This window comes from Candidatus Thiodiazotropha endolucinida (assembly GCF_001715975.1).
GTDB lineage: Bacteria > Pseudomonadota > Gammaproteobacteria > Chromatiales > Chromatiaceae > Thiodiazotropha > Thiodiazotropha endolucinida.
This window is the reverse complement of sequence record NZ_MARB01000019.1, coordinates 1-57,671: the sequence shown is the minus strand read 5'-3', so window position 1 is coordinate 57,671 and position 57,671 is coordinate 1. Positions and strand designations below refer to the sequence as shown.

The 57,671-nt window shown below is 51.6% G+C and carries 59 protein-coding genes and 2 pseudogenes; 47 read left to right on the top strand and 14 right to left on the bottom strand.

What is annotated here, in order from left to right; all coding sequences use genetic code 11:
• Nucleotides 1-268: 268 nt before the first annotated feature.
• The 5 genes from CODIS_RS15265 (at nt 269) to ndk (ending at nt 5,354) form a co-directional block, all read left to right on the top strand.
• Nucleotides 269-1,045: a M23 family metallopeptidase gene (locus CODIS_RS15265; RefSeq protein ID WP_235615243.1), complete on the top strand. Its 777-nt coding sequence runs from the start codon at nt 269-271 to the stop codon at nt 1,043-1,045.
• Between the two features lie 102 nt (nt 1,046-1,147).
• Nucleotides 1,148-2,470, top strand: coding sequence for a TolC family outer membrane protein (locus CODIS_RS15260; protein WP_069126813.1), 1,323 nt, complete (start codon nt 1,148-1,150; stop codon nt 2,468-2,470).
• A 29-nt stretch (nt 2,471-2,499) separates the two neighbouring features.
• On the top strand, nt 2,500-3,597 hold the full coding sequence (gene aroC / locus CODIS_RS15255) for a chorismate synthase (protein WP_069126812.1): 1,098 nt from the start codon (nt 2,500-2,502) through the stop codon (nt 3,595-3,597).
• Nucleotides 3,598-3,616: 19 nt separating this feature from the next.
• A complete protein-coding gene (locus CODIS_RS15250) occupies nt 3,617-4,750 on the top strand; it encodes an MFS transporter (protein WP_069126838.1) in 1,134 nt (377 codons plus the stop codon).
• A 175-nt stretch (nt 4,751-4,925) separates the two neighbouring features.
• Entirely contained in the window at nt 4,926-5,354 is a 429-nt protein-coding gene (gene ndk, locus CODIS_RS15245; protein ID WP_069126811.1) for a nucleoside-diphosphate kinase, read from the top strand.
• Between the two features lie 129 nt (nt 5,355-5,483).
• Here the strand turns inward: ndk and CODIS_RS15240 are convergent, their stop codons facing one another.
• A complete protein-coding gene (locus CODIS_RS15240; RefSeq protein ID WP_069126810.1) occupies nt 5,484-6,359 on the bottom strand; it encodes a LysR family transcriptional regulator in 876 nt (291 codons plus the stop codon).
• A 112-nt stretch (nt 6,360-6,471) separates the two neighbouring features.
• Here CODIS_RS15240 and leuC point away from each other — a divergent pair, with 112 nt between their 5' ends.
• From leuC to gspC, 13 genes are all read left to right on the top strand, one after another.
• Nucleotides 6,472-7,893 carry a 3-isopropylmalate dehydratase large subunit gene (gene leuC, locus CODIS_RS15235; protein ID WP_069126809.1) on the top strand — a complete coding sequence of 474 codons (1,422 nt, stop codon included), beginning with the start codon at nt 6,472-6,474 and terminating at the stop codon, nt 7,891-7,893.
• A gap of 28 nt (nt 7,894-7,921) precedes the next feature.
• The gene (gene leuD / locus CODIS_RS15230; protein WP_069126808.1) at nt 7,922-8,560 is read left to right on the top strand and encodes a 3-isopropylmalate dehydratase small subunit; all 639 of its coding nucleotides are present in this window, start codon (nt 7,922-7,924) and stop codon (nt 8,558-8,560) included.
• Between the two features lie 109 nt (nt 8,561-8,669).
• Complete coding sequence (gene leuB / locus CODIS_RS15225) at nt 8,670-9,746, top strand: 3-isopropylmalate dehydrogenase (protein ID WP_069126807.1); 1,077 nt, start codon at nt 8,670-8,672, stop codon at nt 9,744-9,746.
• 62 nt (nt 9,747-9,808) lie between these two features.
• A complete protein-coding gene (gene asd, locus CODIS_RS15220; protein WP_069126837.1) occupies nt 9,809-10,924 on the top strand; it encodes an aspartate-semialdehyde dehydrogenase in 1,116 nt (371 codons plus the stop codon).
• Between the two features lie 408 nt (nt 10,925-11,332).
• Nucleotides 11,333-14,056: a motility hub landmark protein FimV gene (locus CODIS_RS15215; protein WP_069126806.1), complete on the top strand. Its 2,724-nt coding sequence runs from the start codon at nt 11,333-11,335 to the stop codon at nt 14,054-14,056.
• Between the two features lie 394 nt (nt 14,057-14,450).
• A complete protein-coding gene (gene truA / locus CODIS_RS15210) occupies nt 14,451-15,233 on the top strand; it encodes a tRNA pseudouridine(38-40) synthase TruA (RefSeq protein ID WP_069126805.1) in 783 nt (260 codons plus the stop codon).
• Between the two features lie 88 nt (nt 15,234-15,321).
• Nucleotides 15,322-15,945 (top strand): phosphoribosylanthranilate isomerase, encoded by a 624-nt coding sequence (locus CODIS_RS15205; RefSeq protein WP_069126804.1) that lies wholly within the window; start codon nt 15,322-15,324, stop codon nt 15,943-15,945.
• Nucleotides 15,932-17,146 (top strand): tryptophan synthase subunit beta, encoded by a 1,215-nt coding sequence (gene trpB / locus CODIS_RS15200; protein ID WP_069126803.1) that lies wholly within the window; start codon nt 15,932-15,934, stop codon nt 17,144-17,146. The genes CODIS_RS15205 and trpB overlap by 14 nt, the downstream gene beginning before the upstream one ends.
• On the top strand, nt 17,143-17,952 hold the full coding sequence (gene trpA / locus CODIS_RS15195; protein ID WP_069126802.1) for a tryptophan synthase subunit alpha: 810 nt from the start codon (nt 17,143-17,145) through the stop codon (nt 17,950-17,952). Before trpB ends, trpA begins: the two co-directional genes overlap by 4 nt.
• Nucleotides 17,953-18,025: 73 nt before the next feature.
• Complete coding sequence (gene accD, locus CODIS_RS15190) at nt 18,026-18,886, top strand: acetyl-CoA carboxylase, carboxyltransferase subunit beta (RefSeq protein ID WP_069126801.1); 861 nt, start codon at nt 18,026-18,028, stop codon at nt 18,884-18,886.
• A gap of 136 nt (nt 18,887-19,022) precedes the next feature.
• Complete coding sequence (folC, locus tag CODIS_RS15185; RefSeq protein WP_069126800.1) at nt 19,023-20,291, top strand: bifunctional tetrahydrofolate synthase/dihydrofolate synthase; 1,269 nt, start codon at nt 19,023-19,025, stop codon at nt 20,289-20,291.
• Between the two features lie 102 nt (nt 20,292-20,393).
• On the top strand, nt 20,394-20,972 hold the full coding sequence (locus CODIS_RS15180; protein ID WP_235615242.1) for an SPOR domain-containing protein: 579 nt from the start codon (nt 20,394-20,396) through the stop codon (nt 20,970-20,972).
• Nucleotides 20,973-20,992: 20 nt separating this feature from the next.
• Nucleotides 20,993-21,946, top strand: coding sequence for a type II secretion system protein GspC (gene gspC, locus CODIS_RS15175; RefSeq protein ID WP_069126799.1), 954 nt, complete (start codon nt 20,993-20,995; stop codon nt 21,944-21,946).
• Between the two features lie 288 nt (nt 21,947-22,234).
• Here gspC and CODIS_RS21625 read toward each other — a convergent pair whose 3' ends face one another.
• From CODIS_RS21625 to CODIS_RS15165, 3 genes and pseudogenes are all read right to left on the bottom strand, one after another.
• Nucleotides 22,235-22,438, bottom strand: coding sequence for a MoaD/ThiS family protein (locus CODIS_RS21625; protein WP_417903662.1), 204 nt, complete (start codon nt 22,436-22,438; stop codon nt 22,235-22,237).
• Nucleotides 22,439-22,525: 87 nt separating this feature from the next.
• A pseudogene (locus CODIS_RS21620) lies at nt 22,526-22,873 on the bottom strand (gamma-butyrobetaine hydroxylase family protein); the annotation flags it as partial.
• Nucleotides 22,874-22,963: 90 nt separating this feature from the next.
• A complete protein-coding gene (locus CODIS_RS15165) occupies nt 22,964-23,812 on the bottom strand; it encodes an SDR family oxidoreductase (protein ID WP_069126797.1) in 849 nt (282 codons plus the stop codon).
• 255 nt (nt 23,813-24,067) lie between these two features.
• Here CODIS_RS15165 and pomA point away from each other — a divergent pair.
• From pomA to nudB, 7 genes and pseudogenes are all read left to right on the top strand, one after another.
• Nucleotides 24,068-24,826, top strand: a pseudogene (pomA, locus tag CODIS_RS15160) (flagellar motor protein PomA).
• Nucleotides 24,827-24,830: 4 nt separating this feature from the next.
• Nucleotides 24,831-25,715: a type VI secretion system protein TssL, long form gene (tssL, locus tag CODIS_RS15155; RefSeq protein WP_069126796.1), complete on the top strand. Its 885-nt coding sequence runs from the start codon at nt 24,831-24,833 to the stop codon at nt 25,713-25,715.
• A 26-nt stretch (nt 25,716-25,741) separates the two neighbouring features.
• On the top strand, nt 25,742-26,359 hold the full coding sequence (locus tag CODIS_RS15150; protein ID WP_069126795.1) for a PilZ domain-containing protein: 618 nt from the start codon (nt 25,742-25,744) through the stop codon (nt 26,357-26,359).
• Between the two features lie 184 nt (nt 26,360-26,543).
• Nucleotides 26,544-26,828 carry an FmdB family zinc ribbon protein gene (locus CODIS_RS15145; RefSeq protein WP_069126794.1) on the top strand — a complete coding sequence of 95 codons (285 nt, stop codon included), beginning with the start codon at nt 26,544-26,546 and terminating at the stop codon, nt 26,826-26,828.
• A gap of 19 nt (nt 26,829-26,847) precedes the next feature.
• The gene (locus CODIS_RS15140; protein WP_069126793.1) at nt 26,848-27,474 is read left to right on the top strand and encodes a DUF502 domain-containing protein; all 627 of its coding nucleotides are present in this window, start codon (nt 26,848-26,850) and stop codon (nt 27,472-27,474) included.
• 59 nt (nt 27,475-27,533) lie between these two features.
• A complete protein-coding gene (gene aspS, locus CODIS_RS15135) occupies nt 27,534-29,321 on the top strand; it encodes an aspartate--tRNA ligase (protein ID WP_069126792.1) in 1,788 nt (595 codons plus the stop codon).
• Entirely contained in the window at nt 29,305-29,748 is a 444-nt protein-coding gene (gene nudB, locus CODIS_RS15130) for a dihydroneopterin triphosphate diphosphatase (protein WP_069126791.1), read from the top strand. Before aspS ends, nudB begins: the two co-directional genes overlap by 17 nt.
• Nucleotides 29,749-29,813: 65 nt before the next feature.
• Here nudB and CODIS_RS15125 read toward each other — a convergent pair whose 3' ends face one another.
• Complete coding sequence (locus CODIS_RS15125; protein ID WP_069126835.1) at nt 29,814-30,146, bottom strand: c-type cytochrome; 333 nt, start codon at nt 30,144-30,146, stop codon at nt 29,814-29,816.
• Nucleotides 30,147-30,189: 43 nt separating this feature from the next.
• The gene (locus CODIS_RS15120; protein WP_069126790.1) at nt 30,190-30,561 is read right to left on the bottom strand and encodes a DNA-3-methyladenine glycosylase; all 372 of its coding nucleotides are present in this window, start codon (nt 30,559-30,561) and stop codon (nt 30,190-30,192) included.
• Nucleotides 30,562-30,599: 38 nt separating this feature from the next.
• Between CODIS_RS15120 and CODIS_RS15115 the strand changes: the two genes are divergently transcribed.
• Nucleotides 30,600-31,058 (top strand): hypothetical protein, encoded by a 459-nt coding sequence (locus CODIS_RS15115; RefSeq protein ID WP_069126789.1) that lies wholly within the window; start codon nt 30,600-30,602, stop codon nt 31,056-31,058.
• A 38-nt stretch (nt 31,059-31,096) separates the two neighbouring features.
• Here the strand turns inward: CODIS_RS15115 and CODIS_RS15110 are convergent, their stop codons facing one another.
• The 6 genes from CODIS_RS15110 to CODIS_RS15085 all read right to left on the bottom strand — a co-directional run bounded on the left by CODIS_RS15110 (nt 31,097) and on the right by CODIS_RS15085 (nt 35,894).
• Nucleotides 31,097-31,423 (bottom strand): c-type cytochrome, encoded by a 327-nt coding sequence (locus tag CODIS_RS15110; protein ID WP_069126834.1) that lies wholly within the window; start codon nt 31,421-31,423, stop codon nt 31,097-31,099.
• 64 nt (nt 31,424-31,487) lie between these two features.
• Nucleotides 31,488-32,237, bottom strand: a complete 750-nt coding sequence (locus CODIS_RS15105; RefSeq protein ID WP_069126788.1) for a class I SAM-dependent methyltransferase — start codon at nt 32,235-32,237, stop codon at nt 31,488-31,490.
• Nucleotides 32,238-32,349: 112 nt separating this feature from the next.
• Nucleotides 32,350-33,159, bottom strand: coding sequence for a hypothetical protein (locus CODIS_RS15100; RefSeq protein WP_069126787.1), 810 nt, complete (start codon nt 33,157-33,159; stop codon nt 32,350-32,352).
• 49 nt (nt 33,160-33,208) lie between these two features.
• The gene (gene dsrP / locus CODIS_RS15095; RefSeq protein WP_083220800.1) at nt 33,209-34,465 is read right to left on the bottom strand and encodes a sulfate reduction electron transfer complex DsrMKJOP subunit DsrP; all 1,257 of its coding nucleotides are present in this window, start codon (nt 34,463-34,465) and stop codon (nt 33,209-33,211) included.
• A gap of 11 nt (nt 34,466-34,476) precedes the next feature.
• Nucleotides 34,477-35,505 carry a 4Fe-4S dicluster domain-containing protein gene (locus tag CODIS_RS15090; RefSeq protein ID WP_069126785.1) on the bottom strand — a complete coding sequence of 343 codons (1,029 nt, stop codon included), beginning with the start codon at nt 35,503-35,505 and terminating at the stop codon, nt 34,477-34,479.
• A 53-nt stretch (nt 35,506-35,558) separates the two neighbouring features.
• On the bottom strand, nt 35,559-35,894 hold the full coding sequence (locus CODIS_RS15085) for a hypothetical protein (protein ID WP_069126784.1): 336 nt from the start codon (nt 35,892-35,894) through the stop codon (nt 35,559-35,561).
• A 561-nt stretch (nt 35,895-36,455) separates the two neighbouring features.
• On the opposite strand from CODIS_RS15085, the gene CODIS_RS15080 reads away from it, so the two are divergent.
• Nucleotides 36,456-36,863 carry a secondary thiamine-phosphate synthase enzyme YjbQ gene (locus CODIS_RS15080; RefSeq protein WP_069126783.1) on the top strand — a complete coding sequence of 136 codons (408 nt, stop codon included), beginning with the start codon at nt 36,456-36,458 and terminating at the stop codon, nt 36,861-36,863.
• A 193-nt stretch (nt 36,864-37,056) separates the two neighbouring features.
• Here the strand turns inward: CODIS_RS15080 and CODIS_RS15075 are convergent, their stop codons facing one another.
• Together CODIS_RS15075 and trxB are read right to left on the bottom strand one after the other, a co-directional pair.
• Nucleotides 37,057-37,650 carry a lipocalin family protein gene (locus tag CODIS_RS15075; protein ID WP_069126782.1) on the bottom strand — a complete coding sequence of 198 codons (594 nt, stop codon included), beginning with the start codon at nt 37,648-37,650 and terminating at the stop codon, nt 37,057-37,059.
• Nucleotides 37,651-37,665: 15 nt separating this feature from the next.
• Nucleotides 37,666-38,631: a thioredoxin-disulfide reductase gene (gene trxB, locus CODIS_RS15070; RefSeq protein ID WP_069126781.1), complete on the bottom strand. Its 966-nt coding sequence runs from the start codon at nt 38,629-38,631 to the stop codon at nt 37,666-37,668.
• Nucleotides 38,632-38,802: 171 nt separating this feature from the next.
• Here trxB and ald point away from each other — a divergent pair, with 171 nt between their 5' ends.
• The 20 genes from ald to CODIS_RS14965 all read left to right on the top strand — a co-directional run.
• The gene (ald, locus tag CODIS_RS15065) at nt 38,803-39,864 is read left to right on the top strand and encodes an alanine dehydrogenase (RefSeq protein ID WP_069126780.1); all 1,062 of its coding nucleotides are present in this window, start codon (nt 38,803-38,805) and stop codon (nt 39,862-39,864) included.
• A gap of 50 nt (nt 39,865-39,914) precedes the next feature.
• The gene (locus tag CODIS_RS15060; protein WP_069126779.1) at nt 39,915-42,227 is read left to right on the top strand and encodes a DNA translocase FtsK; all 2,313 of its coding nucleotides are present in this window, start codon (nt 39,915-39,917) and stop codon (nt 42,225-42,227) included.
• 16 nt (nt 42,228-42,243) lie between these two features.
• A complete protein-coding gene (gene lolA, locus CODIS_RS15055; RefSeq protein ID WP_069126778.1) occupies nt 42,244-42,867 on the top strand; it encodes an outer membrane lipoprotein periplasmic chaperone LolA in 624 nt (207 codons plus the stop codon).
• Nucleotides 42,864-44,192: a replication-associated recombination protein A gene (locus tag CODIS_RS15050; RefSeq protein WP_069126777.1), complete on the top strand. Its 1,329-nt coding sequence runs from the start codon at nt 42,864-42,866 to the stop codon at nt 44,190-44,192. The genes lolA and CODIS_RS15050 overlap by 4 nt, the downstream gene beginning before the upstream one ends.
• Before the next feature lie 305 nt (nt 44,193-44,497).
• Nucleotides 44,498-45,391, top strand: a complete 894-nt coding sequence (locus CODIS_RS15045) for a hypothetical protein (protein WP_069126776.1) — start codon at nt 44,498-44,500, stop codon at nt 45,389-45,391.
• Between the two features lie 42 nt (nt 45,392-45,433).
• Nucleotides 45,434-46,108, top strand: a complete 675-nt coding sequence (locus CODIS_RS15040) for a hypothetical protein (RefSeq protein WP_154723160.1) — start codon at nt 45,434-45,436, stop codon at nt 46,106-46,108.
• Nucleotides 46,109-46,271: 163 nt separating this feature from the next.
• On the top strand, nt 46,272-46,571 hold the full coding sequence (locus tag CODIS_RS15035; RefSeq protein ID WP_069126774.1) for a hypothetical protein: 300 nt from the start codon (nt 46,272-46,274) through the stop codon (nt 46,569-46,571).
• 86 nt (nt 46,572-46,657) lie between these two features.
• The gene (locus CODIS_RS15030) at nt 46,658-48,214 is read left to right on the top strand and encodes a Tad domain-containing protein (protein WP_162420246.1); all 1,557 of its coding nucleotides are present in this window, start codon (nt 46,658-46,660) and stop codon (nt 48,212-48,214) included.
• A gap of 12 nt (nt 48,215-48,226) precedes the next feature.
• The gene (locus CODIS_RS15025) at nt 48,227-48,604 is read left to right on the top strand and encodes a hypothetical protein (protein ID WP_069126772.1); all 378 of its coding nucleotides are present in this window, start codon (nt 48,227-48,229) and stop codon (nt 48,602-48,604) included.
• A gap of 51 nt (nt 48,605-48,655) precedes the next feature.
• Nucleotides 48,656-49,495, top strand: a complete 840-nt coding sequence (locus CODIS_RS15020; RefSeq protein ID WP_154723159.1) for a hypothetical protein — start codon at nt 48,656-48,658, stop codon at nt 49,493-49,495.
• Nucleotide 49,496: 1 nt separating this feature from the next.
• Complete coding sequence (locus CODIS_RS15015; protein WP_154723158.1) at nt 49,497-50,216, top strand: hypothetical protein; 720 nt, start codon at nt 49,497-49,499, stop codon at nt 50,214-50,216.
• Between the two features lie 202 nt (nt 50,217-50,418).
• Nucleotides 50,419-51,255 carry a Flp pilus assembly protein CpaB gene (gene cpaB, locus CODIS_RS15005; RefSeq protein WP_069126768.1) on the top strand — a complete coding sequence of 279 codons (837 nt, stop codon included), beginning with the start codon at nt 50,419-50,421 and terminating at the stop codon, nt 51,253-51,255.
• A gap of 46 nt (nt 51,256-51,301) precedes the next feature.
• Nucleotides 51,302-52,420 carry a type II and III secretion system protein family protein gene (locus tag CODIS_RS15000; RefSeq protein ID WP_154723157.1) on the top strand — a complete coding sequence of 373 codons (1,119 nt, stop codon included), beginning with the start codon at nt 51,302-51,304 and terminating at the stop codon, nt 52,418-52,420.
• A 5-nt stretch (nt 52,421-52,425) separates the two neighbouring features.
• Nucleotides 52,426-54,120, top strand: coding sequence for a TadA family conjugal transfer-associated ATPase (locus tag CODIS_RS14995; protein ID WP_069126766.1), 1,695 nt, complete (start codon nt 52,426-52,428; stop codon nt 54,118-54,120).
• Nucleotides 54,120-54,968 carry a type II secretion system F family protein gene (locus CODIS_RS14990; protein WP_069126765.1) on the top strand — a complete coding sequence of 283 codons (849 nt, stop codon included), beginning with the start codon at nt 54,120-54,122 and terminating at the stop codon, nt 54,966-54,968. Before CODIS_RS14995 ends, CODIS_RS14990 begins: the two co-directional genes overlap by 1 nt.
• A complete protein-coding gene (locus CODIS_RS14985; protein WP_069126764.1) occupies nt 54,969-55,889 on the top strand; it encodes a type II secretion system F family protein in 921 nt (306 codons plus the stop codon).
• Between the two features lie 183 nt (nt 55,890-56,072).
• Complete coding sequence (locus tag CODIS_RS14980) at nt 56,073-56,486, top strand: hypothetical protein (protein WP_154723156.1); 414 nt, start codon at nt 56,073-56,075, stop codon at nt 56,484-56,486.
• 26 nt (nt 56,487-56,512) lie between these two features.
• The gene (locus CODIS_RS14975; RefSeq protein ID WP_069126762.1) at nt 56,513-56,872 is read left to right on the top strand and encodes a DUF192 domain-containing protein; all 360 of its coding nucleotides are present in this window, start codon (nt 56,513-56,515) and stop codon (nt 56,870-56,872) included.
• Nucleotides 56,853-57,383 carry a tetratricopeptide repeat protein gene (locus CODIS_RS14970; protein ID WP_069126761.1) on the top strand — a complete coding sequence of 177 codons (531 nt, stop codon included), beginning with the start codon at nt 56,853-56,855 and terminating at the stop codon, nt 57,381-57,383. Before CODIS_RS14975 ends, CODIS_RS14970 begins: the two co-directional genes overlap by 20 nt.
• A gap of 46 nt (nt 57,384-57,429) precedes the next feature.
• Nucleotides 57,430-57,671 (top strand): TadE/TadG family type IV pilus assembly protein (locus CODIS_RS14965; RefSeq protein ID WP_201259037.1); only part of this gene is annotated, 242 nt, incomplete at its 3' end.

The window sequence follows — 57,671 nt, the reverse complement described above, 5'->3', positions numbered from 1 at the left end:
ATACGCGCCATCGGATAAGTGAAATCGGATCCGAATGGCGTTTACTTAAGCCAAGAACCACCGTCATCCCAACACAGGCCGGGATTTAGAATGCTTGATGGTGACGGTATTCCTGGATTCCGGCCTGCGCCGGAAGGGCGAAAATTCTGAAATTCGTCCTCAAGTAAGTGCCATTCATATTGGACCCTAGTGCATGGTTACCATGATTTTTATGCTATTAGATGCTTTAAACAACAGACACCTTCTTTTTCTACTGGCCATATTCCTATTGCCGTCCACGGTCCTCTCGGTGACCCTGGAAGGCGAGAGGGTCCAGGGGGGAATGCTGATCGGTAAAACAGAGCCGGGCAATCAGATCAGATTCAACGACAAACCGATTCGTGTCTCCCCTGAGGGGGTTTTTTTAATCGGTTTTGGCAGGGATGACAGCCTGCAGCATACCCTGGAAGTGAGCAGGGCGGGTAAGAGAGTCGAAAAACGGCAGATTGAAATTGCCGAAAGAACCTATCGGATTCAGAAAATCGACGGCCTCCCCCCGAGTAAGGTCACACCCCCGAAAAGAGATTGGGCGCGGATCAAGAAGGAGGCGGCACTGGTGAAACAGGCTCGCAAGTGCGACGATGACCGCAGTGACTTCACTAATGGATTCATCTGGCCGTCGAAAGGAATTATCTCCGGTGTCTACGGCAGTCAACGGATCCTCAATGGTATTCCCAAACGGCCACACTTCGGTATCGACATAGCTGCGCCAGTGGGAACGCTGGTGGTGGCGCCGGCGGATGGTGTGGTGACCCTGGCCTATCCTGATATGTTCTATTCCGGGGGAACCTTGATCGTCGATCATGGTCATCAGCTTTCGTCCTCCTTTCTGCATCTGCATAAGATCCTGGTCAAGGAGGGTGATCGGGTAAAACAGGGTGATCCGATCGCCGAGATCGGCGCTACCGGCCGGGTAACCGGTGCGCATCTCGACTGGCGTATGAATCTTCGCCAGGCCCGTATCGACCCGCAGCTCCTGGTCCCCCCCATGCCGACGGATGAATAGCCGTGGGGCTGGTTGATTATTGTTACAGGCCAGGCAGGCGATCTATGGTAAAGTCACCCGGTATTTTTATAGTTTGACTGCCGTTCAGGCGATGGAATAACAATGAAATCGATAAAACGATTGATCCTGTTTCTAGTGACACTTATTCCCACGTTATCAGTTCAGGCAGAGGATCTGATAACGGTCTATCAACAGGCATTGCAAAATGATCCTCAATTGCAGGTTGCCAAGGAACAGTTGAGCGCAGCGCGTGAATCCAAGAGTCTCGCCCGTTCCCAGCTGTTGCCGACCATTGGATTGGGCGCTACCTACGATGTGGTGCGCAGAGATCTCAAAACCCTGCAGGGAGTTCCCTTCGATGATCAAAGCACCAGTCATGACAAGGCACTTGGCTTGAACCTGACCCAGCCGATCTATCGCCGGGACCGGTTACTGCAGCTGGAGCAGGCGGACAGTACCATCGCCGAGGCCGAGGCCGAGTACGCGGCGGCGGAGATCGATCTGATGGTGCGCAGTACCACCACCTATTTCAATATTCTCTCTGCCGAGGACGATCTTCGGGTCGCCAAGGCGGAACGCGAGGCCACCGGCCGTCAGCTCGAACAGGCGCAGCAGCGTTTCGACGTCGGCCTGATCGCGATCACCGACGTGCACGAGGCTCAGGCGGCATTCGATGCGGCCAGGGCATCGGAGATTGCCGCCGAGAACAGCCTCGACAATGCCTGGGAGGCGCTGTTTGAAATCATCGGTTCGCAACCGAAGCATGACTTGGCGAAACTGGGGGAGGGGCTGGCGCTCAATCCGCCTGTACCCAATGATCTTCAGGAGTGGTCGGATACCGCCCAGCAGCAGAATTACAGTATCATCGCAGCCCGCGCCGGTCTCGAGAGTCTCAAACAGGAGATCGATGTCAGCCGTTCAGGCCACTATCCTACCCTGGATCTGGTGGGTGGCTATGCGATGAACCGCAGCGATTCCGATACCGCCACCGAGTCCGATACGGGGACCATCGGACTCTCCCTGGAGGTGCCGATCTATACAGGTGGTGCTGTCAGTGCGCAAACCCGCCAGGCTCAGGCGAACTTTCGCGCGAGTCAGCAGGGGCTGGATCAAACCCGCCGCGCGGTAAACCGACAGGTGAGGGATGCCTATCGTGGCGTACTCTCCACCATCAGCCAGGTCGAGGCCTTGAAAGCGGCGACCGTATCGGCCCAAAGCGCGCTGGAGTCTACCCAGGCGGGTTACGAGGTGGGAACACGGACTATCGTCGATGTGCTCAATGTGCAGCGTAACCTCTTCTCTTCGCAACGCGACTATCTCAATTCCCGTTACAGTTACATCATCAACGGACTCAACCTGAAGTCCGCTGCCGGTACCTTGGGCGAGTCGGACCTGGAGCGGGTCAATGGTTGGTTGGAGCGCTAGGGCCTGTTAACAGGCCCCCTGGGGATATCATGTCTGGCAATACCATCGGCAAACTCTTTAGTGTGACCTCCTTTGGCGAGTCCCACGGTCCAGCCATCGGTTGTATCGTTGATGGCTGTCCTCCGGGACTGGAACTCGCCGCCGGCGATCTGCAGCACGATCTGGATCGCCGCAAACCCGGCACCTCGCGCCATACCACCCAGCGGCGGGAGGCGGATGAAGTGGAGATTCTTTCCGGTGTCTTTGAGGGTAAAACCACCGGTACCCCCATCGGCCTGATTATCCGCAACACCGATCAGCGTTCAAAGGACTACTCCGGGATCATGGACCGCTTTCGGCCGGGACATGCCGACTACACCTACAATCAGAAATACGGATTTCGGGATTACCGGGGTGGTGGTCGCTCCTCGGCACGCGAAACCGCGATGCGTGTCGCCGCAGGTGGGATCGCAAAAAAGTATCTGCGCGAGCGCTACGGCATTCGGATTCGCGGCTACCTGGCTCAGCTCGGGCCGATCAAGGCTGAAAAGCTCGATTGGGATCAGGTGGAGAAAAACCCCTTTTTCTGTCCCGATGCAGACAAGGTGGCGGAGCTGGAGTCATACATGGATGCCCTGCGTAAAGAGGGAAACTCCATCGGTGCCCGCATCAACGTGGCAGCCAGCGGCATGCCCGCCGGCTTGGGTGAGCCCATCTTCGACCGTCTGGATGCCGAGCTTGCCCACGCACTGATGAGTATCCATGCGGTAAAAGGCGTCGAACTGGGCGCCGGCTTCCACTGCGTCGAGCAGAAGGGTACCGAGCATCGTGATGAGATGACCCCGGACGGTTTCCTTACCAATCAAGCCGGGGGTGTATTGGGAGGCATATCCAGCGGTCAGGATCTCTTGGCGTCGATAGCCCTGAAACCGACATCGAGTCTGCGTTTGCCAGGTAAGACAGTCAATCGTGACGGTGATCCTGTCGAGGTTGTCACCGAAGGACGACATGATCCCTGTGTCGGGATTCGGGCCACGCCGATCGCGGAAGCGATGGTGGCAATCGTGGTAATGGATCACGTGCTACGCCACCGTGGGCAGAATATGGATGTTGATTCCGGTCTGACAGATCTTGGATCAAATTGTTAGGGGCCCTCACCCGATGCGGATGCCCTACTGGCGTCTTTCCAGTTTCTACTTTTTTTACTTCGCATCCCTCGGTGCCCTGATCCCTTTCTGGGGGCTCTACCTGCAAGCACGGCGTTTCACCCCGGTAGAGATCGGTGAGCTGATGGCGGTGATCATGGTCACCAAACTGATCGCACCCAATATCTGGGGCTGGATCGGTGATCATACCGGCCACCGTATGCCCATTGTACGCCTGGCATCACTGCTTTCGTTATGCTGTTTTCTGGGGGTCTTTATTGCCGATGGTTTCTGGCCGTTCGCCTTGGTGATGATGCTGTTCAGTTTTTTCTGGAATGCGTCGCTGCCGCAATTCGAGGCAGTCACCATGAGTTACCTGCGGGAGCGTATTCAACGCTACAGTCTGATCCGCTTATGGGGTTCGATCGGTTTTATCCTGACCGTTGTCGCATTGGGGATCATGCTCGACCGGTGGGGTGTTGAGGTGATTCCCTATTTTGTATTGCTTCTTTTTTTCGGCATCTTAATCGATAGCCTGCTGGTTCCGGAGAAAGAGGCGGTAATGCCGGAACATGATCAGGGATCGATCTTACATGTGTTGCGGCGGAGTGATGTGATCGCGTTTCTTGTGGTCTGTTTTCTGATGCAGGCCAGCCATAGTGCCTACTACGCCTTCTACTCCATCTATATGGAAGAGGCGGGCTATTCGAGCAGTGTCATCGGGCAGCTGTGGGCCCTCGGTGTGATCGCCGAGGTGGGACTGTTTCTGGTGATGCACCGGCTGTTACATCAGTGGGGTGCGCGCAAGGTGCTGATCATCAGCCTTGTCATTGCGGTGGTGCGTTGGATTTTGGTCGGTTCAGCGCCTGATAATCTGTTCCTGGTGCTGCTGGCCCAGGTCATGCATGCGGCCACTTTTGGAACCTTTCATGCCGCAGCCATTCATCTGGTGCATCACTATTTCATCGGTCGCCATCAGGGTAGGGGCCAGGCGCTCTACAGCAGTATCAGTTTTGGTGCGGGCGGAGCCTTCGGCAGTCTCCTCAGCGGTTATCTTTGGAGTGGCATTGGGCCTGCAGCGACCTTTTGGATTGCAGCAGCTTATGCACTTTTGGCGGTTGCCATAGCCTGGCGCTGGGTCGATAGGGACAAGTAGGCGTGCGGTGCTGAGGTGTGCCTGCGACAGGGCTGGCATTCAATAAATCGTACCCTGTCCTCAACAATGACTTGACAGCCATTGTGATGGGCAGTAAGTTGCGCGCATGCTGCACCGCAGCATCGTACTTTAATCTTTGAATCCATTCACTAATGACTGACTCGGGAGTTCCATTATGGCCATCGAACAGACCCTATCCATTATCAAGCCGGATGCAGTAGCTAAAAACGTGATCGGGAAGATCTATAGCCGATTCGAATCCGCCGGTTTGAGGATCGTGGCATCACGGATGTTCCAGTTGAGCCGGGAACAGGCGGGGGAATTCTACGCTGTACATAAAGCGCGTCCCTTCTACAATGACCTGATCGATTTCATGACGTCAGGTCCTGTGATGGTACAGGTGCTGGAAGGCGATAACGCCATCTCCCGCAACCGTGAGATCATGGGCGCCACCAATCCGCAAGAGGCGGCTGCAGGTACTATCCGTGCCGATTTTGCAGAAACGGTGGATGAGAACGCAGTGCATGGATCCGATGGCCCGGACACGGCCAGGGTTGAGATCGGCTTCTTTTTTCCCGAAGGCGTCTGTGCAAGAACCCGTTGATCCTGTTCGTGGTTTGGCTGCTGCCAATCGGCAAACTCGGGTGGTGTTCGCCAGTTACCTTTCAGCGTTAATAGAATCGTATACACATCCTTTCCGGCAACCTCTGAAGTAATCGGGGCGTTGCCGGGGCTACTTGCTGCCGGAAAACAGTAACAGTTCCCGCATCGCACGTGCGGCATTGGACAGGGTACGTTTATGATGCGTGACGATACCAAGCGAACGGCTTAACTTCAGCTTGGGTACCTGCAACTGAACCAGGTGATCATCCACCAGGATCTCAGGCAGGAGACTCCAGCCCAGGCCTATGGTGGCCATCATCTTCAGGGTTTCGAGATAGTCCGTGGAAAGTGTGCAATTGACATGCAGGTGGTGCTGGCCGATGCGTTGCTCAATCAGGCTTCGGGTATATGTGCCGCGGGATGGCAGAACCGCTGGGTAATCCAATAATTCGCGCAGATTCACTGCACGCTGTTTTGCCAGGGGATGGTCCAGTCCGACCACCACAGCCATTGGGTCATGCCAAATTGTCCTGCTCTGCAAGGCGTCTACAGGATTCAACGGCAGGGTAACGACAGCAAGCTCCAACTCCCCCTGTTCCACCGATTGACACGCCTTTTCTGATTCCATGAAACGGATATCCAGATCGACTTGTGGGTTAGTGTCACTGTAGCTGCGCAGTACGGCTGGCAGTCGATGCAGGCCGATGTGGTGGCTCGTGGCCATTGCCAGGCTTCCGGCAACCCGGCCGGTGAGGTTGGCAAGTTCCCGCCGCATATCGCTCAACTGGTCAATGATATGCTCCGCTCTCGGGAGTAGATGCCGCCCGGCTTCGGTAAGAAAGATCTGGCGCCCCATGCGATCGAACAAGCGGGTATCGAGTTCACTCTCCAGTGTGGCGATGCGCTTGCTGATGGCGGGTTGGGTGAGGAAAAGGTGTTCGGCCGCGAGGGAGAATGAGCCGTCATGAGCCACCTGAACAAAGGCGCGAAGGGTATTTAATTCCATATCTATTCCTATTAAGAATGGAAAAAATGAAAATTATGAATTTGTATTATGTAGCATACTCCCCTATGTTTTTCACTAGCTTTTTTGCACGATCCCTATGAGGTTACGAGAGATGAGCGCCAAGACCCTATACGACAAATTGTGGGATTCTCATGTGGTGCGTACGGAAGAGGACGGTACATCACTGATCTATATCGATAGACATCTGGTGCATGAAGTAACATCGCCTCAGGCATTCGAAGGTCTGCGTCTGGCCGGACGCAAGCCATGGCGGGTCGAGGCCAATCTGGCAACGCCTGACCATAATGTACCAACCACGCCTCGGCAGGGTGGCGTTGAAGCCATTCAGGATCCGATATCGCGGACTCAGGTCGAGACCCTGGATACGAATTGTGAAGATTTCGGTATTACGGAATTCAAGATGCTCGATCCACGGCAGGGTATTGTTCATGTAGTCGGCCCTGAGCAGGGTGCAACCCTGCCGGGTATGACGGTGGTGTGTGGCGACTCCCATACCTCCACCCATGGCGCAATAGGCGCATTGGCGCATGGCATAGGGACCTCCGAGGTAGAGCATGTACTTGCCACACAATGCCTGATTCAGAAGAAATCGAAGGCTATGCGGATCCTGGTTGAGGGTAAAACGGCACCTGGTGTGACAGCAAAGGATATTGTGCTTGCCATCATTGGCCGGATCGGTACCGCAGGGGGTACAGGTTATGCAATCGAATTTGCCGGATCGGCGATTGAAGGTCTCTCCATCGAGGGCCGTCTCACACTCTGTAACATGGCTATCGAGGCGGGTGCGCGAGCCGGCTTTGTGGCCGTTGACGATAAAACCATCGACTATGTCAAAGGGCGTCCCTACGCCCCCAGCGGTGAGACATGGGAAAAAGCAGTTGCCTATTGGCGGACCTTGCACAGTGACGAGGGCGCGGAATTCCATCGCGTGGTAACCCTGGATGCGGCGCTCATCAAACCCCAGGTTACCTGGGGCACATCTCCTGAGATGGTGGTGGCGGTGGATCAGGTGGTACCGGACCCGGCCAATGAGTCCGACAGTGTCAAGGCGGAAGGGATGCAGCGCGCCCTTGACTACATGGGCCTGGAAGCGGGTACGCCGATCACCAAGATCCCTTTGGACAAGGTCTTTATCGGCTCATGCACCAATTCAAGGATTGAGGATCTGCGTGCAGCGGCAGCAATTGCAAAGGGCCATAAGGTGGCTGACAACATCAAGCTTGCGCTGGTGGTGCCTGGATCCGGCCTGGTGAAGGCCCAGGCCGAGCAAGAGGGGCTTGACCAGATCTTTATCGATGCCGGTTTTGAGTGGCGTGAACCCGGCTGTTCCATGTGTCTTGCCATGAATGCTGACCGTCTGTTGTCCGGAGAGCGTTGCGCCTCCACTTCGAATCGAAATTTCGAGGGTAGGCAGGGGCAGGGGGGGCGCACCCATCTGGTGAGTCCCGCAATGGCCGCCGCCGCCGCGGTAGCCGGACGTTTCATTGACCTCGACGATCTCAATATCAGATAAAACGGGTTTGAGTTTAGAGGAGACAGTAATGGATAAATTCAATACATTCACAGGTATCGTCTGCCCTCTGGATAGATCCAATGTGGATACAGACGCCATTATTCCGAAGCAGTTTCTCAAGTCGATCAAGCGTTCCGGCTTTGGCCCCAATCTATTCGATGAGTGGCGTTATTTGGATCATGGCGAGCCGGGCATGGATAACAGTAAACGAACAGTCAATCCCGATTTCGTATTAAATGACCCTCGCTATCAGGCTGCGCAGATCCTTCTGGCACGGGAAAATTTCGGTTGTGGCTCATCCCGTGAACATGCGCCTTGGGCCCTGGAGGACTACGGATTCAAGGTGATATTGGCCCCGAGCTTTGCCGATATTTTCTTCAATAATAGCTTTAAGAATGGATTGCTTCCTATTGTATTAAAAGAAGAAATAATTGATGATCTGTTTCGACAATCGACCGATGAAGAGCCCCTGGAGATGACAGTGAACCTGTTGGATCAACTGCTCACGACAGACCATGGGCAAATCCCATTCGAAGTGGATGCTTTCCGCAAGCATTGTCTGCTGAATGGTTTGGATGATATCGGTCTGACGCTACAGCATGTTGACGATATCAAGGCCTATGAGACACGTAGACGGGTAGAGGCCCCTTGGTTGTTTACTGAGTGAGCGCCGGTATCTGCTTCACACGCTGTTTTGGAATCACAAAGAAAAGATAATTTATTGAATTTAAATTAATATCGCTGCCGAACTCTGCTCGGTTGCAAGGTACAAAGTGATGAGTAAAAACATATTGGTTTTGCCGGGTGACGGCATTGGACCTGAAATTGTTTCAGAGGCTGTCAAGGTATTGGCGGTACTACGGGATGATTTCGGTTTGGACGTCGATCTCGATGAGGCATTGGTTGGCGGTGCTGCGATCGACGCCACAGGCGGGCCGTTGCCTGATGCCACGCTTGATTTGGCTCGGGAGGTGGATGCCATTCTGCTGGGCGCGGTAGGTGGACCTAAATGGGAGGCATTGGATATCTCAATTCGTCCTGAGAAGGGGTTATTGGGGCTGCGATCGGAGCTGAATCTGTTTGCCAATTTACGTCCCGCTATCCTCTATCCTCAGCTGGCCGCGGCTTCCAGTCTCAAGGCGGATATCGTTGCCGGCCTCAACATCATGATAGTGCGCGAGCTCACAGGTGGCATCTACTTCGGTCAGCCAAGAGGGGTTCGTGAACTTGACAGGGGTGAACGCCAGGGCTTTAACACACTTGTCTACAGCGAATCGGAGATTGAGCGTATCGCTGCAGTCGCCTTTGATATCGCCAGGAAGCGCGGCAGCAGGCTCTGTTCAGTCGATAAGGCCAACGTGCTCGAATCCACTGAGCTCTGGCGGGAGGTCGTGACGCGAGTTGGCGAGGCGTATGCGGATGTGGAACTGAGTCACATGTATGTCGATAACGCTGCGATGCAACTGGTGAAATGGCCGAAACAGTTCGATGTGATGGTGACGACCAATATGTTTGGGGATATTCTATCGGATTGTGCTGCGATGCTGACTGGTTCCATTGGCATGCTGCCGTCGGCTTCACTGGATGAGCAGGGTAAAGGGATGTACGAGCCGATACACGGTTCGGCGCCGGATATTGCGGGCCAGGGTACGGCCAATCCCCTGGCAACGATTCTCTCCGTGGCTATGATGTTGCGCTACAGTCTCGATGAACCGGCGATGGCCGATCGGATTGAACATGCGGTGGACAGGGTTCTGGATGACGGACTGCGCACAGCGGATATCATGTCGGAAGGGATGACTGAAGTGAGCTGTGAATCGATGGGCGACGCCGTGGTATCGGCATTGAGTTAAACTAGAGGCTCTGCGGCTTGCCGCATCGGGCTACTGAATTACTTTTTTTTGGTTATATAGAGATGAAACGAGTCGGATTTGTTGGTTGGCGCGGGATGGTGGGTTCCGTATTGATGGGGCGCATGCGGGAAGAGAATGACTTCGCCGCCATTGAAGAGCCGGTATTCTTCACGACATCACAAGTGGGCCAGCTGGGCCCGGATATCGGTAGAGAACGGGCACCGCTGAGAGATGCCACCGATATCGATGCCTTGATGGAGATGGATGCGATTCTCACCTGTCAGGGCGGAAGCTACACAAACAAGGTCTATGACAGCTTGCGCTCGGCGGGTTGGCAAGGGTATTGGATCGATGCAGCATCCAGCCTGCGCATGAAGGACCACTCGCTGATCGTGCTGGATCCGGTGAATGACGAGGTTATTCGCGACGGCCTGGCTAACGGTACAAAGGATTTTATCGGCGGCAATTGCACCGTGAGTTTGATGTTGATGGCGCTGGGCGGTCTGTTTCAGCGGGATCTCGTGGAGTGGGTGACATCCATGACCTATCAGGCTGCCTCGGGTGCGGGTGCGCGCAATATGCGTGAGTTGATCGGTCAGATGGGTGCGGTCGAGGCGTCGGTAAGGGATTATCTGGCTGATCCCGCTTCTGCTATCCTCGATATCGATCGGCAGGTGGCTGAGACGCTCCGTAGCGAGCGTTTCCCGACAGAGAATTTCGGAGCCGCCTTGGCGGGAAGTCTCATTCCGTGGATCGATGTGGCGCTGGAAAACGGTCAGAGCAAGGAGGAGTGGAAGGGATTCGTTGAAACCAACAAGATACTCGGTCGTAGCGACAAACCGGTTCCCATCGACGGTACCTGCGTAAGAATCGGCTCTATGCGCTGTCATAGTCAGGCATTGACCGTAAAGTTACGAAGTGACGTGCCGATAGACGAAGTGGAGTCGATATTGGCCAGCGCCAATGATTGGGTAAAGGTTATCCCGAATGAGCGGGATATCACGATACGGGAATTGAATCCTGCCCAGGTTACAGGAACCTTATCCGTCCCGGTGGGACGGCTGAGAAAAATGAATCTGGGCGAACAGTATCTGAATGCCTTTACGGTGGGTGACCAACTGCTTTGGGGTGCAGCTGAACCGTTGCGGCGTATGTTGAAAATTCTGCTGGAGGCTTGAAGCGCCGACAGAATGATTACGCTGATGGTTTGTAACCCCGTCGTAGAGTCGGCCGGCTGACGACGGGGTTTTCTATTTCAGGCCAGGGAGTGGAGAGATCGATTCAGCGTCGTTTTGCAACAGATGGAAATGACAGAGGGTCATCAGGCGTAGAGGGGAATTTATTCAGCGTGAAAAATTCGACCTGTTTCTCACTTTGGGTAGTCGCCGGCTAGCACTGGCAAAGTATCGCAAAAAATAGTGTGAAGATCATCGAAGTTTTGGTAAAAAGATCATTTATCAGCTATAGTTAGCGACTAATTATTAAGTCTATTCTAAACCTATCGGGACTGTTCAGGGGACCATTTTGAACACTATATTTCGGAATGAGTTTGACCGGTGGGTTATGTTTTCTGGCAAGGAGGAAGCATGATTCGTAAGCTGTCTCTGGCAGTGGCTGTCGCAACAGCCCTATCACCCGTTGGTGCTTTGGCTCTCGGATTGGGTGAAATTCATCCCCAGTCTGCTCTCAACCAAGCCTTCAAAGCCGATATCGATCTGCTTTCAGTATCCCAGGAAGAGTTGCAGGATGTTCGTGTTTCGCTTGCCTCACGCGAGGCCTTCGAGAAAGCGGGCATGGAGAGGCCCTATCTGTTGACTGGCCTGAAGTTCGCTCCGATGCTGACCCCCGCCGGCAAACCGGTGATCTCCATCTCGAGCTCTGATGCCATTCGAGAGCCCTTTCTGAATTTTCTGATTGAGGTGAATTGGCCGAAAGGCAGACTGGTACGTGAGTATACGGTGCTGCTTGATCCGCCGGTTACCCTTAAACGCGCTCCACAGCCCGTTACAGCTCCCACGACCACAATGACACCTACAACCCAGGTCAGTAGGTCTCGGCCGCCAATGGTAACCTCCTCAACGAGCAGCGAGGGCGGTGCCAGGGAATACGGTCCGGTACAGCCCAATGACAATCTCTGGAATATTGCCAAGGGCATGCAGCGGTCCGATGAGTCCGTGGAACAGGTGATGATGGCACTGCAGCGCCATAATCCCTCTGCATTTATCAATAACAACGTCAATAACCTCAAGGTCGGCAAAATACTGCGGCTGCCCGAGGATTCGGGCGTGACCTCAATATCCAAGCGGGAAGCGCGTGATGAGTTTCTTGCACAGACCAGGGCCTGGCAGGCAGGGCGTACTGGTGACGCACCCAGGCCCGTGGTTTCCAAAAAGCCCACCGAAACCGAGGCCAAGGAAGAGGATCGTCTGCGTCTGATTTCAGCCAAACCTGGTGAGGGCGAAGCTGCCGAACGGGAAGGCATGGCCGAATCCGAAAGTGAGATCGATCGCTTGCAAGACGAGATCATGCTTGTTCGCGAATCCAATGAAGGGGTCGTGCAGGAGAACAATGCACTGCGCAGCCGTGTGCAGGAGCTGGAGAAGCAGATTCAGGATATCCAGCGGTTACTCACTCTGAAGAGTGATCAGTTGGCGGAGATACAGTCTGCACAAGATATCGCTGCTGAGAAAATGGAGGAGATGGAGGCGGTCGAGGTTGCTCCGGCAGAGGTGCCCGAGCCGGAGATGGAGCCAGAGGTGGCGGAGGATGTTGCCGCAACTGAACCCGAACTGGAACCGACAACCGTCGAGGCTGAGGAACCTGTTGTACCTGTTCCTCCAGGTACCGTGATCGAAGAGGTCGATATCGAGGCACGGATCGATGAAGCCATGCAGCAGGAAGCACCTGTAGCGGAAGCGACTCCGCCCGCTGTAGAGCCGACCCCGGCCCCGGCCCCAACTCCAACGCCTACGGCTCAACCGGAACCGGCGAAACCGCCTGTTGCCGTGTTACCGCCGAAGAAGGTGAGCTATTTCGATGGCATCAAGGAAAACAGCACCCTGTTGGGGATTGTCGGTGGTGTTGCGGTATTGCTGATTGGCCTGTTGTGGATGATCATGCGTCGTCGGAAAGAGGCTGAGGCAGAATTCGCCGAGAGCATTCTGGTGTCGCCTGACAGTGGTGTCGTAACCGCGGGCAAGGAAGATTCCAGTTCACTTACCGCGCCGACTGATGAAACCTCATTCATGAGTGATTTCTCTCCCAGTGATATCGATGCGCTGCAGGATGAGACGGGTGAAGTCGATCCTCTCTCCGAGGCAGATGTCTATATCGCCTATGGCCGTTATCAACAGGCTGAAGAGCTGATCAAGCAGGCGATAGAGAAGAATCCGGAACGTGAGGAGCTCAAGCACAAACTTGCTGAAATCTACTTTTCTGCGAAAAAGCATCAGGATTTCAACTCCCTTGCTCAACAACTCCACGATGCGGGATTGGAGGATAAAGAGCCGGAAACCTGGTCAAAAATCGCTGCAATGGGTAAAGAGCTGGATCCGTCATACGCACTGTTTGCAGGGGCTGCCGGCATGGCCGCGGGCGGTGTCGCTGCGGCAGATGAGGCACTGGATGACCTTGGCTTGGATCTCGGCTCCGAACCGGCCGCCGAAGCCGAAGAGATGGCCGAGACACCCGAAGCTCAGGATTCTTCTGACTTAGAAATCGATTCAATGGATCTGAGTGGTCTTGAAAATCTTGATGAAATGGATTCCGAGAGTCTCGAAGGCAATCTGTCGCTGGACTCGGAATTTCTAAACAAGATGGAGTCTGGAGAGAGCCCGGCGGAAGAGGAAGAGGCGCTGGATATCGATCTCAGTGATCTGGATATGGACTCTGAGCAGAGCAGTGCCGCTGAAGAGCCTCAGCCCTTCGATCTTTCCGACGTTGAAGGAGATTCGGAGATTGCTGCTGATTTGGGTGCATCGGATGTATCCGACGCCATAGAACTCGAAGATTCCGAAACACTGGACAACCTGGATCTGGAGAGTATCGAAAAGGAACTGGAAGGGCTCTCGTCGGATCTCGATAGCGAAGACTCAGAAGCTGTGGATGAGTTGAGTCTGTTGCAAAGTCATAGTGAAAACCTGGATCTCGACTCCACGGATGAGATTACGACCAAGTTGGATTTGGCCCGGGCCTATATAGACATGGGTGATATTGAAGGCGCCAAAAGCATCCTTGACGAGGTCTCCAGCGAAGGCAGTGAAGCACAACAGAAAGAGGCCCAGGAGTTACTCAACGGTCTCGGTGCTTAAGTCAGAGACTTTCAAATCTAATAAGGGGCGCACTTCTGGTGCGCCCTTTTTTATTGCTCTTACCCTAGATCAAAAAGCCAAGTTAAAGAGAAAGAACTAGCCGCTAATGCACGCTAGTCACCGCCAATAAACGCGAATTGTTTAAAATCAGTCAGTGATTTGTAATCCAAATGCTATGAACTTTGAAATCCTATGAAGGTTTCTTACATCGGAAATTAGATGGAATTATTTATGCGATCACCACTAACAATGTCCTGTTATTTGCGATAGTTTGCGGTGATTGGCGTTCATTCGCGGCATGATCAAGGTTTTTTATTTAAAATAATTTGATTGGTTGTTTACTCATTAAAGCAACTTTATGTGGCGAAGAGCCTTATTTAAATCAGGGTATGTGATGAAGATAGCGCTGGGTGTGGAATACGATGGCAGTGCATTTCACGGCTGGCAGTACCAGGGAGATGTTCGGAGTGTACAGGAGTTGTTACAACAGGCACTCTCCAGGGTGGCTGATCATGAGGTGACAGTTCACTGTGCCGGCCGGACAGACTGCGGTGTGCATGCCACGGGGCAAGTGGTTCATTTTGAGACAGATGCCAAAAGATCCGATCGCTCCTGGGTGTTGGGAAGCAATGCCAATCTGCCGATGGATATCAGCATCGGTTGGGCCAAAGAGGTCCCGGCAGCGTTTCACGCACGCTTTTCCGCTGCTGCCAGGCGTTACCGTTACCTGATCCTGAATCGGCGGTTTCGTTCTGCCCAGTGGCGTGATCGGGCGGTTTGGATTCACCGTCCCCTGGATGAGTTACGCATGCAGCGGGCGGCACAGGCACTGGTCGGTACCCACGACTTCTCTTCATACCGGGCGATGGGGTGTCAAGCCAAACATCCGGTCAGGACAGTTCACCGACTGCAGGTCGAACGGGTTGGCGAGTTTATCTCAATCGAGGTTTATGCCAATGCCTTTTTACATCATATGGTGCGCAATATCGCCGGTGTTTTGATTGCTATCGGAAAAGGCGAACAGGATGAGTCGTGGACTCAGGATGTTTTGGAGTTGCGTGATCGTACGCTGGGTGGGGTTACAGCGCCGCCACAAGGGCTCTATCTGACGAAGGTCGACTATCCGCAGGCATTTGCGATCCCTGATCCGCCCGGATCAGGTTTTTGCCTGTATTAGGGCGCATTGGATTAGTGTTAACAGGCCCTAGAACCTGTCAATACTACACTAGCCTCAGGGTGATGCATCATGTATCTTTCAGCAGCTTATGAGAACACGTATCAAAATTTGCGGCATTACCAGGGTTGAAGACGCTGCCGATGCTGTTCGGTTGGGCGCTGATGCCATAGGCTTGGTATTCTACCCTGCCAGCCCGCGTGCCGTTTCACTACAGCAGGCCAAGACCATTGTGGAAAGCCTGCCACCCTTCGTCACGGTAGTTGGTCTGTTTGTCGATCAGGATCGGGATACGATTGAAAGATATATACATGAAGTTCAAATCGATCTGTTGCAATTTCATGGTGACGAGTCGGCGCATGAGTGCAGTCGATATGCCAGACCGTGGATCAAGGCGATCCGTATGCGCGAGGGGATTGATCTAGCCGAGATTGCGCGTGCTTACGGCAGAGCGGCTGGGCTGTTGCTGGACAGCTACAAGGCGGGTGTTCCCGGAGGAACCGGCCAGTGTTTCGATTGGGGTCGAATACCTGCAACCCTGGCTTCGAGGATAATCCTTGCAGGTGGTCTCGATCCGCAAAATGTGGCCCAGGCTATTAAGCAGGTGCATCCCTATGCGGTGGATGTGAGCGGTGGTGTCGAACGCTCAAAGGGTGTTAAAGACGCGGCAAAAATTGAGGCATTTATTGCGGGAGTTAAGCGTGGAGACAACTGAGAAAATCATTGGGTCCCTACCCGATCATAAGGGGCATTTTGGTCCATATGGTGGGCTCTTTGTCTCGGAAACCCTGATGGCGCCGCTTGAAGAGTTACGTCAAGCCTACCATCGTTTTATGAATGACCCGGAGTTTCTCGAGGAGCTGGATCAGGATCTTGCTCACTATGTCGGCCGTCCTTCCCCCATCTATCATGCCAAGCGCTGGAGTGAAAAGTTGGGTGGTGCTCAGATCTATCTGAAGCGAGAAGACCTTAACCATACCGGTGCCCACAAGGTCAATAACACGGTGGGACAGGCGCTGCTTGCCAGGCATATGGGTAAGGCCCGGATCATCGCCGAGACGGGTGCCGGTCAACATGGTGTGGCCAGTGCCACAGTGGCTGCCAGGCTTGGTTTGGAGTGCGTTGTCTATATGGGGGCTGTAGATATTGCGCGGCAGGAGGCGAACGTCTATCGCATGCGCCTGCTGGGTGCAGAGGTGAGGGCTGTTGAATCGGGTTCCAGAACCCTCAAGGACGCGCTCAATGAGGCCATGCGAGATTGGGTGACCAATGTGGATAACACCTTTTATATCATTGGTACGGTTGCCGGGCCCCACCCCTATCCGGCGATGGTACGGGATTTCCAGGCGGTTATCGGCAGAGAGGCACGTCCCCAGATGGAACGCCAGGCAGGTCGGCAACCGGATGCGCTGGTCGCTTGTGTCGGTGGAGGATCAAATGCGATCGGGCTTTTCTACCCCTATCTGGATGACAAAGAGATCGCCATCTATGGCGTCGAGGCCGCCGGAAACGGTTTGGAAACAGGTCAGCACGCTGCACCGCTCTGTGCCGGACAACCTGGTGTGTTGCATGGCAATCGCACCTACCTGATGGAGGACAAGGATGGACAGATTATAGAGACCCATTCCATATCCGCCGGCCTTGATTATCCAGGGGTTGGTCCGGAGCATGCGTGGCTGAAGGATAGCGGCCGCGCCAACTATGTCGCAGTGACCGACGACCAGGCCCTTGCGGCATTTCATGATCTGACCAGGATCGAGGGCATCATTCCTGCACTCGAGTCGAGCCACGCCCTTGCCTACGCGGCAAAGCTTGCCACTACCATGAGTCCGGACCAGATTATCCTGGTCAACCTCTCGGGCAGGGGCGACAAGGACATGCATACTGTAGCGGCGCGAGAGGGGATCCAGTTATGAGCCAGATCGGTAAGAAGTTTGCACAGCTCAAGGCGGAGGGCAGGAAAGCGCTGATTCCTTTCATCACCGCCGGTGATCCGATCCCGGAGATTACTGTTGATCTGATGCACGATCTGGTATCCGCTGGTGCGGACCTGATCGAGTTGGGGGTACCGTTTTCCGACCCGATGGCCGATGGTCCGGTGATCCAGAGGGCCAGTGAACGGGCATTGGAATACCATGTCAGTCTGCGTGATGTATTGGAGATGGTTGCCCAGTTCAGGCAGTTCGATGCTGAAACACCGGTGATTTTGATGGGCTATCTCAATCCCATTGAAACAATGGGATATGAGCAATTCGCCATACAGGCGGCAGGGGCCGGTGTGGATGGTATACTGGTGGTCGATATTCCGCCCGAGGAGGGTGAGGATCTGCAGCAGCTATTGCAGGCAAAATCGATTGATCAGATCTATCTCGTGGCGCCTACCAGTACAACTGAACGTATTCAACGGATCTGTGACTTGGCTGGAGGCTTCGTCTACTATGTCTCCGTGAAAGGGGTAACAGGCGCCAGTCATTTGGATCTGCAGTCCCTGGATGAGAAACTGGCTGAGATTCGTGCCGCAAGCGATCTGCCGGTGGGGGTCGGATTCGGCATCAAGGATGCGCAAACCGCTGCAGCCGTTTCCGCGCTTGCTGATGCCGTAGTGGTCGGCAGCGCACTGGTTTCACGTGTGGAAGCCCTGGCGGATGAACCGGAGAAGATCGGTGCATCATTGCGGGAAGTCCTCTCATCCATGAGGGTGGCAATGGACCAGGCAAACTGATTACGCTGAGACATATACCAACTGGATCTATGAATCCAGTGGCAATGACGAGATAACAAGGGTCGTACATCTTATGAGTTGGTTTGAAAAACTGATGCCTAGCCGCATCCGTACGGATGCCGGACACAAACGTGCGGTACCGGAGGGGCTATGGGCCAAATGTCCGGGGTGCAGCGCTATTCTCTACCGGGCGGAGATGGAACGGAATCTCGACGTCTGTCCTAAATGCAACCACCACAACAGGATTGGCGCCAGGCGTCGCCTTGAGACCTTTCTCGATCCGGAACCCCGGGAAGAGATAGGTGCGAACCTGGAGTCGGTTGATCCATTAAAATTCAAGGACAGCAAAAAGTACAAAGAACGTCTCAGCCAGGCGCAAAAGGGTTCGGGTGAGAAAGAGGCCTTGGTGGCCATGCGTGGCCAATTGAAGGGTATCGACCTGGTTGTCGCCGCCTTCGAGTTCAGCTTTATGGGGGGCTCGATGGGATCGGTCGTGGGTGAACGCTTTGTGCGTGCTGTCAACATGGCGTTGGAGAGGCACACACCTTTGGTCTGTTTTTCAGCCAGTGGCGGTGCGCGGATGCAGGAATCACTCTTCTCTTTGATGCAGATGGCCAAGACAAGCGCAGCACTCGAGCGGCTGCAAAAGCGCGGTCTGCCCTTTATCTCGGTGATGACCGATCCCACTATGGGTGGCGTCTCGGCCAGCCTGGCGATGCTGGGTGACATCAATGTGGCGGAGCCGAATGCCTTGATCGGTTTCGCGGGTCCCCGGGTTATTGAACAGACAGTGCGCGAAAAGCTCCCTGAAGGTTTTCAGCGCAGTGAATTCCTACTCGATCATGGCGCCATCGATATGATCATTGACCGCCGTGATATGCGAGACCGTATTGCTGACTTGCTCAGTATCTTGCTGAGTAAGCCCAGGGCCTGATGGATATTGCAACAGAGCGCCAAGGGATTTTCCAAATTATGATTTTTTTGAAATAAGTTTTTGATTGTAAATCATAAATATAGATTTTTTGTAACCCGGTTGAAGGTTTGCGATATGGGTCGTTGGAGTCTCAACGGTGCGTTTTGAGACCTTGGATCAATGGCTCGACTGGCAGGCGCAGCTGCATCCAAGAGAGATCGACCTGGGCTTGCAGCGGGTTAAGACCGTTTGGCAGCGACTGCAATCGGTTTCATTCCAGGCCCAGGTGATAACGGTAGCCGGCACCAATGGCAAAGGCTCTTGTGTAGCCATGCTTGAATCGATATACCTCCGGGCAGGTATCCAAATCGGCAGCTTCACCTCGCCGCATCTCATCCGCTACAACGAACGCATTCGCCTGAATGGTAAGCCGGTTTCCGATCAGCAGCTATGCCGTGCCTTCGAGATGATTGATCAGGCAAGGGAGCAGATAAGTCTGAGTTATTTCGAATTCGCTACCCTGGCGGCACTGATCTGTTTCGCTTCGGAGAAGCCGGATCTGGTGATCCTGGAGGTTGGGCTTGGCGGTCGTCTCGATGCGGTGAACATCGTCGACGCCGATGTTGCCCTGATCACCACCATCGATCTGGACCATACCGATTGGCTCGGTAATGATGTTGAATCAATCGGTAGGGAGAAGGCGGGTATAATGCGCGGTCATAAGCCTGTGGTTTTAGCAGATCCGGCCATGCCGCGGTCGGTACTCGATCACGCAGATCAATTAGAGGCGGATATCTACCAGTTTGGTAGGGATTTCACCCATCAAGTATGTGATATCGGGTGGCGCTGGTCGGGGCCGAAGGGTGTGGAGTTGGAACTCCCGGAACCGGGTTTGACAGGTAGCAAGCAGCTTCTGAATGCCAGTGCGGTTGTGATGGTGTGTCATCTGCTGCAAGATCGTTTTCCTCTGCATGAGAATTTCATAGCCGAGGGATTGCGTGATGTCAGGCTGGCGGGGCGACTGCATTTCGTACCGGCTGCACCCGCATTACTATTGGATGTCGCCCATAACAGGCAATCATTGGAAGCCCTGCGCGATGCCTTGAACCAGATGAACTGGCAGGGGCGTATCCATGCGTTGTTCGGGATGTTGCAGGACAAGAATGCGGCCGATGCTGTCCAAATGATAGGGGCGCTGCTGGCGAGTTGGCATCTGCTTGACTTGAATGGCTGGCGCGGTCGCACGGCGGAACAACTTGCCGACAACCTGAGGCAGGAGGGGGTGAAACAACCGATCAGCTGTCATCATACCTTTTCCGAGGCTTTCCAGGCCTGTAGGAATCGGGCGGAACCCCAGGATTTGATTCTGATCTTCGGGTCTTTCCTGATTGTGGGAGAGGCTATGCACAATTTGAATTTGTCATGAGGGTTATCCGGAGTTGAGCTGATATACTTGGCTGAACAGGCAAGGAGCGAATTATTGGAACATGTTCGACTTGTCACTGAATCGTAAGCTGGAATAGTGAATATGGGATTGGAGGAGAGACTCAAACAGCGATTACTGGGAGGTGCGGTGCTTGTTGCATTGGTCGTGATATTCGTGCCTATGCTTATTGAAGAGCCTGTTGAAAGGCGTACCGACTCAGATTACACCATTCCAGTCAAACCGGCGCTCAATAAATCCGTACCGGAAAAGAGGAATCAGCAGCCAAGGGCGACTGAACCACAGCCGGTGCCTGCAATAAAGAAGCCGGAACCACAGAAGATGTCCAAACCGGAGCCGACTGTCACCAAGGAAGTTAAACCGCCTGTATCGAAGCCGGTCAAAGCAAGCGGGAATGCATCAAATAGACTATCTCCAACTGCATGGATGATCCAGGTTGCCAGTCTTACGAATGAGAAAAATGCTGAAAATCTGGTCAAACGCCTACGTAAGGCAGATCTACCGGCGCAGATGGAAAAGGTCAGGTTGAACGGTAAACTCCACTACCGTATCCGTGTCGGGCCGGAGGTGGATCACAGACTGGCTGAAAAAATGCTTGCTAAGATAAAAACAGCATTCAAACTTAACCCAAAGCTGATGCGATATCCGGAAAGTAAGGAATAAACGGGTATACGGGGAGATCGATGAACATCGCAACACAGGCTCAAAGCTATTTCAACGACTGGATGTCGGAAAAAACAGCACCAAAATGGCTGGAGAAGCTGCTCACCAAGCAGCTGCCGGTGGCTGTAGCGTTGATACTGGTTTTACTGATCAGTTGGCGAGCCGCGGATCTCACATGGAGCCTGATACCTGCACCCGAGATTCAACAGAAGATGCAACCACAAGGCGTTAAATCCACGCCGAACACTCAGCGGAAGACGACCTCCAATCAGCTCGATAGTGTGGCTAAACTTCACCTGTTTGGTGTTGCAGGAGCTGCCAAAACAGTAAAGAAAATCGATACCAAGGCACCGGAAACCAGACTCAATTTGACACTGCATGGGGTATTTGTGGCTGATGAAGCTGAAAAGGGAGAGGCCATCATCGGAACATCGGGCAATGTGCAAAAATACTATAAAGTCGGCAATGCAGTCATGTCGGGGGTTACCTTGCAGGCAGTCTTCGAGGATCGGGTGGTGTTGTTGAGGAATGGGCAGTCGGAAGTGTTACGATTTCCCAAGGTATCGAAGCCAAGAACCACAACAAATACCCGGGGTAGCACAAGGGCCACAAGCCGCTCATCGCAAACGGGATTCGGGCCGGGAGCGGTAACCAACAGCACAAGCAAAAATCTGAAGAAGTATAGTGATCTGTTGCGCAATGAGCCGTTGAAGATTTTTGAATTTGTTCGTTTCGTACCTGTGAAATCCAGGGAAGGCATGAAGGGATATCGAATTTTGCCGCAAAAGAATCGTGAACTCTATAATCAGCTGGGAGTGCGGCCCTCGGATCTGGTGACCTCGGTGAACGGCATTGCCTTGTCCAATGACAAGGAGGCGATGAAACTGATTGAAAAACTGAAGGATGTGAGGAACATTCAGGTGGAAATCGTGCGCAACGGAAAGCCGCAAACACTCAATTTCGATCTAAACTGAATCCACTGTAAAGCTGTATTTCACAAGCTGGATTGCGCCAGGAATCCAATACTCTACTAGCCCCAGCCCCCCCGGAATACGCCCCGAAGGAAGTGCCCTTGGGGTGCGCCCCGAAGGAAGTGCCCTTGGGGTGCGCCCCGAAGGAAGTGCCCTTGGGATATGCCTGAAAAGCGCCACTCGGTGCGGTGTTGCTCGTGGTACATTTAGAATCACCAAACCGCTCTGCTTGCAGCTTGATTGGCGTTTGTTCAGTTACAATGGTACCAATCGGATTGGTGTTAACAGGCCCTACAGATCAGGTGTTGCGGGTGGTGTCGGACGATTGGGTATCAATGCAACCTCGTCGCCATCTTCAAGGCGGCTGAAAAACTCGGCAAACTGCTTGTTGATCGTAGGTCTTAAAAGCGATTCATCAAAGACTTGAGCGACCTGATGCCGACGGTTTCTGAGTAGCTTCAGTAGCTCAGAAATGGTTGTCACTGAAGGTGGCAATACCAGTTCTTCACTCTCTCTACCCGTTTTATTGGCCAACCAGGAGAAATAGTAGAGCTTGATCTTGCGTTCTCCCTGACCCTTTTCCCGGCGTGTATAGCCTATGGTTTCTAATGTTTTGAGATAGCTGTTCCAGTTTTTCTCTTGCTCGACACCCAACTGATAGAGTGTTTCCCAAGAGTAGATCCCGGTATCGTGTCCGTCGTCGAAGATAAGGCGAATCGCATACTGGCCCTGAGGCTCGATTTTTTTAATGTTGACCGACTCCTTTCCTATGACGGGTGCGTCACTTGCTTTGACCTCCGCCGCTGTGGAGAAGACACGCAGATACTCGCAGGGGAGCTCAAAACTCATTCCATCGGAAAAGCGCAGGACCAGGAGGCGGGACTTTTGGTGTAAATTGATCTCAATGGGGGTTGGGCTCTCACTCGACATAATACATGCAGGCCAACAAGGTTAGATAAGGGGCAAGGATGATGTCACACAAAGGCTTCCCGCTTCAACCTGGAATCTTTGATGGCCTTATCAGCGTCTGCCGCTCCCCCCGACCCTGAGAAGGGTGCGATCCATGGCGCGACTGCTGAGCAGTCGCCGTAGTAGTGCGAACAGGTGGGTAGGAAAGGTGACGTGATAGCGCGGTTTGGGCCTGTTGCTTTGCAGGGCATGGATGACCTTTTCCAAAACCGCTTCCGCCGGTAGGGTAAAGGGAGCGGCAGGTCCTTGTTTTTCGAGACGATTTATTAAAGATTGGTAGTACTGCCGGTGGACTGAATGTAGGCTGTCGATATGTTTTTGAAACATTCTATGGGCATTTTCCCGAAATTTGCTTTCGATCGGTCCCGGTTCAATCAGCGAGACGTGAATACCGCTCCCCACAAGCTCCAAGCGCAGCGTGTCGCTCAATCCCTCCAGGGCATATTTACTGGCCACGTAGGCCCCACGATAGGGCAGAGTGATAAAACCCAGAATGGAACTGTTCTGAATGATTCGACCCTCACCCTGTCTGCGCATAGTGGGTATGATCCGGCAGGTCAGCTCATGCCAGCCGAACAGATTGGTCTCAAATTGTCGCCGCAACGCTTCCCGGCTCAGATCCTCAACCGCTCCGGGCTGACCGTATGCGCCATTGTTGAAGAGGCCATAGAGGTGTCCGTCGGTTCTTTTTAACACCTGCTCCACGGCCTGATCGATGGAACTGCTGTCATCGAGATCGAGCTGGAGTGATTCGAATCCCTGTTGCTGCAAATCGGCCACATCCTGCTCTTTGCGGGCACTGGCGAAGACACGGTAACCGCGGTTTTTCAGTCCGGCTGCGACGCAATGACCGATACCGCTGGAACAGCCGGTTATGAGTACACTTTTTTCATTTGACATATGGGCGGTATTGTAAATTTTTTTGCAACAATTCTGCTCATGATAGTGTGGTTTATAGCAATCCAATGCTGATTCAAACGACTTACGGAGTGAGCAACTAAGGTCCTTGAGGAATTAAAGTTTGCCCATTTCCTACCGCTAAAACAAACAGATTGGAATCTTAGCGCAACGCCTGTGATCGACCCGGGACGGGTTGCTCTCGGCCAGCTTCTCAAAGATGCATAAATAAGCAACGGGGATTCGGAGAAATAGTCTGTGGATATTGCTACTCTGGTTGGCCTATTGGGTGGTTTCGGCATCATTATCGGGGCAATTGCGTCGGGTGGCGATGTGATGCTGTTTGTGAATATTCCGTCCCTATTGATTGTTGTAGGGGGAACATTCATGGTGACATTGATGCAGGTCTCCCTGGGTGATTTTCTCGGCTCCTTCAGTATCGGAATGAAGGCCTTTTTCTACAAGACCGACGACCCTAAGAAACTCATTGAAGAGGCGGTTGAGCTGGCAGACATTGCGCGGAAAAACTGATTACTGGCCTTGGAAGGGCAGGAGATCGGCAATCCTTTCCTGCAGCAAGGTATCGGTCTGTGCGTGGATGGTCACGATCCGGTGTTGGTCAATAAGTTGTTGAGCAAGGATATCGATCTGACAATTCAGCGCCACGAGGTCGGCCAGACTATGTTCAAGAATATGGCTACCATGGCGCCGGCAATGGGAATGATCGGTACCCTGGTAGGTTTGGTACAGATGCTGGCGAACATGTCGGATCCGGCCAGTATCGGGCCCGCCATGGCAGTCGCCTTGCTGACAACACTCTATGGTGCCGTTATCGCGAATGCCTTCGCTCAACCCATTTCCGACAAGCTTGCCCGGGCCAGTGCGATGGAGAAGACCAACAAGTCACTGATCATGGAAACAATCTCTGGCATCCAGGAAGGTATGAATCCACGGGTGCTGGAACAGCTTTTGAGCACCTATCTCCCAACCGGTAAGCGTCCGGTTCAGGAAGCCTGACCAGATGGCGGACGAATGCCCGAAATGCCCTGACGGACTTCCTCCGTGGTTGGCGACCTTTGCCGATCTGATGTCATTGCTGATGTGTTTCTTCGTTTTGCTGCTCTCCTTCGCGGAGATCGATGCCGCACGTTTCAAGAAAATGGCCGAATCGATGAAGGATGCCTTCGGTGTCCAGCGTGAAATCCCGGTAATGGATGTCGTCAAGGGTACCAGTGTGGTCATGCAGGAATTCAGCCCGGGAAAGCCGGAACCGACGCCGATAGAAGAGCTCCGCCAGCAGACTACGGATGTGGAAAAGGATTTTCTGCAGAGTGAGGATCAGCGTAGCGAGGCCGAAGAGCAGCAGGATCTCGATATCGACGTGGCAAAGGCCGCGATGCAGGCTCAGATTGAGGAAGAGGTCGAGGAGCAGGCAGAAGAGCTGCAGGAGATGCTGGACAGCGAAATTTCGGAAGGATTGCTGGATGTGGAGACGGAGGATACAAAAATTATCATTCGCATCCAGGAAAAGGGTTCATTTCCATCGGGTCGGGCGACTCTCAACCCCGATTTCTTCGAAGTGATCTCAAAGATTACCGATGTTATAGCCAACACACCTGGTAAGATCATTGTTGCCGGTCATACTGACAACATCCCAATTTCCACCCGGCGCTTTCGCTCGAATTGGGAACTCTCATCTGCCAGGGCGGTGACTGTTGTGCACGCCATGCTGAGTAATGCGGCCATTGATGAAGGTCGCTTTCTGATCCAGGGGTATGCCGATTCTCAACCACTGGTAGTCAATGATACGAGTGAAAACAGGGCGCAGAACAGGCGTGTCGAGCTTGTGATTCAGCGTGGTGAGGATGAGGATAGCGGTGAAGTGATCAAGGCCAGTGAGCAATAGTGTAAGCTGGAGAGGAGTGCTGATAGATGACGAAGAATGAAAAGGCAATAACACAGGATGAACGCAGAGAGTTTTTTCGCATCGATGATTCGATACAGGTCAGCTATCGTGTGATCACCCTGAATGAGCTACCTGAAAGCATCGACGACAAATTGCAGGGAACAGACAGATTCACGGTAATGACCCGGCTACAGACCATCAGCCAGCACCTGTCCGCACCCCTGCACCGTATCGAGCAGCGGGATCCTGATATTGCCGACTATCTCAAGGCGTTGGATGACAAGATCAATTTACTGGGACAAAGTTTCCTCGCACAGGAAAATGAGTTGCTGAATCGACCCTCCCATTCGGTTAACCTGAGTGCCGGTGGCATTGCCATGGATATCACCGAGAAGTTGGAAGTGGGTGACCTGATTGAGATAAAACTGCTGCTGTTGCCCTCATTTACCGGTGTGGTGGCCTACGGCGAGGTGGTTGGTATCGAAGAGGCAATCGGTGGAGATGCGGCCTATCCCTTCCATACCAGGATAAATTTCACGCTCATCCGCAATAGTGATCAGGATGCCTTGATCCGCCACATCACAAGGCGCCAGGGTGAGATGTTGCGTCAACGTAGAGAGCAGTTGGATCAGCAGAACGACTGATTCACCGTTGCTGGCTGCGTATTGAGCATGACTCTGGGCGCTTTTTCAGAGGCAACAGGGCCGATTGGATTAGTGTTAACAGGCCCTAAAATGTCGTTTATCACCCCCAATATGGTAGGATTCCCCGATTCAGCGGCGCTGATACCATCGATGCCGCCGCAACAGAGCGATTGAGGAACCTGTGATGCCCATCTATGAATATCGTTGTGAGGCTTGTGATCATCAGCTGGAAGTCATCCAGAAAATGAGCGACCAAGCGCTTTCCGAATGTCCGGAATGTAAGAGTGATAGCCTCAAGAAAGTTATCTCGGCAGCTGCTTTCCATCTCAAGGGAAGCGGTTGGTATGAAACCGATTTTAAGAACGGGAGTAAGAAAAACGTCCATGATGGCGGAGGCAGTGAGAAGGAAGCTGCCAAGAGCGAAACCAAACCGGCCAGTTGCAGTGGCGGTTCCTGCGGGTGCCATTAAGCACCCGGTGGATTGTTAAATGAGCTTCCTTCGCCGCTATCTGGTGGCCGGTCTGTTGGTGTGGTTGCCCCTTGGGGCCACCTTTCTTGTCATCAATTTATTGGTCAGCTGGATGGACAACAGTCTATTACTGCTGCCTGAGGCCTATCGCCCCGATAATCTGTTCGGTTTCCATATTCCGGGACTGGGGGTTCTGCTCTCCCTGCTGATTCTGCTCCTTACCGGATTGGTGGCCGCCAATCTGTTCGGGCGAAAAGTGGTAAGCATGTGGGAGGGGCTGCTGGCCCGGATTCCACTGGTCAGATCTGTCTACTCCGCTGTCAAACAGATGGTCGAAACCATGTTTGCCGACAAAGGTAAATCGTTTCGCAAAGTGGTTTTGGTCGAGTTTCCCCGGCGTGGACTCTGGACGCTGGCTTTTTTGACCAGCGAAGAGAGTGGGGCGGTACAGCAGGCGACCGGCCGGGATGTGGTCAACGTCTATATACCCACCACGCCGAACCCGACAGGCGGTTATTTTGTACTGGTACCGAAAGAAGATATACGGGATTTGGATATGAGTGTCGATGAGGGATTGAAGATGCTCCTCTCCATGGGTGCGGTCAATCCGGGCGATGGGCTTGCAGAGTCTGAGGTCAAGCCGTAACATTCCCGCCTTTTAACCGGTTGCCGGATTAATATCGCGGATTCTCACAGGAATATTCCATGCGCAGTCACTATTGTGGACAGATCAACAGCTCTCATATCGACCAGGAAGTAGAACTTTGTGGTTGGGTACATCGAAGACGGGATCATGGTGGGGTCATTTTTATCGATCTGCGGGATCGGGAGGGTCTTGTTCAGGTGGTCTATGATCCTGACCTGCCGGATGTTTTCAGTGTCGCCGAGCATGTGCGCAATGAATATGTGCTGCGCATCAAAGGACGTGTGAGGGCCAGGCCTGAAGGTACGGTCAATCCCGATCTGCCCACCGGCGAGATCGAGATCCTGGGGTTGGAGCTGGAGGTGCTGAATCGTGCCGAAACGCCACCGTTTCAGCTCGATGAACATGAAAACGCCTCGGAAGAGATACGGCTGCGCTACCGTTATATCGACCTGCGTCGTCCCGAGATGCTGGAGAAGATCCGCACCCGGGCTCAGGTTACCCAGGTATTGCGCCGCTTCCTGGATGATAGCGGATTCCTGGACATCGAAACACCGATGCTTACCAAAGCGACCCCGGAAGGCGCACGTGATTATCTGGTCCCCAGCCGTACCCACCCCGGTTCCTTTTTTGCATTGCCTCAGTCACCGCAACTCTTCAAACAGCTGCTGATGATGTCGGGCATGGATCGCTACTATCAGATCGTGCGCTGTTTTCGCGACGAGGATTTGCGCGCCGACCGGCAGCCGGAGTTTACCCAGCTCGATATAGAGACCTCTTTTCTCGACGAGGATGAAATCATCCAGCTTAATGAAGAGATGATTCGTCAACTCTATAAAGAGATACTGGATGTGGATCTGCCGAATCCCTTTCCGCGCATGAGTTATGACGAGTCGATGGAGCGATATGGATCGGATCGTCCCGACCTTCGAGTACCCCTTGAGTTGGTGGATCTGCGGGACCTGATGAAAGAGGTCGAATTCAAGGTCTTTTCCGGTCCTGCGAAGGACCCCAAGGGCCGCGTGGCGGCTTTGAAGGTGCCCGGGGGAAGTTCCCTCAGCCGTAAACAGATCGATGAATACACCAAGTTCGTGGCGATCTACGGCGCCAAGGGGCTGGCCTATATCAAGGTCAATGAGATCGCCAAGGGTGTCGAGGGTTTGCAATCGCCAATCCTCAAGTTCCTCCCGGATGAGGTGGCCGAAGCGATACTGCAACGTACCGATGCCGAAGACGGTGACCTGATCTTCTTTGGTGCCGACAAGCGTCATGTGGTGAACGAATCCTTGGGAGCCCTGCGGGTCAAGTTGGGGCATGACCTGGAACTGTTACAGGGCGAGTGGCAGCCACTCTGGGTGGTCGATTTCCCGATGTTCGAATGGGACGAACAGCATGACCGCTGGACACCCTTGCACCACCCGTTTACCTCACCCAAGCTGGATCAGCTCGATGTGCTCGAGAGCAATCCCGGGGCCTGTAAATCTCGGGCCTACGACATGGTCATGAACGGTGTTGAGTTGGGTGGCGGTTCCATTCGTATCCACCAGCAGGAGGTACAGCAGAAGATCTTTGAGCTGTTGGAGATCAGCGAAGATGAGGCCGAGGAGAAGTTCGGCTTTCTGTTGTCCGCCCTGCAATACGGTTGTCCACCCCACGGTGGTCTGGCCTTCGGTCTCGATCGTCTGGTCATGTTGCTAACCGACTCGGCCTCGATCAGGGAAGTGATGGCCTTCCCGAAGACCCAGACGGCGGCGTGCCTGCTCACCGCCGCACCTTCGGAAGTGGGCGCCGACCAGTTGCGGGAACTCTCGATCCGGGTTAGAAAACCGGTTAGTGAAGAAAGCAAATAAACGCCCCGAATCGGTCCTGGTTGTGGTCTATACCACAGCGGGTGACATATTGATGCTGCGTCGAACCCGCCCCGGGGATTTCTGGCAGTCAGTGACCGGTAGCCTGGAGTGGGGAGAATCCGCCGCTCAGGCTGCGCGTCGGGAACTCTACGAGGAGACCGGGATTATGGCCGGCGGGGCCTTGTTCGATCTTGCCTGTCAGGAGATCTTTCCTATCCTTCCCGCCTGGCGCTCACGCTATGCGGCAAACACCCACACCAATACCGAGCACTGGTTTGCGGTGATGTTGCCCTTCAGGCGGCAGCCCAGGCTTCACCGACAGGAACATGCAGATTATCGCTGGGTCTCCTATGCACAAGCCCTTCGCTTGGCGTCATCATGGACCAACCGGAAAGCGATTCGACATCTTTTCGGCGAAACCGCTTAAGGCCTGTTAACACGCTTCCCGACGCCGTGCCGGCCCTGGTCTGTGAAGTGCAGTACCCCTCATGACTACTGTTTCGCAAGCCATGCTGCGATTGCACGCATCTCCTTTTCGCTGACGGCAGTCATGATGCCTTTCATAATATTCGATTGGCTGTTGTTGCGGCTGCCGTTCTTCATGTCACGCAATTGATTGTAGAGGTAACCTTCATTCTGTCCAGCGATCTTCGGATAGTATGGGTCCACAGGCGAGCGGCCATCAACACCGTGGCATCCCGCACATGCCTTGGCGAGGTAGAGGTTGGCACTGTCTATGTTATCGGTTTCGGCATATGCGCTGGATATCAGAGATGTTGCAATGAGACCGCAAAGATATAACCCAATATAACTCGATTTTTTCATCTTTATGACCTCCCGGCCTTGTATATTGTATGAAGGTATTCGTTCATTCGAATTCAGTTTCATCATTCTGAAACATCCTTGCCACTTCGAAGCGTAAACGCTTCTCGATGCCGATCCCCTGCCAGCCGTCAACACTGCTCAATGCCGCCAACGCCAGTGGAAACCCTTCGTTATTACGGATCAGCAGGGTTTCAGTGGAGCCGTCCGAAATTTGACTGATGATTTGTCGTCCATAGATATCCTGGTAGTCGATCGTTCCCTCCGAGTCCCAAAGATCGCTCTGCTCATTGTCCAGGGTCACCACTGCGAGCGGTCGTCCATCCATCGACCTGATGAATTGATGGATCTCATCAATGGTGCGTTGTCTGGATTCCTCTATAGGATCTTCGGTAAACTTCAGTGAGTATTCGGACATAGGCTATCCCTGGTTATCACAGCAAATATATTATTGTCATGGCGCAACAAAAACCCAAGGTTAAAAAAAGAGCGGGAAAGGTTATACACAGTGCGGTTTCGCAGCATGCCCTTGAAAAGGCGAAAGAGATACGAACCCGTTACGGTGACGAGATCGATTATCGGACGGTGCTCAGCATGCTCGAAGATAGAAAATCGGTTCGCTATCCCGTGAATATCAGGTTTGTATCCGAAGGTATCGAACCCGGCATGTTCGGAAAAACAGAGCCTGTTTCTGATAATCCTGAAGATGGCTACACCATTTTGTTGCACAGTTATTACAAAAATCGACACGACGATATACCCGCGCTCATTCTCTATCAATTGGTACTGGTTAACTATGGCGATCTTGCCACTGCAAACGATGCAGAAATATTCGGTGCCACCGTGCTTGGTATGGATCGCGATGCCTATTACAATCAGATCGCCTCTCTGGTTGATGCGGCCTGGGGTTGCTGACCCCATCGATCTGCCCCCTTTGAATTCGGCAGGCAAGTTTATTCGGGAAGTTTCGCGAGCCATTCTGCCAGTACAGACATCTCCTCATCACTGATCAGGTGCATTACATTTTTCATGGCCATTGAGTGAGCATTCGATCGCGATCCGCTTTTAATATCCTTCATCTGTGTCAGAAGATACTGTTCCGGTTGCCCGGCTAATTTAGGATATTCATCCATCACCGGCTCTCTGCCGTTTGCGCCGTGGCATGCGATACAAGTACGTTCATGGTAGAGAGCAGGCGCATCCAATGCCTGTGCCGCAAAAGGCGTCAGGGCGATGGCGAGGATGCCGATGTAAGTGATCAATCTGTTATGAATTGTCATAATGTCATTACCCAAGAAGAAACTGCGCATGTATCAGTGACCGATTGCGGATGAGACCCCTCCGCTAAACCTTGCACGCTTTGTGTATCGCAACAGTACCGCCCAGCAGGGGTTTGCCGATAACGTCTGAAAAACCTAATTCAGAGAGCAGGCGAGAGAGTTCATCCGTGGAGTAGAAAAGACGGATGGCATCAATAAAATAGTCACAGCAGTTTCTCGCTTCAGGTCCGACTCTGATGGCCCAGGAGATCGTTTTGAGACATCCCCGCAAATAGAGGCAATAAGCCTCTTCAATTATTTTGCTGGCTGGCCTCAACATATCGAAATGATAGAAGTGTCCTCCCGGTTTAAGCACCCGATTGATCTCTGAGAAAACATCGATGACACGCAAGTGACGTGTTGCATATTGCAAAGTCACCACGTCGAAATGGTTGTCGGGAAATGGCAGCCGATGAACATCGCAGATATGTCCTTTAATATCGAAGCCCTGTTGTGCGGCGCGATCGCTGCCGACTTTCTGCATGGCATCACTGCGATCGACTGCGTAGATATCAAGGTTTGGCTCTTTTTTAAGCAGGTCGATACCGACCACATTGGTTCCGGCGCACACATCGAGTACCCGTTGGCCAGGTGAAACGTCAATGGTGGCGATGAATCTGCGACGCAGACCATTCAGGGTTCCGAGACTGGCAAAGTCATTGGCTCTGTCATAGACCGCTGCGACATCGGAAAACACCGCATCGATCTGGCTTTCCCAGATCGATTCGAATGCCTGTCGCCGGACATTTTCTCTATTCTGGAAACTGGTTGTCACTCTTCTCTTCTCCGTTGATCAACATTACTCTTGCTGTGTATGAACGAGCATAAATTTTTACATCCCTCATCACGCCCTGAGCTGTATATGGATATTGGTGATACAGTCATCTTTAGTGAGGCTCTTCACTTTGGATTGGGCCATGGTGCATCCTTTCGTGATCCGCATTTGTCATCCCTTTTGGCAGGTTCGGTGCCGGTTCCGGCCGTAATTGGGCAAAGCCGGAATTTCTCCCAGCTTGTTCAACATCATGCGGGTTGTGGCATTCAGTACAGACCCACCAGCGTTTTTTACCGCCCTTGTCCCACATGCCGATTCGCTTACCATGGATTCCGTCGCGCCAGGCACGATAGACCTGACCGTGACACTTGCCACAGAGTTTTTGTGGTTGATTGAAGCTGATCGAATAACCGAAATTGTCGATCAGTTTGGTGCGGTCGACCAGGTGGTGACAATCAAGACACCAGACGCCTCCTTTGCCATGCTTGAGGTTCATGGCGTCGGGAATAATGTCCAGATGCATCTTCAACGGGCGGGGATCTTTGTTGTACGGGATCGGAACATATTCACCGTTGTGGCAGGCCATGCTGCATATCGTCAGCATTTTGTTCCTGTCAATTTGCGGTTCACGGGGTTTCACCACGGCCTCTTCATGAAAGTAATCCGCTTCTACATCCATGTGACCCATGGGGATAGTGCCTTCGAAAGGGTCTCCCCACCACAGTACGCCCCCGGTAGTGGGGGAGCATTTCACATTCATCAGTCCAGGTGCTGTTTCGTGTGAAATGACTTGTGACATGCCGTCCCTGCTTTCGAAGCATTCGTTGCCTTCCTGAGCCTCAGTGCCGATTGCGGATTTGATCGATATAACCGCCAGCAAGCAGAGACCCAAAATAGACAGATGGTTTCGATAGCTCGTCATCTTTTTTTCTCCAAATCGATATTGTCCGCACAATCCATGAGTCACAAGGTCAAGTTGTTGCTTCTGTCTGCTCGCCTGATACAGGTTGCTCGATTTCCCGTGTTTGGTAGCGGACTTCTCCCAGCATTACCGCGACCGCCCCTTTAAGCATGAAGGTAAGCAAGAAGAAGCCGATTGCCCACACACCGCCAACAACCATGAGTTCGATATGGCTCGGTGTATATTCTGCGAACTCGCCAATGGGTGTCGGGATCACACCGGGTAGCATCAATCCCATACCTTTTTCGATCCAGATGCCGATAAAGGCAGCGATGCAGATGAAGGGCAGGAGAGTCAGGTTTTTTCTGATCCTGGGTATCAGCAACAACACGAATGAGCCCACCATCAGGGAGAGTGCAGTCCAGAAATAGGGTACCAGGCTGTTGAGTCCATTGTGCCCGAACATCAGATATTGCAGACCCAATGAGTGCTCTGTGGATGGGTAGAGTTCGGTGACGATCTCCGACATTGTCAGAAACAGGGCAATGCCTAGACACCAGACAACAATCTGGGAAAGGAGATGGAAGGCCTCATCGGCAATCTTCATGGGTGTGAAACGGCGCACCAGAAGGAATACGATGATAATCAGCGAGGGGCCCGCGGCAAACGCCGTGGTGATGAACTTGATCGGCATCATCGAGTGGAACCACATCGGACGCGCCGGCATGGTGTTGATCAGGAATGCCGTAACCGTATGGATACTCAATGCCCAGACAATGGCGATATAGACGATCGGCAGATAGAAGGCCTTGTTGACCTCAGTGCCGGTATATTTTTTATACAGATAGTAGAAACCGCCGATGATATTGAGCAGCAGGTAACCGCTGAGCACGATAACATCCCATGTCAGCATGGCATGGGGCCAGTTGAAAATACCAATCACCGGGAAGATATGCCACAGGCGGTCCGGTCTCCCCATATGCGCAACGACGAAAAGCAGACACATCACCACCGCTGCAATGGCGAGCATTTCGCCAAGTATCACAATGCGGTGCAACTCTTTGTGCTTATAGACATAGGCGGGAAATACCACAGTTACCGCAGCTGCCGCCACACCGACCATGAACACGAAATTGGCCAGGTAGAAACCCCAGCTGACCTGATCATTGAGGTTGGTGACGATCATGCCATTGGCGATTTGAACATACTCCCCGTAACCCCATAGCATGATGAAAAAGGACAGGAAGAGCATCCAGGACCAGAACAGGATGCCCCCGGTGAAGCCTGCCCGCAGGAAATCGACCACGAATTGAAAAAAGCGCATCATGAGATCTCCCCTTAATCCATGAAATAGAAAAACTTAGGATAGGTGTTGAGGTCGGCCCTCAGGCGGAACACTTTCTTGTTCGCCAGGACTTTGCGGATTTCACTGTTCGGATCCAACAGGTTGCCGAACTTGCGGGCGCCGACGGGGCATACCTCGACACAAGCAGTCCAGCGGCCTTTGCGGGTACGCTGGATACAGAAGCTGCATTTCTCGACGACACCTTTCATACGCGGGCGGTTGCCAAGATAGTGGGTATTGGGATTCATCTCTTCCTTCGGCAGATTGGGTTCGCCCCAATTGAAGCGCCGGGCCCAATAGGGACAGGCACCGATGCACATGCGACAGCCGATACACCAGTTGTAATCGATAACCACGATGCCGTCGGGATCACGATAGGTGGTACGTACCGGGCAGACCTTGACACAGGGCGGTTTCTCACACTGCATGCATTGCATGGGAAAGTAGAAGGCATCCTTTTCCGGCACCTGTTCCGGCTCATAATAGTGCTGGCCTTCCAGCACCACTCCCGCGGGTTTGTAGGCGTTGCCGCCGACCTGAACGCCGTATGCATCCGGGTATCCGTGTTGATCCCTGCCCGCTTCGGTAAAATTTCCCTTTTCCATGCGTAAGACGCGAATCCACTCGATCTGCTGTTCGTCGCCACGGGACTGGTTGTTCTCCGCCACGCAGGCCTTGACACACCGACGGCAACCGATGCATTTCTGTATATTGAGCGCATATCCAAACAAAACACCCTCCATTGAGGGTGCATCGTCGACGATGACTTTTTTACCGTATTCCTCTGAATAACGGGTTTCGAGGCGATCGATAGCCTCCTTTTTTTCCTCATCTGTCATCAGCCGATAGTTTTTTTGGAAATGTTCCGCCCATGTGACATTCGCTTTCGCCGGTTTGGGATCGGACAGCAGCATTGCCGCGCCGGATAGTGATGCCACCGTGTAGTTGCCCGCACTGCGCAGAAAATCACGTCGGGTGGTGGGTTTGCTATCGTTTTCTTTGCTCTCATCTTGTTTGGGCATGGCTGTCCTCTGATCGGGTGGCTATCGGATAGACTGGAATAATCGCGTGATGATCAGGATTCTTTGTTATAGGTATCGACGAGTGACTGCACCATTGTGTCCTTTTCCTCGTCGGTCATAACCACATATTCCCGTTGCAGGAGTTCATTTTCACCCTTAACGGCGTCTTGGTTATATTGCTGTCGCAAGTCGGGCTGAGGCATGGAATCAACGACAGTCTTGGCCAGTCCAGCGGTGCCGGCGACACTCACCGTGCTGATGGCTGCCTGCTTGAAAAAACGTCTGCGGGTAGTATCCGGCTCATCTGAACTGTCCAACCGGGTGTGGTGTTGATTATCAGTTACTCCGAACAGCCATTTTTGCAGCGGCATGATCCATCTTTTAAGCATCTGAATTACCTCTTGGCCTGTTTCAAGACTGTCAATACATTCCGCTATACCGATTAGCGGTAAAGTGTTGTCGTTAAAAAAAAAGCGGAATACTGCAGTCGCGTTAATTTTTTACAGCGGTTTTATGCCGGACGTGCAAGCCGATCTCAACAGAAGCAGCAATCCCTGTGCCATTATGCGAGTTGATTCGATATCCTATTGTTTATTTTGATAAAAATATTATCGATAGTTATTCTCAATACGTGCCGGCTAATGGCTGAACCTGACAAAATGTCTGGTTGATTGATGCGCTTGTTGATAACCGTTTGTTATCAAAAGAAAAAAAATATGCCAATTTGGCGTACCGAAAAATGTGATGAGTGGGTGACTGTTGCTGCAAGAATACAGATCGACGCCAAGCCTTGTATGATTAAACCACCTGAGCAGCTTGTAAACAGTCTCTATTCACGGAGAGCCGATTGCGCGGTAGAAATCGGGCATCGGGCTTTTATCTGACAAAATTGGTAGCAGGAACATTGGATGGGATATTTAATCTCAGCGAACAGCGGGTGAGAAACGGCTATGGGTGAGACGATTCATTTGCAGACCGACAAACGCGAGACTTTAGTCGATATCACAGACCAGGTTGAACGAGTGCTGGCACACAGCGGTATTGAACAGGGATTGGTGAATGTCTACGCGCAAGGTGCAACAGCGGCGATCATGATCCAGGAGAACTGGGACCAGAGTGTGCAGTCCGATGTGGTCAACCTGCTGCGCAAGATGATCCCACAGGGCGTCTGGCTGCACGACGCCCAGGACGGCAATGGAGACAGTCACCTCAAAGCGGGCTTGATTGGGCCATCAGAGACCATCCCGATTATCGATGGCAAGCTGGGTCTCTCACGCTGGCAGAATATCTTCTTCTGCGAGTTCGATGGGCCCAGGACAGATCGTAGGGTTGTCTGTACATTCTTATCGGAATTATGAGTAACAGATGTTGACGCAATGAGGATGCTGATAATCAGTTATACCTGAGGATAAATGATATTCATGTCAGCTTGGGAATCCTGGTTAGTGATATCCGTGTAGCAATAGACTTAGGTCTTATAGAAGCGTTGGGTAACCATCTGCTTATCCGCAGTAATAGGGCGCATACACATGCAGTGTCAGATATACATTACTATTGACCAGGTTGGAGGATCTCGGCTCGATCATGAGTGACAAAAATGATTTCATCAGTATCAAAGCCTAATGATCTTGAACGATCGAGAAAACGCCCAATAGTCTCATCATCCACCCGGGGTTTCCTTGCCAGAAGCCAAAGATAATCACGGTTGTACCCGCTGACAAAGGCGTATTGGTAGTCATCCTTGTCCAGTTCGAATATTACATATGAGCTGTAGAAAGGGCCGAAAAACGAGACCTGTAGATGGCCTTTCTGTTTGTCACCGACAAAGAATGCCTTGCCTTGCGCCTCTTTCCATGCCTGATCCTTGGGAGCGTATCCTCTGTTGATTACATTGATGCCGCCATCATTCCGCAGCGTATAGTTTGCGGTGACGTTATTCAGGCCTTTCTCAAAGCGGTGGTCGAGGCGGGCGATCTCATACCAGGTGCCAAGGTAACGGTTGATTTCAAATCCGCTGATTGGCTGGATGCCTCGAGGTAGCTGAGTACAGCTTGCCAGTACGAGACAACCTGCCAACAGATAAACAATACGCCTGGAGATAGCTGATCCCGCAACACAAAACCATTTGCGTTGATCAGCGTTCATTCGCAGACATAGATATTAAGCGGACTGTTCTTCCAGGGCATCCAGGAAGCGTTCCGCATCCAGGGCCGCCTGGCAACCGGTGCCGGCGGAGGTGATCGCCTGTCGGTAGACGTGATCCATCACATCGCCGGCGGCATAGATGCCTGGGATGGAGGTTTGCGTGGCGTTACCCTCCAGGCCCCCGGCAACGTGTAAATAGCCGTTGGTCATATCAAGCTGTCCCTCGAACAGCGATGTGTTGGGGCTGTGTCCGATAGCGATAAAAACACCCTGTAGATCGATCTCCTTGGTCTCGCCGTCTTTGACATTCTTGATGCGCATGCCGGTGACTCCGCTCTGGTCACCGAGCACTTCATCGAGCACATGATCCCATTCAATGGTGACATTGCCATCCGCTGCCTTGCTCTTCAGTTTGTCAGCCAGTATCTTCTCGGAGCGAAACTGATCGCGACGGTGCACGACAACCACTTCGGAGGCGATGTGTGACAGGTAGAGCGCCTCTTCCACGGCGGTATTGCCGCCGCCGATGACGGCGACCCGCTGGTTTTTATAGAAGAACCCGTCACAGGTGGCACAGGCCGAGACACCGCGACCACGAAATGCCTGCTCGGATTCCATGCCCAGGTACTTGGCGGAGGCCCCGGTGCAGATGATCAGGGCATCGCAGGTGTAGACCGCCTGGTCTCCGGTGAGGCGAAAGGGGCGTTCAGCCAATTCCGCCTTGTTGATATGGTCGAAGATGATCTCGGTGTCGAAGCGTTCCGCATGCAGGCGCATCCGCTCCATCAGGTCCGGTCCCTGCACACCGTCGTTGTCGCCTGGCCAGTTGTCCACTTCGGTGGTGGTCATCAATTGACCGCCCTGTTCCATACCGGTCACGAGAACAGGATTCAGGTTGGCACGGGCGGCGTAGACCGCTGCGGTATAACCGGCGGGACCGGATCCCAGAATCAGCAGGCGACAATGCTTGGTTTCGCTCATGTATACTTACTCCAGCTCGGGCCTGCCCCGGCTTGTTGCGTGGCAGGCGATATTAAATAAGACTCGGCCTTGCGCGTCCTTAATTGGTGACCCGCATCCAAGACATAAATCAGGATTGCGGGAATACTACGTAATCATCCCTCCGGGGTAAAGAATCGAGAGAATATGGTAATGAAAATCGGCATACCGAAAGAGATCAAACCCCTTGAGGGACGGGTAGGTTTGGTCCCTGAGGCCTGCGGCGAGTTGGTCAAGGCTGGACATCTGGTGATGCTGGAGCAGGGTGCGGGCAGCGCCAGTGGTTACACGGATCAGAGATATGAGAAGGCCGGGGTGGAGATCGTGTCCGATGCAGAGACAATCTATCAGCAGGCCGAACTGGTAGTGAAGGTCAAGGAACCCTATGGCAATGAGCCGGAGATGCTGCGGGAAGGGCAGTTGCTGTTCTGCTTTCTCCACCTGGCAGCGGATGAGGGATTGACCCGGCGTCTCTTACATTCAGGCGTCACCGGCATCGCCTTTGAAACGGTGGCGGACCGAGGGGGGTTGCCGATTCTGGCCCCGATGAGTGATATAGCCGGTCGAATTGCGGTGCAGAATGGCGTTACCCTGTTACACCATCAGCATGGGGGCAGGGGGCTGTTGCTGGGTGGCTTGCCAGCCGCGGAACGGGGTCATGTGGTGATATTGGGCGCCGGTCAGGCGGGTGGCAATGCCGCCCAACTTGCTGCTGCCGTGGGTGCCCGGGTCACGGTGTTTGATCGATTAAGGGAGAAAATGGGCGCGATGCGGGTACTTGGCAACAGTGTCACTGCACTCTATCCCTATCAGGATGCGATCAGCGAAGCGGTTGCCAGTGCCGACCTGCTGATCGGTGCGGTGTTGATTCCCGGAGCGAAAGCGCCGCATCTGATCTCACGCCAACAGATTTCGACGATGCAGGCGGGCAGTGTAGTTGTGGATATATCAGTTGATCAGGGCGGGTGCATCGAGACCACCCGCCCGACAACCTATGAGGAGCCGACCTATCAGGTGGATGGGGTGACCCACTTTTGTGTGACGAATATGCCGGGTGCGGTGCCCAGGAGCGCCAGCCAATCCCTCTCCGCGGCGATGATGCCCTATCTTAGGCGCCTGGTTGAGGGGTGGCAGGAGGATCCGTGCCTGAAGGCTGCGGTAAACCTTTCCATGGGGGAGCTGATCTATCCGGCCTTGCGTGACCAGTATTTATGAAACTACAATAATAAATAACTGTAACATTTTAATTTAAAAAGATTATTGATATGCCAGCACAGGCCAAAAGCCAACAAGCATCAGACCAGAGTGCATTTCACAGCCACGTCAGCCATGCCATGCGCGAAGGCATCATGTGGAGCCTGTTCTGCCTCAGTGGTTATCTATTGCTATCCCTGTTCAGTTATTCGCCGCTGGATCCCGGTTGGTCCTATACCGGACCTACCATCTCAGTACGGAATTCCGGTGGTCCTGCCGGTGCCTGGTTTGCCGATGTCTTTCTCTACCTGTTCGGGATTTTTGCCTATCTGTTCCCCATTATGTTGAGCTGGAGTGCGGTACTCGTATTCCGTCGTCGCAACCCCGATGATTCCGTCAACCTGAATCTGGTGCTGGTGCGTTGGCTGGGATTTTTCATCACCCTGGCATCCGGCTGTGCCCTGGCCGCGCTCCATACCAACCATTTGGCACTCACCCTGCCTACAGGCACAGGTGGCGCCCTGGGTAATTTCCTTGGCGGCCACTTTGAGGCTTCTTTCAGCCGCTCCGGCAGTTCATTGCTGATGTTGGCGCTGTTTCTCAGTGGTTTTACCCTGTTCACTGGCGTCTCCTGGTTTACCGTGATGGACTTTTTGGGCGGGTTGGTGCTGGGTGTGATGCGTAAGACGCAACTTTTCTACACCCACTGGCGGGAAAACCTGGCGGCGAAGCGGGCACGTCAGGAAAGGGTCGAATTGATCAAGAAGGAGCAGAAGAAGTCGGTCAAACGCAAGCAGCCACGCATCGAGCCGGTGATCAATGCGCCAAAAGCCAGTGAACGGGTAGAGAAGGAGCGCCAGGTGCCTCTGTTCGAGGCCGATCCCAACAGTGAACTGCCGCCGCTGGCGTTGTTGGACCCGGCCAAGCAGACGGTGCAGTCCTATTCACCGGAAGCGCTGCAGGCCATGTCGCGACAGGTGGAGTTGAAGTTCTCCGACTTCGATATCGAGGTCCAGGTGGTTGCAGTCCACCCCGGTCCGGTGGTCACCCTGTTTGAGCTGCAACTCGCTGCGGGCACCAAGGTCAGCAAAATCAGTAGCTTGTCTAAAGACCTTGCGCGAGCGCTATCGACCATTGCGGTACGCGTAGTGGAGGTGATCCCCGGTAAATCGGTGATCGGTCTCGAGATCCCCAATGAGTATCGCGAAATGGTTTTTCTCAGCGAGGTGCTTCAATCGGAGACCTACGAATCGGCGAAGTCTCCGCTGACCCTCGCCCTGGGCAAGGACATCGCCGGCAATCCGATGTGCGCCGATCTGGCCAAGATGCCCCATGCGCTGATCGCCGGTACCACCGGTTCCGGTAAATCGGTGGCGATCAATGCCATGATCCTCAGTCTGCTCTACAAAGCCAAGCCGGATCAGGTACGGATGATCATGGTCGATCCCAAGATGTTGGAGTTATCGGTCTATGAAGGCATACCCCATCTGCTGACCCCGGTGGTGACCGACATGCAGGAGGCGGCCAATGCCCTGCGCTGGTGCGTCGGTGAGATGGAACGGCGTTATAAACTGATGGCCAGCCTGGGGGTGAGAAACATCGTCGGTTACAACCGCAAGGTCAAGGATGCGATCAAGAAGGGCGAACCGATCAAGGACCCCCTGTTTCAGCCCGAGCCAACTGAGATCATCGAGGCGATGGAGCATCCCACCCTGGAACCTCTCCCCTATATCGTGGTCATTATCGACGAGCTTGCCGATATGATGATGATGGCGAGAAAGAAGGTGGAGGAGTTGATCGCCAGGCTGGCACAGAAGGCGCGTGCCTCCGGCATTCATCTGATACTGGCTACACAACGGCCATCGGTGGATGTGATCACCGGTCTGATCAAGGCGAACATACCCACCCGTATCGCCTTCCAGGTCTCCTCCAGGGTCGACTCCCGTACCATCCTCGATCAGATGGGTGCGGAACACCTGCTGGGTCATGGTGACATGCTCTATATGGGTACCGGCAGCAATATCCCGCAGCGCATGCACGGCGCCTTTGTGGATGACAACGAAGTGCATCGGGTGGTGAAACATCTGAAACAGGCGGGAGAACCGGACTATCTGGAAGAGATCCTCCAGGAAGCGACGGAGTCGTTGCCCGGTTTTCCGGCAGAGAACGGCGATGTGGAAGATAGCGATCCGCTGTATGACGAAGCGGTACGCATCGTCACGGAGACGCGACGGGCCTCGATCTCCGGTGTCCAGCGCAGGCTCAAGATCGGCTACAACCGGGCCGCGCGGATGATAGAGGAGATGGAGCGTACCGGTATCGTAGGGCCGGCGGAGAGCAATGGCAGCCGAACCGTACTGGCGCCGCCGCCACCGAAAGACTGATTGAGAATATAGTTGTATGCAGAGAAGCCTGAAACTCATTTGTAGTCTGATTCTTTTGGGGGCCGTGCAACCCTTATGGGCATTGAACGGTCCGCAACAGCTGGAGGCCTTTCTCAAGGATCTAACCACCCTGCAGGCTGACTTTGAGCAGACGCTGCAACAGGATGATGATCAGGCCTATTCCAGCAATGGTGTCTTCTATCTGAAGCGCCCGGGCCTGTTGCGTTGGGAATACACGGCGCCGAGTGAACAGTTGATCGTGGCGGATGGCGATCGCATCTGGCTTTATGACATCGAGTTGGAACAGGTCTCCCATCGCAGTCAGCGGGCAGCATTGGTAGGTACACCGGCTCAATTGCTGAGTGACCAAGCCCCCATCAGTGAACATTTCCAGGTCAATGACCTGGGCGAAGCCGATGGATTGAGTTGGGTTGAACTGTTGCCGAGAGAGAAAGAGTCCCAATTTTCCAGCTTAAGACTGGCCCTCAATGAGAATAATCTGCAGCGTATGGAGATGATCGACAATTTAGGGCAGACCACCCGCTTTGTGTTCGACAATCTCCAACGCAACCTGCCACTGGATGCCGCCTTGTTCACGTTCAAGCCGCCGCCCATGATCGATCTGATCGGTGACCTATGAACGATCAGGATCTCTTTGCCCGGAATGGGGGCGGAGAGAACCGCCCACTGGCAGACCGGATGCGGCCGCGTACTTTGGAACAGTTCATCGGCCAGTCCCACATCGTCTCAGAGGGTAAACCGCTGTGGCGCGCCATCCAGGAGGACCGCCTCCATTCCATGATCTTCTGGGGTCCCCCGGGCACGGGGAAGACCACCTTGGCACGGTTGATCGCACAACACTCAGGTGCACAGTTTCTCAGCCTCTCAGCGGTATTGTCCGGCGTCAAGGAGATCCGTGCATCAGTCGAGCAGGCGAAGCTCTACAAACAACAGGCGCAACGGCCGACCGTTCTTTTCATCGATGAGGTGCACAGGTTCAATAAATCCCAACAGGATGCCTTCCTGCCCCATGTGGAGGATGGCACCGTGGTCTTCATCGGCGCCACCACCGAAAATCCATCATTTGAACTCAACAATGCGCTGCTTTCCCGCGCCCGCACCTATGTGTTGAAAGCGCTGACACATGAAGAACTGAAACAGATCATCGATCTGGCGCTGAAAGATGCCGGCAATGGCCTTGGCGCAAGGGAGCTTGAGATCAGTGACAAGGCCCGCACACTGCTGGCGGAAGCGGCGGATGGCGATGCCAGAAGGGCACTGAACCTGCTGGAGATAGCAGCGGACTTGACCGAATCGGGAGAGATCGATGAAAGGGTTGTAGCGGAGGTGGCCAGTGGTACGTTGCGTCGTTTCGACAAAGGCGGCGAGGCCTTTTACGACCAGATATCGGCCCTGCACAAATCAGTCAGGGGCTCAGCGCCGGATGCCGCCCTCTACTGGCTGGCGCGCATGGTCGACGGCGGTTGTGACCCCCTGTACATCGCCCGCAGGGTTGTACGCATGGCCTCGGAGGATATCGGCAATGCAGATCCGCGTGCTCTGCAGTTGGCCCTGAATGCCTGGGATGCACAGCAACGACTCGGCAGCCCGGAAGGGGAACTCGCAATCGCACAAGCCGTAGTCTACATGGCGTGTGCTCCGAAGAGTAATGCGGTTTACACTGCATGGAAAGCCGCTCTCGCTGAAGCCAAGACCTCCGGTTCACTTGAAGTGCCATTGCAACTACGCAACGCACCCACCAAACTGATGAAAGAGCTCGATTACGGCAAGGCCTACCGCTACGCCCACGATGAACCCAATGCCTACGCTGCAGGCGAAAACTATATGCCGGAACATTTAGCTGGGCATCGTTACTACTATCCGGTCGATCGGGGTATGGAGATCAGGATAGCCGAAAAGCTGGAGTTTCTGCATAGATTGGATGAAGAGGCTGCAGACAATTGAACGACTCAGCGGTCGCTATGTTGAAGACAGAAACATACAGTCTGGAATGAGATCCCACCACTAGAGCATCTACAAAAAAATTCCGGTATTAGCGTCCGCTTTTAATAAAAATTTACACAACAGAGATCCTCTATGTCGCCAAATTATGTGAATTGGCTCACATAATCTTGTGGTCATTTTCTGAAATGTACCTCTAACAGTCGATCAGGCGTTCCCATAACTGGGTATTAAACTGTAATCTTTTTTCCCGATCATCGGATGGTCGTTAATGGAATGACTAAGTTGTATCAGAGGTATTAAAGGACATGAAAGGAAGTTTAAAGGTTATAGTGCTGGTATCGATCTCCCTGATGCTGGCAATGCAAGGATGCGGCGGGGGCGGAGGCTCCTCAGACGATCCGGCCGACACAGGTGAATCAAACAACAACGACTCAACGGCCGACAATTCAAACAGTGGTTACACAGGATTGGATTCACAAGCGACTGTCGATGAATCCAACGCCAAGGATCTGGCTATTGCCGCTGCATCAGGTATCGCGCAAGCTGTCGAGGAAGAGAGTGTCAGTGCCCCCTTTTCTGTTCCTGGCGCAGCAGCCAGATCCTATGAACCGACGGAAGAGATGCACCAGCAAACCACGGCAGAGGTATGCACTCAAGGCGGAGAGGCGATAGTCGAGGAAGTTACCGAAGAAACTGACCACTGGGTAAACATATTTTCCTTGAACAATTGCAGTTACGGCGAGGGGTTGCACATCTACACCTTCACTGGGAGAGTGCGGCACACCTATTCCAAACAATCGAATGCCTTTGACTATGTCATGACGGGTACGGTGTCATCAGCCAGTAGCCAATCAACGGATATCGACTGGCGCGTGGCCTGCGACGCCAATTTCAGATGCAACATGTCTTCCGATTTCCAAGGTTTCGACGGCCGTAGTTACCGTGTCACTGAGATTGAGGTTACAGATGATGGTAACTCGGTTTATACGGCAGCAGGCAGGATCTATGATCCTATTCATGGCTATATTGATGTAACCACGGAAATCCCATTCACGATGGGTTGCGAAAACGGACAACCCGGTTCGGGACGTTTGAATTTTACCGGTACTGACCAGACCTTCGGCTACATAGAGTTTGTCAGTTGTACCGAGTATGTAGTCGCAACCAGTAATGGAACAGCGAATAGTTACACCTGGTAAACAAGGATTAAGGGCCATAACAGGATGTATGCGGGTGAACCTATGCAGTTGATAGCGGTATGTGTCTTAACTACCTGTGTATTCGCATGTGATGCTGCTGATCTCATCGAATCGACATCCAAGGACCGGAAAGCATTCGCGAATAAGCCATTCAGTGCGGTATTGGTCGAATACAGAAGAGATAGTACGGACGCAAACAAAAAAACCAGAATCTATCTAAGTCCTATGGGGATACGCACTGAACGTCTTTCTGTTCAGAACGGTGAACCTGAGCTCATAGTGATCAAGAACCACCATACTAAACAAGTGTGGCTGATTAACCCGGTCCAACACTACTTCTCTGAATTACCAAACGATAAAACTAAAGAAACGCAGCGGGTGATAGAAGGAGAGAAAAAGCCGCTGTTGGGTGTTCTGGCAAACGAGCCTTGCTATGGAATGATGGCCGAGAAGCAATCCGATCGAGCGATCGGAGATTCGGAACTGAGTGTCTGGCGTTGCTTGGATGGTGATGGCAAGCAACATCTGCAACACTTCAGTACGCTGCTTGGTGTAGTCATTCGTCAGGAATTTCAGGATGGGCGAATAAGCGAACTGCAAGATATTGCCTTTATCGATGATTCAGGAAAATATTTCCAACCTTCCAGTGACATGCAGCAGATTACAATTGAAGAATTGTTTACCGGTAGGGTGACATTACCCGATTTTGTCGAATGAGTTTGGAAAATGGATTGGCAGATAACTGGTGAGGATTAACTGATTAAGGAGGGTTCATTTATCAAGTGTCTTTATTTACTTGGGATAAATAAATAGATCTTTAAGGAAAGCATATTTTTCGATCGAACCATTCACTCAAGGAGCTGTTAAAGGAGCTACTGATATGTTTATAAAACTTAATAAATCAGCAAGAAAATCACACTTTGGTCAAGGTATGACCGAGTACATAATCATAGTTGCCGTTATAGCGATTGCCGCTATCGGCGCTTTCGGTTATTTCGGGCAGATCGTTGAGACACCGATTGCCGGTGTTGGCCAGGAGCTTGGTGGCAATAGCGGTGCGGATGCGCGAACTGCTGCTGGCGGCTTGGGTCAAGCATCGCAAGATATGGCGGCAGAGGCCAACAATAGTATGACCAACTACCATGATAATGACTCAGAGGCAGCACAATTAGGTAACTGATATATACCATTAAGAGCCTTCCTTTACCTAATGGTTTACCGGGCATCATCTGATTTCAGATGATGCCCGGTAAAAAAAGGATTATTATGATGAATCGTGTGTCTAGCTGTAAAGAGACAGGACAAGCATTGCCACTTGGCATAGCTTTTCTAATGTCCACCATTCTGCTTGGTTTGGTTTTATTCAACACAGGCCAAACCGCATCTGAAAAATCCCGTCTTGTAAATGCAGCTGATGCTGCCGCTTACAGTGGTCTTATCTGGCAGGCACGCGCGCTCAATTACCAGGCCTATACAAACAGGGCGATGGTTGCCAATCAGGTATCAATTGGACAGATGGTGAGTCTCACCTCATGGACTCAATACGCCTATATCGTTGCCCGCAATATAGACTACATTGGTACCTGGTTTCCTATCATCAGACCCTATACCCAGGCGGCAGAATCGATAACAGAGATGATTGACGGTGTAATGGTAAATATTGCTGAGGCATTCATACCTGTTATTGACACTGTCAATGGTGTTTTGAGTCAGTCGCAACATGCAATATTTTTGGCAAGTTTCGCTGCAACACCCGGTATTGTGAGAGAGGTTGTCGAGAGAAATGATGATCGCTACAACGTCGATACGGCTTATGCGGTTATCGGTATGGGACAAAATGGAGTGAACTGGAACAATTTTACTGAGAGATATGAAGATAACGACGGACTCTTACGCAAGGCAAACGTCGTAAATCGTTCGAAGGATGAATTTACCAGTTCTAGGGATCTTCGAACTGGTGATATGTTGCCTGGCGCACCAAATAGGCTGGATCTTGGTATTGTACGCGTTTGGGTTAAAAAAGAGGGGAGGACAAATTTTATATCCGAGGAGTCAACATCAAGCAGTTATTTATTTCAGAATAACAGTTCAGCAAGTAATTTAGAATGGGAATGGAAAGGTAAGGACACACTCTCCTTTCACATAGAGGTATGGGATTGTGACCATCGTGGATGTGGCTGGGATCATGATGAAATTCCATTGGGGTGGGGCTCTCGTTATGTCAATGGTGATTTTGAATGTGACGATAGCCAATACCAGAGCAGCAGTTGGTGGGGGTGGTATTTCTTTAACGATGGTTGTCCCCGCTATATGCAAGAAAACAGATGGGCAGAAAGGCTTGCTAATATAGAAAAGGAAGAACTTGATGCAGAGTATGAAGGTATCAGGGCCTACTATGACTTGCAGGACTTAAGTCGTGAAAACCGCGATCCCCGACTGACTTTACGTATCGAGGTTGAACTGCCGCAAAATCATGTGCGAACAGCATCGAAAATTGACGGCCTGGGGTCGGATTCTGTGCCAAATGAAGAACTGAGAAATGGCATAGGTGAGGGAATGTTCGGAACACAAGACCAGATGGCCGGTGAAGGCTTGGCGGCAATTTCCAGCGGTGAACTTTTTTTTCACCCACCTGATGACTACATACCGTCAAGGAGAAGGGGCAGATATGAAATTGCCAGTCTGTTCAGCCCATATTGGGAAGTGAGATTGACTGAAACACCTTCGTCAAATCGATTCATGGCATGGGCATTGAGAGATTCGTTACTCTTATCGGATGGTGCATCCGGTGTTGCTGCGGGCGTACAGCATTACATAGGATAAAGAGAAGAGGAATTGCAGCGATTACTTGACCTCGAAGAGTCACTGCAAACGCAATTAAGCAGCACTACGGATGAGGAAAGACGCGCAGAACTAGAGAACCAGCTGGTTAATGTGGATTCACAGCTCACACAACTGCAAAACATGCATTACAGTACAGACTTGGTGGCAAGCGACCTGCAGCAAGGTATTTTACAAGGTGTCAGCACCGCGGCACAAACACAGATCGGACAGTATGAACGGATGCTTGAACAGTATGCTCAACAACAGGGAGAGGCATATGTTGATCAGTTCGAAGATGAGATTGTCGACCAGGTGACCGATCAACTTCAGCAAGCACTGGAGGACGCTGTAGAAGAGGCAGCGGAAAGTGCAATCATATCATTCTTGTGATTACCAATTCAGCTTTGGTTTATGCGAGTTGATCAACAAAAGGAAACACTAATGATAGCCATCAAACAGTGCCGATTATTCAAACAGAAGGGAAATGCCACTGTTGAAACAATCTTAATCGCAACAGTTACGGTGCCTCTGCTGACAGGTATTCCACTGATGGGCAAGATCGCAGATATTAATCATACGACTGCTCAGTCAAGTCGCTATCTGGCTTGGGAACAGACGATTGCAGGGCCACATTACAAAGATATCGAGCAATTGGAGTCAGAAGTCAATAATCGATTTTTTGTTCGTCCTGATCTGCAGATACGATCGGACCGTGAGGTACTTACCGATGAGAGGTTTGAGAACCCGTTTTGGAGCGGCTTTGGCTATGACGAAGATGATGAGGAAAATCGTCTTGTGGTGCTTGGCAGAGGTTTTGATACAGTAGTCAGCAACCAACGTCCCGAGAGTATAGCGGGCACGCTTTCAGCAGGGATCGATGAAATTGGCGATACACTTGCCAGTATTACAGGTGGTCAGTGGGATATCGAGGAGAATGGTTTATATACAGGCCGGGTATCGATTGAAGTTGCTGGTAATACTATTTTGACATCAGGTGTTGACTGTAATGGACAGGAATCTGAAACCATAGCAGCATGTGTTAGCCGTTCAAACACAATCTATGCAGATAGTTGGGACGCAAGAGACCCTGCACAAGCTGCAAGACGATCACGATCATTCGTCCCGGCCGGAGCCCTGGAATCAGTAGGTGATACGCTGGCTGGTGTGACAACCATTGTACCCTTCTTTGCGGATATTCAAGGTCTTCGTTCTGATAGCAATGGGGGGTTTGGTTATATTAACCCTCATGTGTTACCGATGGATCGATATGCGGAAGACTAAAGTGGCATTTAATGTAAAACAATTCATTGATATCTGGCGATATGCAATGTGTTCTATAGCGTTTAGCAGCACTTGCTCTGCTTATGACATTCATGATGTTGCAGATCCGCCAGTTGCATCAGTGATATACGTGGGTGAGGTTGTTCAAAACGGAATGCCATTGCAGATGAAGCAGTTTTCTACAGAGTCTTCGGTGACGGAAGTGTTGGTATTCTACAAACAGCGTTGGTCAGACATATCAAAATACCGGAACGACGTGCCTGCCTATTTGGAAAAACATGTCGGAGAATGGCATGTGTTAAGTAAGATGGAAACAGATAAAAGCGTTGTCGTGCAGGCGCGAAAATCAAGCCGGGGATCTACTGAGGGTTATATATTAGTCACTGATATTTCTCGTGCAACAAAGCCAAACCAGTGGTCAAGTGAATTTCCTCGCATCCAGGGCAGCCGGCTTCTCTCAAACACAGAATCGATCGACAAGGGAAGAGCTGCATATACGTTGGTGTTTTTCAATGAATATTCCGTACATGTAAATAGAGACTATTATCGTGACAATATGCATGCGGATGGTTGGCAATACGCTAGAGGAAGCGAAAAGACAAAAACAGCGATACTCTACTTCAGGAGGGATAAATGGCATTGTGATATTGCTGTAACTGAAGCAGATGATGGCAAGACCATAATCATCGCCAACCTGGTAGAGATGAATGAGAATAGCTGATCATAAAAACACAAAAAGCAAACAAACAGGCCACATCGCCCTGGAGTATGTCTTAGTGACATTCATACTGGTCATGTTCTTGTTTGCACCAGTAACTGATGATAATCAGTCAGTGATGGGATTGTTTATGGATTCGATTAGGGACTATGACCGAAACAGGTCTCTTCTCTATTCATTACCCTAAATGATCGAGTAGACAACTATGGATATGATGCAAACTAAAGATTCCACTGGTCAACGAAAGAAAGTCAGTATTTTCAACAAGAATGTAATTATGTTGATAATATCAGTGGTGCTTGGTGTGGGCGGGGTTTATCTGACAAAGGATTTTATCGAAAAAAAGGTCAACTACTACAAAAGCCAGCTGGAAAAGACCGAGGAGATGGTCGCTCTTGTAGTGCCGAACAGAAATATCCAAAGAGGAACAATTGTTACATTGCGTGACTTTTCTGTACGCAGAATCCCAGCAAAGTATGCGCACAAAAATGCGGTTACCGAGTCAACATTCGGTACTGCAACAGGACAAAGAGTCAGTTTTGATATCACAAAGGGGCGACCGCTGCTGTGGGCTCATCTTGAAGGCGGATTGATACCAACCTTCTCAGGTAAACTAAAGCCCGGTAAGAGGGCGCTTGCCTTCACTGTTGACAAAATCAATTCAATATCAGGTTTTCTTCAACCGAATGACAAAATTGATCTGTTACTTGACTACAAGGACAGGATCATTCCGATAATTCAAAATCTGCATGTGATTGCGACTGGTCCCTATACCCAAATAGATAAAACCGGAAGGCAGTCAGATGACTCATTTCGAATCATTACTGTTGAAGTGACGCCGGAAGTGGCAGAAAAAATAACGCTTGCTAAAAGTATTGGAAAGATTACCGCGCTGTTGCGTTCACCGCAAGATGATGAATTGATTAGCGATGATCCAATGACAGTTGCGCGCTTGTTAAACAAGCCGAATCCAAAACCTAAAATCAGGAAACGGATTGTCCGAAAAGAAAAAGGAATTGAGTACATTATTGGTGGTATATGAGCTAGATTCTTATACGGAATAAGGCCTTTTTGAGGACAATCAACAAGTGATTAGTAGAGTCTTAAAAACAGTCATCACCTTATATATGGTGATGATTGCAACCAGTGTTTATGCAAAGAATGTCGATCTGTTTATTGGTGAGGTCAGGATACTCGGTAAAGTATCTGTTGACCGTGTTGCGATTGGACAGGCAGGTATAATCAAGCTCGAAATACTTAGTACAGATGAATTACTGGTGATTGGCGAGAAAGCAGGAAGTACCTCCTTGCGTCTTTGGAATAAGGATGGAAGTTATAGTCAATACAATTTTCGGGTAACAGAGCAAGATCCTGAGAAGCGTGTTCGAATGGATAGTATGATAAGGATCAGTGTCAAGATGGTTGAGTTCAGAAAAAGTGCGATCTCCAAGCTCGGCATAGACTGGTCGACGGATTTAGATGGACCAACCTTCGCAACAGTCGGCGATTTTGTAACGAATTCCCTGTTCAGGTCGCCAACCTCAGCAATTGATGGTACACCACTGCCTCTCAATATGAAGCCCTTCGCGTCTTACTTCGGTATAGCGACAGCCTTGACATCACGCATCAATCTACTGGCATCAGACGGTGATGCTGTCGTGTTATCAGAGCCTGTTCTCAGCTGCGTCAATGGTGGTACTGCCAAATTTATATCCGGCGGCGAGTATCCTATACCCGTGATCGGTACAAATGGTGGAACCAGCGTAGAATTCAAGCAGTACGGAATAAAGCTGGATATTTCACCGCGGGTAAATAATGAAAAGCAGATATATACAACCATAAAAGCAGAAGTCAGCGAGATCGACACGTCTACAATTGTGTTGGATGTGCCGGGTATTTTAAAGAATGAAACGGAGACTATAGTCAATGTTCATTCTGGACAGACAATCGTTATTTCGGGATTGTTAAAAGCAAAACAAGGCAGGGGCACCAGTAAGGTTCCAGGACTGGGTGATTTACCTGTGCTTGGCGACCTTTTTAAGAGTAATGATATTCAGCATGAAATGTCAGAAATGGTGGTCTTTCTCACACCAGAGGTTGTTGAAATTGATGATACCTATGATCAAAGGGCAAAAAATCTGATGGGGGTTCGAAACAATGCCGTTAATCAACTGAAGAAAGAGCTCGAATTCAGCATCCTGGATTAATCGAAATGTTTGATATTCATTACCAACAAGGCCGCAAGCGCCGGACTCGTTACACTGTAAAGGGAGACAGGTGTGTAATTGGCAGCGCGCGTCATAGCGATCTGGTATTCAAACATCGACATATTGCGAAAAGACATGCAACACTTTTTTCGCAAAACAACCAGATACACATTGAGGACTTGGGAAGTATCACAGGAATCTGGGTCAATAGAGAACGTGTTATCAACTATGGTCCTTTGACAGACAATGACGAGATTACAATCGGTGATGTCATCCTGAGAGTGGAGATTGACCCAAGCAAGGCAAATTCTGCAATAACGCAACATCCTGTTGATGAGAGCACAGACGCAGACCGGGAAATAAAAGAACCGGTACAAGAAACCATCCCTGTCAATAGCCTGATCAATGAACAAGGAAAGATAATTCTCTACTGGACAAGAATAATCCACGAACAGCTGATTTCTGAGATGGATCTCCGGCGAAAAGACGTGCACAGCATGTCTGATGAACAGTTAAGGGTCGAGGCAGAAACACTTATTGATCAAATCATTGGCCGCATCTCATCAGATCTTCCCGCTGATATCGACATTACAAAGCTTCGTAGTAGCGTGCTCAACGAGGCTGTCGGTCTTGGTCCGCTTGAACGTTTTCTCGAAGATGATTCAATTACGGAGATCATGGTCAACAATCACCAGGAAGTTTTTGTAGAACGTGCCGGCAAATTGATCAATAGCGGTGAAAACTTCAGTAGCGACCAGGCCGTCATGTCAGTCATTGAACGCATTATTACTCCGTTGGGCAGACGCATTGATGAAGGAAGTCCTATGGTTGATGCCCGTTTAAAGGATGGCTCTCGCGTCAACGCTATTATCCCGCCATTGGCTATTAAGGGACCTAGCCTGACAATCAGAAAATTCGCTAAACATCGATTGTCATTCAGCGACATCATAGATTACGGATCGATCAATCAGGAAATGGTCGATTTCCTCAGGGTTTGTGTCGAGCAGCGCAAGAATGTCATCGTATCCGGCGGTACCGGTTCGGGTAAGACCACCTTGCTGAATGTGTTGTCAAGCTTCATACCGGATGGTGAGCGCATAGTCACCGTGGAAGACGCTGCCGAGCTTAAACTCTACCAACCTAATCTGGTATCGCTGGAGGCAAAACCGGCAAATATAGAGGGGCGTGGTGCTGTCACCATTCGAGAATTGGTGAAAAACACACTGCGTATGCGTCCTGATCGTATTATCGTTGGTGAGTGCCGGGGAGGCGAGGCCCTTGATATGCTGCAGGCAATGAATACCGGCCATGATGGTTCACTCACTACGGCACATGCCAACAGCCCGAGGGATGCACTTTCAAGGCTTGAGGTAATGGTATTGATGGCAGGTATGGATCTGCCGGTCACGGCCATTCGTGAACAGATAGCATCTGCGGTTAACATTATAGTTCAGCAGACACGATATGCTTGTGGTTCCAGGAAAATTTCAAAAATTACAGAGGTTACCAGTATTGAGGGTAGCACAATTCAGCTGCAGGATATCTTCGAATTCAGACAGCGTGGATTCAACGAACAGGGGAAAGTATGGGGTGAGTTTGTTGCCTCTGGTTTCGTACCGTCCTTCTATGAGTCATTGAAATCAATCGGCGTCCCGGTTGATTTATCAATCTTCGGAAACGAAAAAGACGAGTTCCATTGATGGACATCAATTTTATTCTTGCATTTGTGTTTGTAGCCATCAGTGCCGCTATCTGGGTACTGTTGGGATTCAGTGTGCATGGCTATGAGCGCTATCAATCGGTATTTACAGAGCAAACTGAGAGCAAACTTGAGAACCTGTTTCTCTTTGTAGATGCAAAAAAGATGTTCTTGCTGAATATAGCGTCATTGCTGACGTTACCGGTTGTCATCTACTTTTTTACCGGATCTTTTTTCTATATCGCACTGGCGGTCCTTGTATTACTGGTAATGCCGAAATTACTGCTCATACGGATGGAGGCCAAGCGCAAGGAGAAACTTATTCATGCACTACCTGATGCATTGACACAGATTGCCAGTGGTATGAGTGCCGGACAGACCTTCATTTCAGCTGTGGAAACCATGGTGAATGAGACCAAGGGACCTATAAGCCAGGAGTTTTCACTGGTTCTAAGGGAACAGAGGCTTGGTATGAGCCTGTCCGAAGCGATGGATAATCTTGCTGAACGTGTGCAGGCCGAAGAACTGGATTTGGTTGTCACAGCAACGCAAATTGCAAATGATGTGGGTGGTAACCTATCGGAAATATTCCGTCGATTGTCGGATAGCCTGAGGCGGAAGATGGAGATGGAGGGCAAGATCAAGGCACTCACATCTCAGGGAATCTTGCAGGGCTGGGTGGTCGGTTTATTGCCGTTCTTCATTATCGCCGCACTCTATTTTGTCGATCGTGAAAATATCGCACCAATATTCACCAATCTGCTTGGTTGGATCTTTTTAGCCATCATCATAATCCTTGAGATTATTGGTGGGTTAATGATTCGAAAAATAGTCAATATAGATATTTAAATGGAATTTCTAATCGTCAGCATAATGTTCGGTGGGGTAGTTACCCTGATTATCTGGAACACATATCGGGTGTTTGCCGTGGTTCCGGATCAGGACAGATCCTATCTTGACCGACCGCCATTGGGATTTCGACTGACCTGGCCGCTTGTCAGTGCATTTGTACACTATTTCGGGCCGCTGATTACCCAAAACTATCGTATCGTCACTTTGTTAAGGCTAAGGAAAGCAGGGATAGACTATATGTTGAGTCCTGACCAGTTCTTTGCGGGTAAAGTTATTGCGGCTGTAGTGTTTTCACTCTTCGTCTATGTTTTGCTGAGTATGATCGGGTCCAATGCATGGTATATGATGGTGCTCGGCCTGGTAGGTGGTTTCTTCTATCCGGAATTATGGTTACGTGAAGCAACAGAGGAACGTAATAAAAGCATTTTTAGGGAATTGCCATTCTATCTCGATATCATCATTCTGGCCGTAGAATCGGGAACCAATTTTACCGGTGGACTGCAACAGGCCATCAATAAGGCATCGGACGGACCTCTCAGGCAAGAATTCAGTCGCGTTCTCAGGGATATTCGAGCAGGAAAACCAAGGTCGGATTCACTGCGCGACTTAGGCGATCGTGTAGACACTGAAAGCATAAGAAACGTCGTCAGTAGTATTATCCAGGCTGAAAAGACAGGTTCGAGTCTCGGGCCTGTACTCAAAGCGCAGGCCGATCAATTGAGGTCGACCCGATTCCAGAAAGCGGAAAAACTGGCCATGGAGGCGCCGGTCAAGTTACTCGGCCCGCTGGTTATGTTTATTTTTCCCAACACCTTTTTGATCATCATCTTTGTCATCCTTAGCAGCGCGATTCAAAAGGGTGTGTTGACATGGGCTGTATTCAAGCCATTGGTATGGGCCTTTAACTGGCCAGGTTAGGAAGCTTAAATGAAGTCTACATTAAAAATTATTGATACCACATACACCAAACGATTGGTCAGTGGGCTATCGGTTGGTTTGTTGAGCCTTTTTTTCTCAGCATGTAACAACAGTAATGATCAATTCTCACCAGGTACAAATGTCTCAATCGCGCCTACATCCTTTTCCTGGACAGTAACCGAATTGCTCGATAATCAAGGTCAATGCATCTTCTACCCTGACGATTATCAAGACAATGTCATGGTGGTTACTGTCAGTGATCCTAATGATAGACCGATTGGTGAGATGAAGTTGGAGCTCTATCTCTCACCTTCCAACTCCACATCCAATCCAATACTCAGTAACCAGCATGTGTTTTACCTCTATGACGACCTCAATGGCAATGGTGTTGTGGATCACCCGGAGGAGCTGGTGAGTGGTTCCGGCGATCCGATACTCTATGAAACGGAAACCGAGAAATATCACGGAACCAAGGCAGTCATCGTAAGAACGAATACATCCTGTGGTGGCTACCGCGCAACACTGCATGCTTACGCCGGGGATGGCTATGGCGCTATGGAGATCAATACTCAAACCGAAGATGATGGTGAAGACTAACAGGTGACTGAGCAAGAGTAGGGAACATGAAACGTATCAGGCTCAAAAGACATGCGACTGAAGACTGTCACGCCAAAGAATCTCCTGTACTCGATGCATGGGTAGCGGATAGCTATTTGACTCGTCTGCGCGGACTATTAGGGAAAAAGCGGCTTGACGATTCTGATGGTCTATTGCTCAAGCGCTGCGCATCAGTCCATACATTTTGGATGCATTATCCACTGGATCTGGTCTTTATGGACAAGAAGGGTAAGGTGGTGAAGTGTCAGGAGGGTGTCAAGCCCTTTCGTACTGCATCGGCACGTGGCGCCTACTACACACTGGAACTGAACCAGGGAGTGATCAGTAAACAGGGTATTTCCGAGAGTGATCATTTTTATTGGTAATCAGCGACTGTTTAAGAGGGCCATTGTGTTAAACAAAGCAGTGATTCAAATTCTATGTGCATTAGTGGTTATTACGCTTACAGCATGCAACGGAACTGCTCCCAAGCAGAAGGCTTTTACAAATCTGGAGATTGCTGACAGCGCCTATGAGCAGGGCAGGTGGGTTGAAGCGGAGCAACACTATCACGCAATTACAGAGATTGCCCCCAATGATTTCTATGCCTGGTTCAGGCTCGGAAACTCACGGCTCCATCAGGCCAATATCGAGGCCGCGATTCATGCCTATGAATCATCACTACAGCGTGACCCAAGGCAACCGAAACCATATCACAATCTGGCGGAAGCCTATTTGATGAAAGCGCATCAGTCATTACAGAGGGCGCAGAATTTGGCTGAGGAATCAAGCTATGAACGGCTGGCGATAGAAACCAAGCTCAAAAAACTGCGGGAAATCATCTACAAACCGATCAGTGATATTCCTTCACCGGCGAAAGGATTGATTCGTTACTGAGAAACGACAAAACAACATAAAGTAGTAGTTCATTTAGGAGAGCAGGATGCAGATCAAAGGGATGTTGAGCCGTTTGTTCAAAGGACAACGTGGCGCTGCCATGACGGAGCTGCTGGTCTCACTACCGGCACTGCTGCTGATGGGACTGGGTGGCCTGCAAAGCGCACTGCTCTTCGATGCCAAGACCACTATCAACTACGCCACATTCGAAGCGGTGCGCAAGGGCGCGGTCAACCACGCCCAGAGCGACGCCATGCGCCGGGAGCTGGGGCTGCGCCTGGCACCCCT

What these genes read in the sequence shown, in the direction of transcription:
- CODIS_RS15260 (WP_069126813.1), top strand. Translation starts at nt 1,148, where the DNA reads ATGAAATCGATAAAACGATTGATCCTGTTTCTAGTGACACTTATTCCC.
- aroC (WP_069126812.1), top strand. Translation starts at nt 2,500, where the DNA reads ATGTCTGGCAATACCATCGGCAAACTCTTTAGTGTGACCTCCTTTGGC.
- CODIS_RS15250 (WP_069126838.1), top strand. Translation starts at nt 3,617, where the DNA reads ATGCCCTACTGGCGTCTTTCCAGTTTCTACTTTTTTTACTTCGCATCC.
- ndk (WP_069126811.1), top strand. Translation starts at nt 4,926, where the DNA reads ATGGCCATCGAACAGACCCTATCCATTATCAAGCCGGATGCAGTAGCT.
- CODIS_RS15240 (WP_069126810.1), bottom strand. Translation starts at nt 6,359, where the DNA reads ATGGAATTAAATACCCTTCGCGCCTTTGTTCAGGTGGCTCATGACGGC.
- leuC (WP_069126809.1), top strand. Translation starts at nt 6,472, where the DNA reads ATGAGCGCCAAGACCCTATACGACAAATTGTGGGATTCTCATGTGGTG.
- leuD (WP_069126808.1), top strand. Translation starts at nt 7,922, where the DNA reads ATGGATAAATTCAATACATTCACAGGTATCGTCTGCCCTCTGGATAGA.
- leuB (WP_069126807.1), top strand. Translation starts at nt 8,670, where the DNA reads ATGAGTAAAAACATATTGGTTTTGCCGGGTGACGGCATTGGACCTGAA.
- asd (WP_069126837.1), top strand. Translation starts at nt 9,809, where the DNA reads ATGAAACGAGTCGGATTTGTTGGTTGGCGCGGGATGGTGGGTTCCGTA.
- CODIS_RS15215 (WP_069126806.1), top strand. Translation starts at nt 11,333, where the DNA reads ATGATTCGTAAGCTGTCTCTGGCAGTGGCTGTCGCAACAGCCCTATCA.
- truA (WP_069126805.1), top strand. Translation starts at nt 14,451, where the DNA reads ATGAAGATAGCGCTGGGTGTGGAATACGATGGCAGTGCATTTCACGGC.
- CODIS_RS15205 (WP_069126804.1), top strand. Translation starts at nt 15,322, where the DNA reads ATGAGAACACGTATCAAAATTTGCGGCATTACCAGGGTTGAAGACGCT.
- trpA (WP_069126802.1), top strand. Translation starts at nt 17,143, where the DNA reads ATGAGCCAGATCGGTAAGAAGTTTGCACAGCTCAAGGCGGAGGGCAGG.
- accD (WP_069126801.1), top strand. Translation starts at nt 18,026, where the DNA reads ATGAGTTGGTTTGAAAAACTGATGCCTAGCCGCATCCGTACGGATGCC.
- CODIS_RS15180 (WP_235615242.1), top strand. Translation starts at nt 20,394, where the DNA reads ATGGGATTGGAGGAGAGACTCAAACAGCGATTACTGGGAGGTGCGGTG.
- gspC (WP_069126799.1), top strand. Translation starts at nt 20,993, where the DNA reads ATGAACATCGCAACACAGGCTCAAAGCTATTTCAACGACTGGATGTCG.
- CODIS_RS15165 (WP_069126797.1), bottom strand. Translation starts at nt 23,812, where the DNA reads ATGTCAAATGAAAAAAGTGTACTCATAACCGGCTGTTCCAGCGGTATC.
- tssL (WP_069126796.1), top strand. Translation starts at nt 24,831, where the DNA reads ATGGCGGACGAATGCCCGAAATGCCCTGACGGACTTCCTCCGTGGTTG.
- CODIS_RS15150 (WP_069126795.1), top strand. Translation starts at nt 25,742, where the DNA reads ATGACGAAGAATGAAAAGGCAATAACACAGGATGAACGCAGAGAGTTT.
- CODIS_RS15145 (WP_069126794.1), top strand. Translation starts at nt 26,544, where the DNA reads ATGCCCATCTATGAATATCGTTGTGAGGCTTGTGATCATCAGCTGGAA.
- CODIS_RS15140 (WP_069126793.1), top strand. Translation starts at nt 26,848, where the DNA reads ATGAGCTTCCTTCGCCGCTATCTGGTGGCCGGTCTGTTGGTGTGGTTG.
- aspS (WP_069126792.1), top strand. Translation starts at nt 27,534, where the DNA reads ATGCGCAGTCACTATTGTGGACAGATCAACAGCTCTCATATCGACCAG.
- CODIS_RS15125 (WP_069126835.1), bottom strand. Translation starts at nt 30,146, where the DNA reads ATGAAAAAATCGAGTTATATTGGGTTATATCTTTGCGGTCTCATTGCA.
- CODIS_RS15120 (WP_069126790.1), bottom strand. Translation starts at nt 30,561, where the DNA reads ATGTCCGAATACTCACTGAAGTTTACCGAAGATCCTATAGAGGAATCC.
- CODIS_RS15115 (WP_069126789.1), top strand. Translation starts at nt 30,600, where the DNA reads ATGGCGCAACAAAAACCCAAGGTTAAAAAAAGAGCGGGAAAGGTTATA.
- CODIS_RS15110 (WP_069126834.1), bottom strand. Translation starts at nt 31,423, where the DNA reads ATGACAATTCATAACAGATTGATCACTTACATCGGCATCCTCGCCATC.
- CODIS_RS15100 (WP_069126787.1), bottom strand. Translation starts at nt 33,159, where the DNA reads ATGACGAGCTATCGAAACCATCTGTCTATTTTGGGTCTCTGCTTGCTG.
- dsrP (WP_083220800.1), bottom strand. Translation starts at nt 34,465, where the DNA reads ATGATGCGCTTTTTTCAATTCGTGGTCGATTTCCTGCGGGCAGGCTTC.
- CODIS_RS15090 (WP_069126785.1), bottom strand. Translation starts at nt 35,505, where the DNA reads ATGCCCAAACAAGATGAGAGCAAAGAAAACGATAGCAAACCCACCACC.
- CODIS_RS15085 (WP_069126784.1), bottom strand. Translation starts at nt 35,894, where the DNA reads ATGCTTAAAAGATGGATCATGCCGCTGCAAAAATGGCTGTTCGGAGTA.
- CODIS_RS15080 (WP_069126783.1), top strand. Translation starts at nt 36,456, where the DNA reads ATGGGTGAGACGATTCATTTGCAGACCGACAAACGCGAGACTTTAGTC.
- CODIS_RS15075 (WP_069126782.1), bottom strand. Translation starts at nt 37,650, where the DNA reads ATGAACGCTGATCAACGCAAATGGTTTTGTGTTGCGGGATCAGCTATC.
- trxB (WP_069126781.1), bottom strand. Translation starts at nt 38,631, where the DNA reads ATGAGCGAAACCAAGCATTGTCGCCTGCTGATTCTGGGATCCGGTCCC.
- ald (WP_069126780.1), top strand. Translation starts at nt 38,803, where the DNA reads ATGAAAATCGGCATACCGAAAGAGATCAAACCCCTTGAGGGACGGGTA.
- CODIS_RS15060 (WP_069126779.1), top strand. Translation starts at nt 39,915, where the DNA reads ATGCCAGCACAGGCCAAAAGCCAACAAGCATCAGACCAGAGTGCATTT.
- lolA (WP_069126778.1), top strand. Translation starts at nt 42,244, where the DNA reads ATGCAGAGAAGCCTGAAACTCATTTGTAGTCTGATTCTTTTGGGGGCC.
- CODIS_RS15050 (WP_069126777.1), top strand. Translation starts at nt 42,864, where the DNA reads ATGAACGATCAGGATCTCTTTGCCCGGAATGGGGGCGGAGAGAACCGC.
- CODIS_RS15045 (WP_069126776.1), top strand. Translation starts at nt 44,498, where the DNA reads ATGAAAGGAAGTTTAAAGGTTATAGTGCTGGTATCGATCTCCCTGATG.
- CODIS_RS15040 (WP_154723160.1), top strand. Translation starts at nt 45,434, where the DNA reads ATGCAGTTGATAGCGGTATGTGTCTTAACTACCTGTGTATTCGCATGT.
- CODIS_RS15035 (WP_069126774.1), top strand. Translation starts at nt 46,272, where the DNA reads ATGTTTATAAAACTTAATAAATCAGCAAGAAAATCACACTTTGGTCAA.
- CODIS_RS15030 (WP_162420246.1), top strand. Translation starts at nt 46,658, where the DNA reads ATGATGAATCGTGTGTCTAGCTGTAAAGAGACAGGACAAGCATTGCCA.
- CODIS_RS15020 (WP_154723159.1), top strand. Translation starts at nt 48,656, where the DNA reads ATGATAGCCATCAAACAGTGCCGATTATTCAAACAGAAGGGAAATGCC.
- cpaB (WP_069126768.1), top strand. Translation starts at nt 50,419, where the DNA reads ATGGATATGATGCAAACTAAAGATTCCACTGGTCAACGAAAGAAAGTC.
- CODIS_RS14995 (WP_069126766.1), top strand. Translation starts at nt 52,426, where the DNA reads ATGTTTGATATTCATTACCAACAAGGCCGCAAGCGCCGGACTCGTTAC.
- CODIS_RS14990 (WP_069126765.1), top strand. Translation starts at nt 54,120, where the DNA reads ATGGACATCAATTTTATTCTTGCATTTGTGTTTGTAGCCATCAGTGCC.
- CODIS_RS14985 (WP_069126764.1), top strand. Translation starts at nt 54,969, where the DNA reads ATGGAATTTCTAATCGTCAGCATAATGTTCGGTGGGGTAGTTACCCTG.
- CODIS_RS14975 (WP_069126762.1), top strand. Translation starts at nt 56,513, where the DNA reads ATGAAACGTATCAGGCTCAAAAGACATGCGACTGAAGACTGTCACGCC.